We start from the raw sequence: 47,103 nt of genomic DNA, 5'->3' as shown, positions 1-47,103 counted from the left end.
ACGCCGGCTGGGCACAGGACGCCGGTTGGGCGCGGGACGCCGGTTGGGCGCGGGACGCCGGCTGGGCACAGGACGCCGGCTGGGCACAGGACGCCGGTTGGGCGCGGGACGCCGGTTGGGCGCGGGACGCCGGCTGGGCACAGGACGCCGGCTGGGCACAGGACGCCGACGGTCACCAAGAGCTGACGGTCACCAAGAGCTGACCCGTGCGAAAAGCTGGCCAAGCGCGTAAAAGCCGACAGGCGCCAAGAAGCTGGCCGCACGAAGCTGACAAACCCCAGGAAGCCGGCCGAGCGCCAACACCTGGCCACCCAGCGCAGCAACCCGGAACCGCTCCGAAAGACGGGTCGGGAATGAGGCACAGCGGTGACGCGGTCCCACGGCTCGATAGGGTGGCGGGGCGGAGGTGACGATCATGACGGCGGAGAACACTGCTGAACATCCCGAGGGCGTCCTGCTCGATGAGCCGACCACGGCCGATCTGCGGGCCAAGGTGACCGAGGCGTGGCGGGAGTTTGCCGCGGCGTTGGCTGCGCTGCTGCCTACTCTGAACGCCGGGGCGCATGTCGACCTCACACTTGATCCGACGGCGTCCGGCACCGGCACCGCCGTGTACTCGGTGAGTCTTCGGGTGTTGCCCGATGGGGTCATCGAGGCGCTCGCGGTTGGTAACGCTGCGCTGCCCGAGGGTTTCCGGATGGATCGTGCGTCGGTTGCCGATCTTGTCGCGCTGGGTTGGTCGCCGCCGGGGGTGTTGGCTGGCTCGGGTGATTCGTTCGGCCTGCGGACCACCACTGACGCTGCGAAGCAGTTGGGTACGGTGGTTTCTCGGACGTTGCGGGATGTGTACGGCGCTCCGCATCCGGCGTTCCTGGTGTATCTCGTGCATGACGAGGACGATGAGCCGATCGAGACGACGCCGTTGGCCACCGCGCGGCATGAGCCGTCGATCGACGGGGAGCTCAGTCTCGACGATCTCGACGAGGATGGCGTGCTCTCTGAGGCGCTGGCCAATGCCGCCGATGAGGTTGTTCCGCTCGACGAGCGGGTCCGTACGGTGGTGGCGACCATGTCCAAGACCACGGTTGATCAGCTTCAGGTCGACACCGACGGTGACATCGGCATCCGGGCCGGTTCGGCGATGGTGTTCGTTCGGGTTCGGGACAATCCGCCGCTGGTCGATGTGTTCTCGCCGATTCTGACCGAGGTGGAGCCGACCGAGCAGCTTTACGTGAAGCTGTCCGAGCTCACCAATCGCATGCCGATCGGCCGGCTCTACTGCGCGCAGGACACCGTCTGGGCCTCGATCCCCGTCTTCGGCCGCAACTTCCAGGCCACCCATCTGATGCTGGCCGTGCAGGTGATGACCGGGCTCGCCGACGAGCTCGACGACCGCTTGCATGGCGAGTTCGGCGGCAAGCGGTTCTTCGGCGAGGGTGACAAGCCCGCACCGGCGAAGCCCGACGGTGACAAGCTCGCATCGGCGAAGGGCGAGGGCGCCAAGGCCGCGCAGGAAAAGTCAGGCGACGACCACCGCCCCGGCATGTACCTGTAAGGGCTAGTTGGCGGGCACCCAGGCCAATTTCTCCATCGTGGACAGCCGCGACGCTTGCAGGCCGCCGTCTGACATCGTCCACAGTGTGTCGTCGATCACGAGTGAGCGGCGGATGGACGGCTGGCTCACCGTGGCGATCTTGCGCATTTCGGTGTCGGTGACCTGCAATGCCAGGGCGCCGGCGGTGCTCGCGTCGCCGTCGAAGGAGACCGTTGTCATGGGTACGATGAGCAGGTTCGTCGCCGGCCACCAGAGCAGCGCGTGCGGGTCCCATTCGGCGTCGGAGTGACCTCCGGCGATGTGGTGCTGGGCGAGCCGTCGTGGCTTGGCGGGGTCCGAGACGTCGAAGAGCGATACCTGGGTGCCCTGGATCCTGCCGTTGGTGTCGGCTTCCTGCCCGATGCCGATGAGCCTGCCCTCGCCCGCGGGTTGCAGGTGTGCCGAGTATCCCGTGATCTTCAGTTCGCCGGTGACCTTCGGCTGGGCGGGGTCGGCCAGGTCGAGGCTGTAGAGCGGGTCGGTTTGGCGGAAGGTCACGACGTAGCCGCGCGGGCCGAGGAAGCGTACGGAGTAGATCCGCTCGCCCTTGCCCAGGCCGTCGACGGCCCCGGTCTGCACGAGCTTGTCGCCCTCCGGCCGGAGCACGCGTACGGCGGACTCTCCGGCCTGCTCGTTCGTCGTGGCGATGCGCAGGTGCCCGTTCCATTCGGACATCGCGTACTGATTGATCAGGAAGCCGGGGACGCTGCCGGCCGCCGCGTACACCGGGGGTTGGTTGCCGGTGAGGGTGAAGCGGTAGAGGTCGGTTTCCTGGCGGACCGGCATCGCGGCCCGTCCCTTGAACCAGTCGAGGCGCCAGCGCTGGTCGGCGGCGAGGTAGAGGCTGCTTCCGGTGGCGTAGACGGTGTCGCCGTCGGCGACCACGGTGACCGGGTCGCCGCTGCCGAGCGCCGGCTTGGTCAGGTCGAAGGTCAGGACGCTGATCAGCGCGCCGCCGGAGTAATCGGATGGCCGGCTGACCCTTCCGCAGTCCGCCTGGCCCTTGTTGGTGGTGGTGCCAGTGGTGACCTCCCAGGTCGGCAGCCAGGCGTCGACCGATGCGTCGTCGATCGCCGTCCGGTTGGCCTTGATCCGGTCGTCGTCGTCGCCGGCCGAGGGGGTCGGGAAGGTGATGCGCGGGGAGGTGCGCAATACGATCCGGGCGGTGCTTCCGGTGAGGCGGGCGTCGACCAGGTTGCCGTCGCCCCGGTACCGGCTGATGATGCGCGGCGGCCCGGAGATGTCGACGGAGATCAGTTCGGGGTTCGTGGCGGTGGGCATCATCTTTGAGTCGATCCCATATCCGCCCCAGCCGCCGGGGACGAGGACGAGTGCCACGTCACCCGCGAGCAGCAGTTCGACGGGTCCGCCGGCGCCTCGCAGGCGCAGGTCCAGCTTGGCGAGCTGCTTGCGGGTCGCCGCGTTCACCACGCGCAGGGCACCCTGGTCGACCGTGACGATCCGGCGCCCGTCGGTCTTGACGATGTCCGGCTCGTCGGCGTCCTGTTCGTGGTTGTTCGTACCCGAATAGGCCGGTGGGGTTCCCGGCGCCTTGGCGGCCACCCCGGCGCTGTCGGCCATGGTTCGGGCGCCGCCGAGCGCCACCTCGGGCATCGCGTTGGAGCCGGGGAAGCCGTAAGGCCCGACGCCGGCCTTGGCAGCCCGCTTCAGGTCCGCCTCGAGCTGCTTGCACGAGTCGAAGGCGACCAGCCGCATCGGCCCCGGTACGGGCGGCGGCGGGGTCGGGGGTGACGCGTCCGCCGTACACCCGGCGAGCGGGAGTGTGATGGCGAGGGCTGCGTACAGCAGTGGACGGCGAGACATGGGGGTGGGACGCGGGGTTGCCGTCCCGGGTTCCCGCTAATTCGTGGTGGGCACTGGCGTCGGCGTCTCGACCAGCCGGGAGAGCACGACCATGCTGCGGGTCGAGGTGACGAACGGTTCGGCCCGGAGCCGTTCGAGGGCCTGCTCCAGATGTCCGATGTCGGAGGCGCGCAGGTGCACCAGCGCGTCGGCCTGCCCGGAGACCGTGTACGCCCCGACGACCTCGGGATGCCGCCGGGTGGCGACGGTGATCTGGGCGGGGGTGGTGCGACCGGTGCAGAACAGCTCCACGAACGCCTCGGTGGTCCACCCGACGGCGGCCGGCTCGATGATGGTCGTGAATCCCTTGATGACGCCGCTGGTGCGGAGCCGATCGACCCGTCGCTTCACCGCCGGCGCGGAGAGTGAGACCTTGGCGCCGATCTCCGCGTACGAGGCGCGGGCGTCGGCGATGAGCAACGCAATGATTCGCTTGTCAACGGCGTCCATCTGCAATGATTCGCCTCCGACGAGCAAGGGATAGAGCTGTTTCGGTCGTCCCAGCGTACCTACCCTTTACTGCATGAGCTACACGGAGCGCTTGCCGCGAATCAGGACATACCTCATGTGTCCCCCAGAGCACTTCACGGTTGAGTACGCGATCAATCCGTGGATGGATACAACTGTCCCGGTTGATCCCGCTCTGGCGCTCAAGCAGTGGCAGATGCTCCGTGACACCCTGACCGACCTCGGCCACACCGTGCACGTCCTCGAGGCCGTCCCCGGGCTGCCCGACATGGTGTACGCCGCCAACGGCGCTTTCTCGGTCGACGGCAAGGTCTACGGCGCCCGCTTCAAGTATCCGCAGCGCGCCGCCGAGGCCGCCGCCCACCGGCAGTTCTACGTCGGCGGACCGTGGACCTTCGCCGACCCCGAGTACGTCAACGAGGGCGAGGGCGACTTCGCCTACATGCCGGACGCGCACGGTGGTCTGATCCTGGCCGGCTACGGCTTCCGTACGGACCCGGCCGCGCACGCCGAGGCCCAGGAGGTCCTGGGCCGCCCGGTGATCTCCCTGAAGCTCGTCGACCCGGCGTACTACCACCTCGACGTGGCCTTCGCGGCGCTCGACGACCGCAACGTCACGTACTTCCCGGAGGCCTTCTCGGAGTCCTCGCAGCGTGTCCTCGCCCAGCTCTTTCCGGACGCGGTCATCGCCGACCGCGCCGACGCCGAGGCGTTCGCCCTCAACCTCGTCAGCGACGGGCGCAACGTCATCCTCAACAGCGAGTCCACGGCGCTGGGCGAGAAGGTGCGCGCGGCCGGCTACAACCCGGTCTACGTCGAACTGGGCGAACTCAAGCGCGGCGGCGGCAGCATCAAGTGCGCCGTCGCCGAACTGCGTCCCTAGGGGCTGCTGCGGCACGGTGGTCGGTGCGAGGCAAGATGGATCGCATGAGCGACGACACCCGCACCGCAGACAAGCAGGAAGACGGCTCCGTCATCGTGGTGGGCCCGGATGGGCGCCCGATGGGCACGGTGGAGTCCGACGGCACCATGAAGGCTGAGGAGCCGGGCAACCTGATCGAGCAGCCCGCCAAGGTCATGCGGATCGGCAGCATGATCAAGCAGCTGCTCGAGGAGGTTCGGGCCGCCCCGCTCGACGAGGCGAGCCGGGGCCGGCTGCGGGAGATCCACCAGCGCTCGATCAAGGAGCTGGAGGATGGCCTGGCGCCGGAGCTGCAGGACGAGTTGGAGCGGCTGTCGCTGCCGTTCGACTCGGAGACCCCGCCGAGCGAGGCGGAGCTGCGGATCGCACAGGCTCAGCTCGTCGGCTGGCTGGAGGGCCTGTTCCACGGCATCCAGGCGGCGCTGGTCGCCCAGCAGATGGCGGCCCGGCTTCAGCTCGAGCAGATGCGCGGCGGGCAGGGCCGTCCGGCGCTGCCCGTGGGGCCGCACGGCATCATCCCCGGCATGCCGGGTCAGGGCGGCGGCGAGGGCACGGGCGCCAACACGGGGCAGTACCTATAGCCCGTACAGCCGCTCCAGGTATGCCGCGACCCCGTCCTCGTCGTTGGTGAGCGCCACCTCGTCGGCGACCTCCTTGACGGCGGGGTGGGCGTTGCCCATCGCCACGGAACGACCTGCCCAGGCCAGGAGGGGCAGGTCGTTCGGCATGTCACCGAAGGCGATGACCTCGGTGGCGTCGATTCCCTCGCGTTCGCAGAGCCAGGCGAGCCCGGCGGCCTTCGTCACGCCCGCCGCCGAGATCTCCACCAAGGCGGACGAGGACGAGTGGGTCGCCACGGCCAGCTCGCCCAGCGTGCGGCTGACCAACTCGGCGAATTCGTCCGGTTCGTGCCGCGCGGAGCGGGCCAGCAGCTTCACCGCCGGTGCCGTGGTGAGCTCCTCGGGTGTGGTCAGCATCCGCACCGCGTGGTGTTCGGCGTCCCAGCGCAACGGCCACTTTTCCTCGTACCAGAAGCTTCTGCCGTTTTCGACCTCGACGGCGAGCGCGACGTCGGGCACGGCCTCGCGCAGCCGCTTGGTCACGTCGAGCAGGAGTTCGACGGAGAGCGGGGCGGCCCGCAGGATCTCGTCGCTGTCGGGGTCGTAGACCACGGCGCCGTTGGCGCAGACCGCCGGCAGCGGCTCGGCCATCTGGTCGTAGAGCTGGCGCAGCCAGCGCACCGGGCGGCCGGTGACGAGCACCGTGGGAACGCCGCGGTCGTGCAGCCGGTCGAGGACGTCGATGGTACGGGGGCTGAGCGTGCCATCGTCGCGGATCAGGGTGCCGTCGATGTCCGAGGCGACAAGGCGGAATTCAGAATGCATCACCTCGACAGTAGCCGGTCGAGATACACCGCCACCCCGTCCTCGTCGTTGCTCAGGGTCACCTCGTCGGCCACCGCCAGCAGGGCGGGATGCGCGTTGCTCACCGCGACCCGGCTCCAGCCCGCCCAGGCGAACATGGGCAGGTCGTTGGGCATGTCGCCGAAGACCAGCACGTCCGCCGGATCCACGCCGACGGCCTGCGCGACCACGGCCAGCCCGGTGCCCTTGTCCACCCCGGGCGGGCAGATCTCGACGTACTGGAGGCCGGCCTGGGTGACGGTCGCCACGTGCGGCGGGACGATGCGCTGCGCCGCGGCGAGCAGGTCGTCGACGTCCCGCTCGAACGAGCGGGCGAACGCCTTGATCACGTCACCGGTGAGGCACTCGTCCCGGGTCCGCGGCTCGACCGTCACGGGGAAGCGCCAGGTCGGGTCGTAATCGCCCCAGAGCGGGGCGTCGTCGTGCTCGAGCGCCTCCACCATGACGGAGAGCGGCCCGACCTCGGCCTCGAGATTCTGCAGGACGATCGCCAGGTCGCGGCCGGGCAGGCGGGCGCTCCTGAGGAGCTGCCCCTCGTTCTGGTCGACGACCCAGCCGCCCTGCGCGAGCACGAGGAAGTCGGCGTCGCGGATGTCGTTGCGGGTGAGCTCGGTGAGCCGCGGTCCCCGGCCGGTAGCGCCGACGATGCGAATGCCCGCGGCCCGGACCCGGTCCAGGACCTCGTGGGTGTACGCGGACACCGTGTCGTCGTTGCGGACGAGGGTCCCGTCGAGGTCGGTCGCGATGAGCTTCGGCAGACCGGGCTTGGCCATGTGAACCTCCGAGGGTGGCGAACCCCCGCGGAGGGCGGAAGGAAAACGTTACACCGGCCCGGCTACCAGCTGCCATGACTTCTGGTAGCCGGACGGTGTATTGACCGTTAGCGGATGGGTTCGAGCACGTCCCGGCCGCCGAGGTAGGGCTGGAGTGCCTTGGGCACCCGTACCGAACCGTCCGGCTGTTGGTGGTTCTCCAGGATCGGAATCAGCCAGCGGGTGGTGGCGAGCGTGCCGTTGAGCGTCGCGGCGGTCTGCGGCTTGCCGTCGGCGTCCCGGTAGCGGATGTTCAGCCGCCGGGCCTGGAACGTCGTGCAGTTCGACGTCGACGTCACCTCGCGGTAGCGGCTCTGCGACGGCACCCAGGCCTCGCAGTCGAACTTGCGCGAGGCGCTCGAGCCCAGGTCGCCGGCGGCCACGTCGATCACCCGGTAGGGGATTTCGACCTTGGCGAGCATCTCCTCCTCCATGGCGAGCAGCTTGCGGTGCTCCGCCTCGGCCTCCTCGGGCTTGCAGTAGGAGAACATCTCCACCTTGTCGAACTGGTGCACGCGCAGGATCCCGCGGACGTCCTTGCCGTGCGAGCCGGCCTCCCGGCGGTAACACGACGACCAGCCCGCGAACCGCGCCGGGCCGCCGTCCAGGTCGATGATCTCGTTCGAGTGGTACGCCGCCAGCGGCACTTCCGACGTACCCACCAGATAGAGGTCGTCGGCCTCGAGTCGGTAGATCTCGCTCGCGTGGCTGCCGAGGAAGCCCGTGCCCTCCATCGCCTCGGGGCGGACCAGGGACGGCGTGATCGACGGGGTGAAGCCGTGCTCGACCGCCTGGGCGATGGCCATCTGCAGCATGCCCAGCTGCAGCAGGGCGCCGACGCCGGTGAGGAAGTAGAACCGTGAACCCGACACCTTCGCGCCGCGCTCGGTGTCGATCGCGCCGAGCGCCTCGCCGATCTCGAGGTGGTCGCGCGGCTTGTCGATCGCCGGCGGCTCGCCGACCTCGCGCAGCACGACGAAGTCGTCCTCGCCGCCCGCCGGCACGCCGTCCTGCACCAGGTTGGGGAGGGCCATCTGCGCGCGGCGCAAGGCCTCGTCGCCCTCGGCCGCGGCGGCCTCGGCCGCCTTCACCTCTCCTGCCAGCTCCTTGGTCCGCGCGAGCAGCGTCGCGCGCTCGTCGCCGGAAGCCTTCGCGACCTGCTTGCCGAGGGACTTCTGCTCCGCCCGGACCGCCTCGAAGCGCTGGGTGGCCGCCCGCCGCTCCTCGTCCGCGCGCAGCAGCTCGTCCACCTTGTCGGTGGACTCGCCGCGCAGCCGCTGGCTGGCACGGAACGGCTCGGGGTCTTCTCGGAGCAGTCGCAGGTCAATCACGATTGCCGAGCCTACCGGCGTCGCCGATCGGTTCTCACCCCGATATGCCGCCCGGTATGGACTAGCGTCAGGGCATGCCTATTCGCACTGCTTCCGCCCGCTGGTCGGGCAACCTCACCGAGGGTTCGGGAACCGTCAAGACCGGCAAGGGCGGCTACGAGGGGAACTACTCCTTCAAGTCCCGCTTCGAAGAGGGCGAGGGAACCAACCCCGAGGAGCTGATCGGCGCCGCGCACGCCGGCTGCTTCTCGATGGCGTTCTCGAAGGCTCTCGCCGACGAAGGCTTCACCCCCACCTCCGTGGAGACCACCGCCAAGGTCCACATGGACAAGACCGACGCCGGTTTCAGCGTCACCCGCATCGACCTGGAGACGGTGGGCGACGTCCCCAACGTGGACGCCGGCACCTTCGCCAAGATCGCTGAAGCCGCCAAGGAGAACTGCCCGATCTCCCGCCTGCTCTCCCCCGGCGCGCAGATCACCCTGAACGCCACCCTGTCCTGACACAGGCCCCTCCGTGCTCCACCCGCTCCCAGCCGCGCTCCGCGCGGGAAGGGCGGGTGGAGCACAATGGGCGGCGTGCCGGTCGAGATGAGCCGTGAACATTTCGAGGAACTGGTCGGCGACGCTCTCGACGAGGTCCCTCCCGAGCTGCTCCAGACGATGAGCAACGTGGTCATCCTGGTCGAGGACCTCCCGCCCGACGGCACCCTGGACCTGCTCGGCCTCTACGAGGGAACCGACCTGACGAGCCGCGGCTGGGACTACGCCGGCGTCCTGCCCGACCGGATCACGATCTACCGACTTCCGACCCTCGCCGTCTGCGAGACGGAGGACGATGTCATCGACGAGGTCGCGATCACGGTCGTGCACGAGATCGCCCACCACTTCGGCATCGATGACGAGCGGCTGCACGAGCTGGGGTGGGGCTGACCTTGCCGACCGGCCCTACGCTCTGAGACAACACGCCTACAGGAGGACCTTCATGCGCAGCGACTTGTTCTCGGCCGAAAACCTGGAGAAGGAATCGGCCCAGCCGGGCCTGCGGCTCCAGAATTCCAAGCTGCTCAAGGCGGAGCTGAACGGCGAGTTCATGGCCCGCGTCGGCTCGATGGTCGCGTACCAGGGCCAGGTCCAGTTCGAGGCGCTCGGCTCCGGCGGGCTCGGCAAATTCCTCAAGCAGAAGCTGACCGGCGAGGGCGTACCCCTGATGAAGATCAAGGGCCACGGCGACGTTTTCCTCGCCGAGAACGCCGCCGACATCCACCTCATCGACCTCGAGCCGGGCGACGGCCTCTCCATCAACGGCGCCAACGTCCTCGCCTTCGACTCGACCCTCAACTACGACATCAAGATGGTCCAGGGCGCCGGCGCGCTGTCCAACGCGGGCCTGTTCAACTGCGTCTTCTCCGGCCACGGCCGCATCGCGGTGACCACCAAGGGCACGCCGGTGGTGCTGACCGTCGACCAGCCCACGTACGTCGACCCCCAGGCGGCGATCTGCTGGTCGGCCAACCTGCAGACCGGCTACCACCGCGCCGAGCAGCTGGGCCTCGGCACGCTGCTGGGCCGCACCACCGGCGAGCGTTTCACGATGAGCTTCGCCGGCCAGGGCTTCGTCGTGGTCCAGCCCTCGGAGGAACCGCCGGGCGGCCTCGCCGGCGCGGCACAGGGCCAGCAGCAGCCGGGCGGCATCATCGGCAACCTGTTGGGACACTAGATCAAGATCAAGAGCTTTTTGTCGTAGCTCGGTGGGTGGTGCTGACCGCAACTCCCGTCGAGGCCGGGCCCGGAGATCCAATCGCCTAGCGGCTCATGAACGGATCTCCGGACCCTTCATTCTGCGTAAGTGGTCAACCCGCCTCGCTTCGCCTCGGCGTCAGTCGGGCTCGCCGGATCGCGTCGGCGTTGGTGGGGCTCGCCGGATCGCGTCGGCGTTGGTCGGGCTCGCCGGATCGCCTCGGCGTCAGTGGGGCTCGCCGGATCGCGTCGGCGTCAGTACGGCTCGCCGGATCGCAGTCGGCTCAACCAGGCGGCGCTGTCGGCGAAGTCGCCGTTCGTCAGGCCCGGCTGCGACGGCGCCGGCTCCGCCTGGGCCTTCTTGGACCAGCGGTGGCGCGGATAGGACCCGAGGAACCGGACGTCCGCGCAGATCCGGCGCAATCCCTGGAGCGCCTCACCCAGCCGCGGCTCGGCCACATGGCCGGTGCAGTCCAGGAAGAACACGTAGACGCCGAGCTGCTCCCCGGTCGGCCGGGACTCGATCCGAGACAGGTTGATCCCCCGCACGGCCAGCTCGGTGAGCACCGACAGCAGCGCACCGACCCGGTCATGGGCGATCATCACGGCCAGCGACGTCACATCGTCCCCGCTGGGCGGTGCAGGCGGCGCCGGCCGGGAAAGAAGCGCGAACCGGGTCACCGCGTCCGCGTGGTCGGCAATCTTCTCGGCCAACGCGGTAAGACCGTTCCGCGGCACCCCGATCGGCGCGCAGATCGCGGCATCCACCTCCCCCGCCGCAGCGGCGATGGCGGCAGCGGCATTGGAGAGCACGTCGACGACCACAGCGTCGGGCAGGTTCGCCCGCAGCCAGTTGCGGCACTGCGCGGACGCCTGCGGGTGCGCGGCCACCGTGCGGATCGCAGCCGTCGGCATGAGCGAAGCGGAGGCCAGCACGAACTCGACCGGCAGCACCACCTCACGGGTGATAACGAGCGGACTGCCGGTGCCAAGCTCGTCCAAGGTCACCGGCACGGCCCCGCCGACAGAATTCTCCAGCGGCACCAGCGCGGCGTCGGCCTCACCGCCCCGCACGGCCTCGAGCGCCTCGGGAACACTGCGTGCCGGGGTCCGGATGCCGCGCTCGGCGGCGGGTATCGTCCGCAGCGCCTGCTCGGTGAAGGTGCCCTCAGGCCCCAGATACACAAATCGGGTGGGTGGCGTGCCGGGCATCCCCCCACCCTAAGGCCAGCATCGGCCCTCACTCCCGCCCCACCCTCAGGCCAGCAGCGAGCCCTCTCCTGCCCCGCCCTCAGGCCAGCACCGATCCTCCCTCGTGTCCGCCCTCGGTCCGCGTCCCCGCGCGGTCTCCGCCTTGCCGCAGATTGCGCACAGCCCCCTCCCTGCTGTCCGCCCTCGGGCCAGCTCCGGCTCTCCCTCCTGCCGCGCCCTCAGGCCAGCACCGGGTCTCCCTTCTGCCCCACGCTCAGGCCAGCGCCGAGCCCTCTCCCGCCCCGCCCGCCAAGCACATTGCCGGCGTCCATCGCGGTCTCACTCAGTGCATCCATTGCCGCCAGGCGTTGACCCCGAGCCGCCACCTCCGCGCGGCCACCTCCGCGCGGCCACCTCCGCGTGGCCACCTCCGCGCCCCGGCGGCAGGGCGGTGGATCGCGAGGCGTCAGACGCCGCAGGCGAGGATGCGGATTCCCGCGGGTGCGTCCTTGCGCACCCGTTGGGTGCACACGTCCGTACCGACCTCTACCAACTGCAGGGCGGTGGGCTTGCCGGTGGTGACGACGAACAAGGGTTCGAGCTTCACCTCGCCGGACCGAGGAACGATCTCGACGGTGGAAAATTGCCATGAGCCAGAGCAAAAGGGTCCGTCGATGACCTTGATTTCACGATCGGGAATTCCGGCGGTCCCCTTCACCACATTGGTGATCTGAGCAGGGCTCGGCCCGGCAGTGCACCTGGGCACGGACGACGGCCGCGTCGTCGTGCCACCGGTAGGAGGCAGCGCCGCACCCGGCGGAGGTGCGTTAGGCAGCCCGCCCGGGGGCAGCGCGCCTGGAGGCAGCCCGCCAGGAGGCAGCGCGCCCGGGGGTAGCCCTCCTGGGGGCAGTCCACCCGGCGGTAGCCCGCTCGGAGGCAGCCCTCCTGGGGGCAGTCCGCCCGGGGGCGGCGTGGGTAATCCACCCGGCGGCAGGGCGGAACCCGACGCGGAGGCCCCAGCACTGGTTTGCACCAACGGAGGCGCGGTCACCGGAGGGGCGGGCGGCTCACCGCACCCGCCCAGCAGCACCATCCCGCCAGCGATCGGCACCAGCAACGTCCGACTCCGGCGGCGACCAACGTCCCGCACGCGCCCATGGTAGGGCCTCTGCTGCCGGGAAAGGCGGTTTGAGTCGGCAGCGGCGGCCGTCGCCGTCTTCGCCACGCACGCCGCCGCTGCTGACGGCCATGGTTGTCGTATTGCGCAGATTGCGACTCGATCTCCGGCGCCGGCCGCGACGCACGGCGTCGCCCAGACGCCGCGCCGAGTCCTCGGCACTGGGCCCGCCGCAGAGCGGAACTCGGCAGCCGCCGACTCGAGCGCGCCCGGGACGCTGTCGCGGTGGCGCTTGGCCGCCGTATGCGCGCATTTCGACGGCCACCGCCTGAGCCTGCCTCGCTGCTGCCATGCGCCCGGTTCGGTGGAGCGGTCTTGGCGCGGGCTCGGCAATGTCGTGCGCGTGGCTCGGTGGCCGTCTTAGCGTGACGCGGTCACTGTCGTGCGCGCCTCGATGCCGGCCTGCGCGGGTGGACTCCGTCGCTTCCATGAGCGAGGCGCGGTGGCCGTTGTGAGCGTGGTGCGGTCGCTGCCTTGAGCCTGGCGCGGTGGCCGTTGTGAGCGTGGACGCGGTCGCTGCCTTGAGCCTGGCGTGGTCGATGCCTTGAGCGTGGTGCTTGGGCGTGACGCTGTGGCCGTTGTGAGCGCGTGGTGCGGTTGCTGTCTTCAGCGTGGCACGGGTTGGCGCCCCGAGCGTGGTTCGCTGGCCGTCTCGTAGCGCGGCTCAGCGGCCGTCCTCAGACGGCGACTCGGTGGCCGGCGGCCGTGAGCGCGTCCACGGCCTCGTTCAGGCGGACTCGCGGCACCAGCACGTAGTCGGTGTCGTAGGTCGAGAAGGCGATGATGTTCACCCGTGCGTCCGCCAAGGGGCCGACCAGCGAGGCGAGAACGCCGGTCAGCGCGAGGTCCAACGGGCCCACCACGCGTAGGCAGCGCCAGGCGGCCTCGACGGTGGCGTCTTCGGGGACGCGGCTGGTGGGGCAGACGACGGAGATCTCATCGGGTGACCAGGTTACCGAGATGACGCCTTTGTCGTCCGGACCGCTGCTGAGGGAGGCGGGCAGGGGGGTTCCGGCAGGCAGCCGGCACACCGCGTACTCCTCCGGGAGCAGGTCTAGATCGAGCATAAGGGCACACTACGGTCAGGACCCCGTTCACCCCAATGGGTTACCGGTGCGTTGATCGCCACACGAACGATCGGTCGAACGGGGTCGCGACGCGACAGAGGCTGTGCTCAGTAGCGGATCGCGGAGAAGAAAGTCAGGGACGCTACGACGCGGCCGTTCTCCAGGATCGGCGTCGCGATGGCGTCGACCGTGACGTGTCGGTCCTCGGCCGGGGTCTGTATGCGCATCAGGCCGCGGGCGAGGCGCTCGGAGGTCAGCGCCATCAGGAGGGGGATCTTCTCGATCTCCTGCTCCGTCAGGGCGCCGCCGCCGGCGGTGAAGTCGATCAGGCAGAGGGCGCCCTCGCCGCCGAGCAGGGGGCGGCCGACGACGTCCGCGCCCTTGCCGAGGCCGAGCAGGTCACTCGCGGAGGGGGACACGGCGACGATGGTGGCGCTGACGTCGATCACCAGGCACGGCTCGACGGCCTGCCAGACCGTTGCCGCCCACCGGTCGATGTTCGAGACGAACTCCGATTCGTCCGGCGTTCGTGCCTGGGGCACGAACGCTCCCGAGAGTGAGAGCTCGACGTGCGCCACCCGCACCTCCCTGATATCCGTGCCGTCCGGCGGACCTGACTCCGGCCGGACCGGCGAGGTGAGTCCCACGGTCTCACATCTCGCGTGCCCGGCCGGCGTCGCTCGCGTCGACCTGCGACGGCGAGCGCTGCACTGGGAGGAACGTTACCTGCGGGCTGACGGCTTGTCAGCGGCCGTTTGGTCGCCTGTGTACCAGCGATAGTCCCCCGCCGGGCGGTACGGAGCGTTGGTCCAGGTGGCCGGGTGTTGTGCCACGGCGGAGAGTTTGCCAGCGGTGGCCGGCGAGATGCGGGCGCCGCCGGCGATCAGGAGGCGGTCAAGCTCCTTGTGGGTGGCGACGAGGCAGTCCTTCGGCAGGCCGTGGACGCTGATCACGCCGGAACCGACAAAGGCGAGCACGGGCGTCACCGGCACGGTCAGGCCGACGGCGGAGCTCATGGCGCGTCCGGCGCGTTTGGCGTCACGGCGCGCCTCCGCGACGTACCCGGGACGCTTGCCGTTGATCTGCACGACGTCCCCGGCGATCAGGACGCGGGCGCGGCCGTGGTCGGCGACCGTGACGGCGTAGACGCCGCCGGGGCCGATGGCGAGGAAACCGGCCCGGTCGTCGCTCGGGTCGTGCTCGTAGCCCTGCGAGTCGGTGCGGGGCCAGTCGACGATGTGCCAGGCGGGGCCGAGCCGGTCAAGGCGGGTCAGCGCGCGGGCGCCGGCGGCCTCGAGGCGGCGGGCCTCCCGTTCCGCGCGGCGGCGGCGGGCCCACTCGACGGGGCTGGGGCGGACCGGTTCGAGGGCTGCCGGCGGGAGGGTATGGCGAGGGTCGATGGCGGGGGCATGGGGACGATGGGGCACGGGCAGGGCGGGGCGTGCGGGGAAGACAGTCACTGCGACCTCCGGCAAAAGGTCCATCGGGCTCTCTTTCCACTACGGTAAGTGTCTGACCCGGTACTCAAGCAAGCCATCACGCCGGAAAGAAAGCGGAATGAGTGGGGATGAATGCCGCATTCACGCACAAGCTCTTTTTCCGTATGGTGCATCACGCGACCTAGGGCTCCCCTGGGATCCGAAACGTCCTCAAAACAAGTTAGCCCTCCCTTAGCTGTAGCGCATCCATGTCTCGGATCTTGGCGGAAGGTCACAGCATGGATGCGGACAGTAAGGACAAACTGGTCTCGTCGCCCGCCCGGTGCGCGAAGGTCATAGGCTCGAGCCGTGCCTCCTTACGTCGACAGTGAAGTCGCCCGGCTCGCCACCGTCATGCTGCACCGGCCTGGTGCGGAGCTCGCCCGGCTGACTCCCCGGAACAACGACTCGCTGCTCTTCGACGGGATCCCCTGGGTGGGCCGGGCGCAGGAGGAACACGACGCCTTCGCCCAGGCCCTGCGGGACCGGGGCGTCGAGGTGCTCTATCTCGGCAAACTGCTGGAGCAGACCCTCGCGGTCGTCGAGGCCCGCGCCGAGCTGACCCAGGGCGTCCTGGAAAGCCACCGGCTGGGTGACACCCTGCGGGAACGCGTCGCGGCACACCTGGCCGACCTCGGCCCCGTGGATCTGGCCCACGTCCTCATGGCGGGGCTGGCGCACGAGGAGGTGAAGCCCGGCCCCGGCCGCACCGGCGGGCTGGTCTACGAGCTCATGGACCGGCACGACTTCGTCATCGACCCGCTGCCCAACCTGCTCTTCACCCGCGACTCGTCGGTGTGGGTACGCGACCGCGTCGCCGTCACCAGCCTCGCCATGCCCGCGCGCGACCGGGAGACCACGCTGACCCGGGCGATCTACACCTACCATCCGCGATTCGCCGGCACGGAGCTGCTCTACACCCCCGGGCTCGAGCACGTGGAGGGCGGCGACGTGCTCCTGCTCGCCCCGAACGTGCTGGCGATCGGGGTCGGCGAACGGACGACCCCGGCCGGCGCCGAGCGGCTCGCCCGCCGGGTGTTCGCGGCCGGACTGGCCCACACCATCCTCGCGGTCCCCATCGCGCAGGAACGCGCCACGATGCACCTCGACACCGTCTGCACGATGGTCGACGTGGACGCCGTCGTGATGTATCCGAACATCGCCGACACGCTCCAGGCGTACCCGGTGACGAAGGGTCCCGACGATGAGCCCGTGGTGGGCCCGTCCCGGCCCTTCCTGGTCGCCGCGGCGGAGGCGATGGGCATCGACCGCCTGCGCATCATTGACACCGGGCTGGACCCGGTGACCGCCGAGCGCGAGCAGTGGGACGACGGCAACAACACCCTCGCGCTAGCGCCGAGGCTCTGCGTCGCCTACGAACGCAACGTCGAGACGAACGCCCAGCTCGAATGGGCCGGCATCGAGGTCATCGCCATCAGCGGCTCGGAACTGGGCTCCGGCCGAGGCGGCCCCCGCTGCATGTCCTGCCCCGTAGAGCGCGCTGCACTCTACTGATGGCCTCGCTCTACTGATGGCCTCGCCTGCGGCTCGGCGGGCACTGCGCCCCTGGAGGTCGTGGTGGAGGACACCGAAACGGACCACGGCAGAGAGCGCCTTGTCCGTTTCGGCGCCCTCCACCACGACGGGCGCAGTGCGACTCTGGTTACGGCCAGATCGTCTATCTGAGCGTTAGCTGGCGGCCGACCAGGCCTTGCTTGGCGCGGCGGGCGGCGCTGTCCAGCGGGCCGGTTTCGGCGAGGGTGTCCGAGTAGCGCTTGGAGAAGTCGGCGAGGGGTGCTTCCCAGTCGGCGCCTTCCGGCTCGCCTGGTACGTCCCAGACCGGCACCAGCAGGCCGTGGGCGCGGAACATGCCGGCGAACTTGGTGTCCTCGCCCAGGCGCAGCTCGCCCGCGGCGGAGAGCCGGGCGAGCGCGTCCAGCGCCTGGTCCTCCGGCTCGGGCAGGACCCAGCGGACGTGTGCCTTGTCCGGCACCCGGCACCAGTACGCCGCGTGGGCCGCCGCCAGCCGTACGGTCGGGTAGATCGACGCGTTCGCGCGCTCGAGGGACGCCTTCACGTTGGCGTCCTCGGCCTGGTCGGCGTCGAGCCAGTACTCGAAGCCGTCGTGCATGTCGATGGTGAGCGGCCCGTCGACGAGGATGTCCTGGAGGCGGGGGCCCTCGCCGGGCAGGGCGGGAACGGCCACGGTCGCGCCCGCCGGGGTGCGCAGCGCGCACAGGATCGCCTCGGCGATGTCGCGGGAGACGTCGCCTGACTGGATGTGCCGTTGGAGGCCGACGAAGATGCGGCCGTCCTGGCGGTTCATCGCGGGCCAGGCCATCGGCAGGACCGTGGAGAGGGTGACCGAACGGTCGCCGTACTCCTCGATGATCTCGGGTTTGAGGGTCAGCGGCGCGGAGGCGGCCGGGACCAGTTCGCGCAGGGCGATCCATTCGGTCTCGTCGGCCAGGCCCTCGAACGGCCGGGCGACGAAGACGTCACGCACCTTCTGACGCTTGGGCGCCGCGTCGGCGGCGGCTCGGGGGTTCTTTCGACGCTTGCTCACGGCGACCCAGCCTAGGCGGTGCCCGGCGGATCCGGGGTACGCGGCCCGCCCGTGTCCGCTTCGATCATGGAATCCGGTGGATCAGGCGCGGGGGAAACGCACTTCCGCCACCGTTCCGCCGCCATCGCGGGGGCGCAGGGACACCCAGCCGTGTTGGCGCTCGACGATCCGGCGCACGAGGTAGAGGCCGAGTCCCGTGCCGGCGCCGGAGGTGTCCTGCCAGTAGCGCTCGAACGCGCGCTCGACGTGTTCGGGACGGATGCCGATGCCACGGTCCGCCACCCGGAACGTCACCGTGCTGTCGTCGGCCGCCGTGGTCACCGTTACCTCGGTTTCCGCCGGGGAGTACTTGTCGGCGTTCGTGGCGAGCTCGGTGAGGATCGTGGCGAGCGAGTCGCGGTCGCCGAACGCCTTGGGAAGGTCGCCCGGCAGGTTCTCCAGGACCAGCCGCCGGCGTAGGCCGGTCGGTAGGGCGGCGGCCGCGGACCGCAGCGCCTCCACCAGGTCGAATGAACCGGGCGGCGAGCCGCCGATCTCGCCGTCGTCGCTGGTGGCCGACAGGAGCCGGTCCACCAGGCGGGCCAGCTCGCCGGCGCGGGCGCCGATCGCGCGGACGGCGTCCTGCCGTCCCTGGTCGCCGAGGGTGTCCCAGTGGTTCGTCAGTGTGTCGGCGTACCCCTTGATGACGGTGACCGGCGTGCGCAGCTCGTGGCTGGTGACCGCGACGAAGAGGTCGCGGTCCTCGTGGCGGCGGTCCTGGTCGGTCGAGTCGCGGAACGTGACGACGCGCATGGCCGCGGTGCGCGGGAGGTCGCCCGAGGTGACCATGAGCCGGCGACCCGACGGGAGGTGGTGCACCAGGACCTGGCCGGGCGGCGGCACCGGGAACGGCAGCTCGTGGTGCAGCGCCTCGGCGGTCGTCCGGCCGGTGAGCCGTTCCGCGGCCGGGTTCCAGAGTTGGACGACGCGGTCGCGGTCGACGACCGCCAGGCCATCGGCCAGGGCGGCCACCACCGGGCCGTCGCCGTGCACGGGGAGGCCGGCCTGCCTGCCGTACAGGTGGCCGGCGGTGGCGGCGAGCAGTTCGATGACGGCGTGGTGCTCCGGGCCCGGTTCGTCGCCGGCGCCGTAGGAGACGTAGAGCGAGCCGACGGTTGCGCCGCCCACCCTGCACGGTGTGCCGAGCACGTAACGCACGTCCGAGCCGTCGCCGCGGCCGGCGATCGCGTCGTCGACCGCTTCGAGCGGGAGGAACTGGGTCCGGTCGGTTTCGGGTACGGCGACCCGTCGGCCGAGGGCTCCGGCGCAGCCACCGCTGGCGGCGATGATCCGGCCGTGGTCGGGGCCGAATTCGGCGAAGCCGGCGCTGAGCGCGCCGAGGACATCCTGGGCGAGCTGGACGAGCCTTCCGAGCATGGCGAGGCCGGTGTCGCCCGTGCTGATCCGCTCGAGGAGCGCGACCTGCCCCCGCGTCATCGCGGCGTAGTCGGGTCGATCCGGCATGTCTGCGAGTGTGCCTCGCTTCCGGCCTTTTCGGCAGGCCGGAAGGCGTGGATCTTGGTGCTAACCGGGCCCGTAGTGGCTGGCATCACACTTCTGGTGCGTTGGTGAGCCGGTTGATCACGAAGCGTGGGCGGTCGGTGATGATCCCGTCCGCCCCTTGCGCCAGTACCGTCTCGAGATCGATCTCCTCGTTGACGGTCCACACGTACGTCTGTAGCCCCGCCGCGCGGAGCGTGGGTATCAGTCCGGGGCGTGCCCGGACCAGATTGATGCCGGGCCCCGCGATCCGGGCGCCGAACGGCAGCCGGCCGCGCCCGACGCCCGGAGGAAGGATCTCCACCAGATAGACGGTCGGGATGCCGGGCGCGAGCGCGCGGATCCGGCGCAGGGCGAGTGCCGCGAAGGACATGACCGTCACCTGTACGGGCAGATCCGGCGTCGGCTCGGCGAGCCCGTGCCGGTGCAGCGTCCGCACCAGCCTGCGTTCGACCTCGGCGCCGTAGCGCGTGGGGTGCTTCGTCTCGATCAGCAGCCGTACCTGGCGCCCCGATGCGCGGAGCTCCTCCAGCAGCCCGTCCAGGGTCAGCAGCCGGATGTGGTCCTCGAGCGGTTCCTCCAGCGCCGCCGCGGACGCGTGCCAGGAGCCGAAATCGAGCTCGTCGAGTTCCGCGAGCGTCTTCGCGCTGACCCGGCCGGTGCCGTTGCTGGTCCGGTCGAGCTTGCGGTCGTGGACGCACACGAGATGCCCGTCGCGGGTCAGCCGGACGTCGCATTCCACGCCGTCGGCACCCTCGTCGAGTGCCCGGAGGTACGCGGCGAGCGTGTGCTCGGGCAGCGCGTCCGCGCCGCCGCGATGCGCGAAGACGAGAGGCCGCCCGGGTGTCACAGGACGCGGGCCGGCTGACCGTTCTCGCTGACGACGTCGCGCCCGTCGGCGGCCCATGCCTGCATGCCGCCGTCGAGGTTGCGGACGTTGTCCCAGCCGTTGTTCATGAGATAGGAGACGACCTGGCCGGAGCGCCCGCCGGAGCGGCAGACCACCACGACCTCGGTGTCGTTCGGGATCTCGGCGACGCGCGCCGGGACCTCCATCATCGGCATGTGGCGGGCTTCCGGCGCGTGGCCGGCCTGCCACTCGTCGGGCTCGCGCACATCGAGCAGGAAGGCCGCGGGCTCGACCTGCGACGGCGTCACGCTGGGTACCTGTGGTCCGAACACGATCCCAGGGTAGAACTACTTCTCCTTGGCCACGACGTCCGGGTTGGCGAGGATGAACTCGGTGAGCTTGTCCCGCCTGACCGCCTCGTACATCTCCATGCTCTTGGGTGTGATCGATTCGCCGCCGGAGCCGTTGCCGGCGAAGGTGCCGTTGTTGGTGCGCAGCAGCACCATGTCGTTCGCCGCCACGCCCTTGAGGCCGAAGATGAAGTCCGCGACCGGGACATCGCCGGTGTCCAGCACGAACGCCTTGCCGGCCGCCTTGATCAAGTTGTTGACCTTGACCGGATTGGTCAGGACGCCGCTGCTCGCCGCCTTCTTGGCCATAGCCTTGATGAGCTGTTGCTGGTGCCGCTGGCGGTCGTAGTCGCCGTTCTTGAGGCCGTAGCGCTGGCGGGCGAAGTCGAGGGCCTCCCAGCCCTCCATGTCGCGGCAGCCCTTCTCGTGCCAGACTTCCTTCTTCGTGCCGCTCGCCTTGCGCGCGTCGGCGAGGTACAGCGGCTTGCCGTCCACCAGCATCATGTGCTTGGACTTGACCCGCTGGTCGACGCACATGTGCACGCCGTCGAGCGCGTCGATGACGCTCTTGAAGCCGTTGAAGTCGATGATCGCCGCGCCGTCGAAGGTCATTCCCGTGTTGGCCTTGATCGTCTGCGCCATCAGCTGCGCGCCGCCGGCCCATCCGCCGCCGTTCTGGGCGCCGTGGAAGAACACCTCGGTGGCCTTCGCCGTGCCGCCCGGATAGTTCGACTTGGGGAACGCCGGCACCTGCATCGTGGTGTCCCGGGGGATCGACACGAGGTAGGCCTGGTCGTGGCTGGCCGGGATGTGCAGGGCGATGATCGTGTCGGAGCGCAGGTCGTTGACGGCCCAGCGCTTACGGGCGTCGACGCCCATCAGCAGGATGTCGACCGGGCCCTTGATGTCGCCGCCGCCGTCGGCCGACCCCTTCTTGTTGTCGCCGAGCAGATTCTCTCGAGTCACCGAGCCGGTCGCGTTGCTGACCAGCCAGCGGGTGCCCGCGACGGTGGCACCGCTGACCATCATCAGCAGCGCGCCGAAGACGATCGTCAGCCTGGCCCAGAGCGGGTCCTTGAGCCTCGTGGGCTTGGCCGGGGTGCCGGCCGGGGTTCCGGTGCGTTGGGTGCCACGGCTGCCATCCCGATCCGACGACGGAGGACGTCGGGTGGTATGGACGGTCATGCGCTCTCCAAGCGATCGGGTTCGACGGCGGAAGTCACTGTACGTTCAACTTCGATCTCAAGCGAGACCTGCTCTGTCTCCGTGACGTACACGCGCCGTCAACACAACGACGCGGGTTGGCGATTGCCGCCGACCCGCGTCGTTTGACCGAATTTACAGGATTCAGCCGCCCGCTTGGTTCGACGGCTTCTTGCTGTTCGCCGTCAGCCACTCGTCCATCTTGTCGGCAGCCATCGCCTGGTATAAAGCGAGAGCCTTCTCCCGGTCGGAGACCACGACGCTCTGTCCCTCGATGGTCTCGCTGCCCTTGTTGGGGCTCGTGATGAACTTGAGCTTGTCGCCGCGCAAGTTGCGGAACTGCAGCGCCATGTCGGTCAACGAGAAGTCCTTGTCGGCGGTGATCGCCTTGGTGACCGCCTTGAGGAAGCTGTTCAGCTTCGCCGGGTTCGTCAGCGTCCCGGTGCTGGCGGCCTTGTCCATCAGCGCCTTGAGGAACTCCTGCTGGTGCTGCATCCGGGCGAAGTCGCCGCGGGCGAACTGCTTGCGCTGGCGGACCCAGTCGAGGGCCTCGGCGCCGTCCATGTGCATCGTGCCCTTGGTGAACTTCCGGTACGGCTTGTGGATCGACTCGATGGTCTGCTCCACCTTGAGGTCCACGCCGCCGAGCGCGTCGGTGACCTCCTTGAAGCCGCCGAAGTCGATCGCGAGCACGTGGTCCAGGCGCACGTCCGTCAGGCACTCGACCGTCCGGACCGCCCGCGGCAGCCCACCGAAGGCGAACGCGGCGTTGATCTTCGCCCGGCTGCCGGTGCCGCAATCGGCGTCGTTGGACTCCGGCACCTGCACCCACAGGTCCCGGGGGATCGACACGAGCTGCGCCGAGGCATGGTCCGCCGGGATGTGCATGATGATCATCGTGTCGGCGCGCCACTGGTTGGACGCGTCCTTGATGGCGTCCGGGTCCCGCGAGTCGCTGCCGACCAGCAGCAGGTTGACCGCGCCGTCGACCGTCTTGACCGGCCGGCCGTTGGTGATATCGGAGAACGCGTCCGTGCGCTTGAGGTCGTCGTTGAGCCCGTTGGCGTAGCCATAGAGCGTGATGCCCGCGACCAGGCCGATCACGATGATCGCCGCACCGGTCACGAGGGCGATGCGCCCCCAGCGCGGCTTGCGCCTGCCCTTGTAGGGCCGCCCGCCCGGTCCTCGCGGCGGTCCGCCCGGTCCCCCACCGGCGCCACGCGGGAAGTCGTCGAAGCCGTCGACGGACGTGCGGCCGGCGGGCCGGGCACTGCCGTACGAGTTGCCGCCCCCGGGCCACGGGCTTGCCGCGGGACGCTCGCCGTAGGTGCGGCCGGTGCCGGGGCGATTGTTGCCCACGCGGCCGGAGGGGCCGGGTACCGAGGCGCGGTTCATGGCGCCCGGCATACCCGCGGAACCCGGCGTCGAAGCCCGGCCGGCAGGGCTACCCCAAGGGGACGAGATCGCAGACATGACTCCAGATTACGTACCCGCAACCAGGCAAAGCGTGCATCAACACCGGGTCGGCACGATTGGAGGAGGCAATTACCGTTCGTAAATCGTTCACTACTGCGTCAAATTCGCTAGTTTGCGAAGAACTCGATCGTCCGGCGGAGCCCCTCTTCCGGCGTGACCCGCGGCTCGTAGCCGAGCAGGGTGCGGGCGAGGGTGAGGTCGGGGCGGCGCTTCTCCGGGTCGTCCGCCGTACGCTCGACCAGCTCGACGCGGGACGAGCTGCCGGACAGCTTCACGATCAGCTCGGCCAGGTCCAGCATCGTCGTCTCGTGCTCGGTGCCGCAGTTGATCGGTCCGGTCTCGGTCGAGTCGAGCAGCAGCAGGATGCCGCGCACCAGGTCGTCGACGTAGGTGATGGACCGGGTCTGCGTGCCGGTGCCGTGCACGGTGATCGGTGCGCCCCGCAGGGCCTGCGAGATGAAGGTCGGGATGGCCCGGCCGTCGTCCGGCCGCATGCGGGGACCGTAGGTGTTGAAGATCCGCACGATGGCCGTGTCGAGCCCGTGGAACCGGTGGTACGCCATCGTGGCGGCCTCGGAGAAGCGCTTCGCCTCGTCGTAGACGGCGCGGACGCCGGTCGGGTTGACGTTGCCCCAGTAGCTTTCCGGCTGCGGGTGGACGGCCGGGTCGCCGTACGCCTCGGAGGTCGAGGCCATCAGGAAGCGGGCCGAATCGGCGACCGCGCGGTCGAGCAGCGCCAGCGTGCCGGCCGAGCCGACCTTAAGGATCTCCAGCGGCAGCTTGGCGAAGTCGGTGGGGCTGGCCGGGGAAGCCATGTGCAGGATCGCGTCGAACCGCTCGGCCAGCGCCGGATGGGCCGGCAGGCCCGCGGACACGTCCGCCTCGACGAGGGTGAACCGAGGCTCGGAGGCGAGGTGGGCGACGTTGTCCTTCGAGCCGGTGACGAAGTTGTCGAGGGCGACGACGGTGCAGCCCCTGGCGAGGAGGGAGTCCACGGCGTGCGACGGCACGAAGCCGGCCCCGCCGCTGACCAGGATCCGATGTCCGTCGCCGAAGCGCTGCTCTACTGCCATAAGGGCCACTTTAGGCGAAGGGGCCGGCGCGCAAGTCGCGCCGGCCCCTGACGTTCGCGGCCGTCAGTGCGCTCCGTGGCCGGTAAGGGACCGGACCTCGAGCTCCGCGTACTTGTCGGCGTCGGTCTCCTTCGAAATCACGGTGCCGATCCAGCCGCAGAGGAAGCCGATCGGAATCGAGATGATGCCCGGGTTGGACAGCGGGAACCAGTGCCAGTCCGAGGTCGGGAACATCGCCGTCGGCGAACCGGACACCACCGGCGAGAAGAACACCAGCAGCACTGCGGCGCCGAGGCCGCCGTAGATCGACCACAGCGCTCCGGAGGTGTTGAACCGCTTCCAGAACAGGCTGTAGAGGATCGCCGGCAGGTTGGCCGACGCCGCCACCGCGAAGGCCAGCGCCACGAGGAACGCCACGTTGAGGCTCTGGGCGAAGATCGACAACACGATCGCGACCGCCCCGATCACGAACGCGGAGATGCGGGCCACCCGCACCTCGTCGCGCTCGCCCGCCTGACCACGCTTGATCACGCTGGCGTAGAAGTCGTGCGCCACACTCGACGACGACGCCAGGGTCAGGCCGGCCACCACCGCCAGGATCGTGGCGAAGGCGACCGCTGCGATGATCGCCAGCAGCACCGCGCCGCCGGTCTCGCCGCCGAGGTAGTCGATGCCGAGCGCCTGGGCGAGCTGCGGCGCGGCCGTGTTGCCCGCCTTGTCCTGCGCGGTGATCGCCGAGCCGCCCACGAGGGCCGCCGCGCCGAAGCCCAGCGCCAGGGTGAACAGGTAGAAGGTGCCGATGATGCCGATCGCCCAGAGCACGCTCTTGCGGGCCACGCGGCTGGTCGGCACCGTGTAGAAGCGGGTGAGGATGTGCGGCAGGCCGGCCGTGCCCAGCACCAGCGCGATGCCCAGCGAGAGCAGGTCCATCTTGCTGTAGAAGGTGGTCGCGGCGCTGGCGGTCTCGACCCCGTATCGCAGGCCGGGCTCCAGGAACGCCGCGCCCTTGCCGGACCGCTCGGCGGCGTCGCCGAGCAGCGCCGACAGGTTGAACTTGTAGTGCGCCAGCACCAGCAGGGTCATCACCAGCGCGCCGGTCATCAGCATGAACGCCTTGACGATCTGGACGTAGGTGGTGCCCTTCATGCCGCCCACCACGACGTACACGATCATCAGAGCGCCCACGAGGATGATCGTGGCGACCTTGGCGGTGGCGGCGTCCATGCCCAGGAAGGTCGTGTCGGCCTTGATGCCCAGCAACAGGCTCACCAGCGCACCGGCGCCGACCATCTGGGCGATCAGATAGAAGATCGACACCACGATGGTGCTGACGGACGCGGCCGTGCGGACCGGGCGCTGGCGCATCCGGAACGCCAGCACGTCGGCCATCGTGTAGCGGCCGGAGTTACGCAGGAACTCCGCGACCAGCAGCAACGCGACGAGCCACGCCACGAGGAAGCCGATCGAGTAGAGGAAGCCGTCGTAGCCGTACAGGGCGATGAGGCCCGCGATGCCCAGGAAGGACGCCGCCGACATGTAGTCGCCGCCGATCGCCATGCCGTTCTGGAAGCCGGAGAACTGGCGGCCGCCGGCGTAGAAGTCGGTGGCCGTCTTGGTCTGACGGCTGGCCCAGACGGTGATCCCGAGGGTGATCGCGACGAAGACCAGGAAGAGCGTGATGGTCAGGGTGCGGCTCGTCGAGGTCGATGCCTCGGCCGCGAGCCGGACGTGGGACTCGATCACTTCGCCGCCTCCGTGTCCGTCGTGGTGGCCTCCGGCTTGCGGGCGGCGGGAACGGCCGTGCCGGCCAGCTCGTTGCCGATCTTGTCGGCGATCGGGTCGAGCTCTCGCGCGGCGTAGCGCGAGTAGTACCAGGCGATCAGGAACGTCGAGACGAACTGCAGCAGGCCGAGGAGCAGGGCGACGTTGATGTTGCCGACCAGCTTCACGGACATGAAACCGCGGGCGTACGCGGACAGCAGGACATACAGCGCGTACCAGAGGAAGAACGCGACCGTCATCGGGAAGACGAAGTTGCGCAGTTTCCGGCGTAGCGCGGAGAACTCGGCGGAGCGCTGGACCTCCAGGTATCTCTCGGCCGGGGTCGCATCGGTCGTCAACGGGCTCACCACCTTTTATGTGGGGTTCAGGTCTTCGAGCACCGTACGAACGGGAAGCGATCGAAATAGGCCGCTGGTCGGCGGGTGCGCCGAGCGGCTGCCGGGGTGCGCCTATCGGTCAAGCCGCCGGTAACGGCCGCGGAAGTGCAGCAACGGCCCCGGGTCGGTCTCGTCACCGAGGACCACGGTCTCGATCGTGGCCTCGATGAGCTTTGCCCATCCGTACGGGCGTTCCGCGTCAATCAGGCAGCCCGCCCAGGTCCCGGCCCACCCGGGAACCGGGCCGAACGGGGTCTCGATCCAGTCGCCGCCCGCGAACAGCCCGCCGGGAGCCGGCATCAGCCCGGCAAATTTGTCGGAGAGTTGCTCGTTGCCGGGGCCGAGTGGAGTAACGGCGAATCGCCGCGCTGCCATGGCGGCGTCGAAGAAGTCACTTTCCTCGTCGACGAGGCCGAGCACCCGGCCGGGATCGCCGTCGGCGACGAGCATGGAGGAGACGGTGAGCCCGGCCGGGCCGGGAGCCGTCCAGAGCGTGACGGGCGCGGCCAGCCGTCCGCGGAGCCGTCGGATCGGCGACTTGTCCTGATCCGGCGTGGCGAAGGGGTCGGTGGAGTGGATATGGACTCCGGGCTCAGGATTCACGTGAAACATTCTGCCGGTGCACGCCCGGTAGGGTGGTCGGTGTGAATACCGTGCGCGTGCAGAGCTGGTGGTCGTCCTAGGGACGGCTACCCCTTCGCGCTCGGGCCGTCCGTTCGGACGGCCCGTTCTGCTTTCCGCGGGGCCGTCCGGCGACCCTGAGGAGACAGAGATGATCACCACGACCACTCCGCTCGAGGCACGCATCGCCGCCGCCCCGCGCGACTTCCGCGTGCTCACCGGCGACCGGCCGACCGGCCCGCTGCACCTCGGCCACTACTTCGGCACCCTGCGGAACCGGGTCGAGCTTCAGCGGCGCGGCGTCGACATGTTCGTCATCGTCGCGGACTACCAGGTGCTGACCGACCGGGACGTGGCGGACCGGCTGGGAGAGACCGTCGACGGGCTCGTGCTCGACTATCTGGCCGCCGGGCTGGACCCGGATCGGGCCACGATCTTCGCGCACAGCGCCGTGCCCGCCCTCAACCAGCTGCTGCTGCCGTTTCTCAGCCTGGTCACCGTGCCTGAGCTGCAACGGAACCCGACCGTCAAGGACGAGATCCTGCACTCGCGGCAGAGCTCGGTCAGCGGACTGATGTTCACCTACCCGGTGCATCAGGCCGCGGACATCCTCTTCTGCGGGGGCAACCTCGTGCCGGTCGGGCAGGACCAGCTCCCGCACATCGAGGTCACGCGTACGGTCGCGCGGCGCTTCAACGAGCGGTACGGCCCGGTCTTTGCCATTCCGGAGGGGCTGCTTAGCAACGCCCCGCTACTGGCGGGCACCGACGGTCGAAAGATGAGCAAGAGCCGTGGCAACGCGATCGCGCTGTCCGCGACCCCGGACGAGACGGCACGGCTGGTCCGATCGGCGACCACCGACGCCGACCGGCACATCACGTACGACCCGGAGCGCCGGCCGGGAGTCTCCGGGCTGGTCCAGCTCGCCGCGCTCTGCCTGGGCCGGGATCCGCACGACGTCGCGGCCGAGGTCGGTGGGGCCGGGGCGGCCGCGCTCAAGCGGATGGTCACCGACGCCGTCAACGAATTCCTGGCTCCGATGAGGGAGCGGCGGGCGGCGTACGCGAAGGATCCGGATTTCGTGCGATCGGTCCTCCGAGCGGGAAACGCCCGGGCGAACACGATCGCGGATCAGACCCTGCGGAAGGTGCGGGAGGCGATGGGCACGGTCTATTGAGCGGCGCTCACCGTGGCGAGCAGTTCGGGCATCCGCCGATCCAGCATGGGGCCGGTCAGGCGGAGCCCGATCGCGAACGCCGCCGCGCCGTAACCCACGCCGATCGGGAGCCCCAGCCACAGCCAGGCGTCCCCCAGTAGCCACGAGCCCAGCAGCAGCGGCGCGGTCGCGAGTGCCGTGCCGAACAGCGCCCCGATGCTCAGCAGGCCCTTCGCCATGCCGCCGCCGGAGGACATGGCGAACGGGTTGACGGTGTCGGGCAGCGGGTACGCCGCGCCCACCGAGACCGGCAGCACGATCGCGAGCCCCACCGCGAAGGCGGCCACGAGCGTGCCGAACAGGGCCGGAATCTCCTGCGGCCGGTTCGTCACCCCGCCCACCACCAGCGTGATCGCGACCAGGGCCGGCCCGGCGTACACGGTGAAGCCCGCGACCCGCGACGTCAGCTCGACGCGCCCGGGGACGCCGGCCACGACGTTGGCCGCGTAGGCGCTGCCCTCGAAGCCGAACTGGTTGGCCAGCGTGGCCGCCGCGAGTGCGCCGACGAAGATCAGCATTCCTGTCGGTGTCGTGGAGGACTCGCTGCCCAGCGTGACGAACACCGGCAGGAAGACGCCGATGACGAAGAACGTGATCAGGCTGGCGCGCCGCCGGGTCTCGCGCCACCAGTAGCGCACCTCCCGCGCGGTCAGCGCGCCGAACCGGTTGGCGGGCAGCCAGCGAGGCACGAGCTCGGCCACCGCCCCGCGCCGCGAGGCCGCCCGCTGCCGCGCACCTCCGGCGCCGGCCGCGCCGAGCATGGCCTTCTCCACCGTCGCGGACCACCACCACAGCAGCACGCCGAGCGTGGCCAAGACCATGACGAACTTGACGGGTACGGCCCAAGCACGGCCCGCCGCCACATCGAGACCCACGCTGTAAGGCGCGCCGAACGGCGTCCACGCGACCACGTCGGCGACTACGCCGAACCGGCCCCAGTCGGCGTACTGCGCGCCGGCGAGCGCGGCGATCTGCAGCGGGCCGATCAGCGCGGTCGTGCCCGCGAGCAGCACGGTCGCCAGATCCCGGGCCCGGCGGCTCCGCAACGCGGTGGCGAAGGCGCTGGTCACCGCCCGGCTGATCGCCACGCACAGCAGCAGTCCGGACGCCACCCCCGCCAGCGCGGTCAGCGCCGCGGCCGGGCCGCCGAGCCGGGCCGCCGCGTGCACCACGCCCAGAGTGGCGACGAACGTGGCTAGGGCGGGCAGGCCGACCAGCGACGCCACCAGCAGACCCTTGATCAATGTGGGTCGGCGCAGTGGCAGGAGCGCGAACCGGGCCGGGTCGAGCGACTCGTCAACGCCGAACAGCAGCAGCGGCACGAACAACCAGCTCAGGACGATGAGGGCACCGCCGAGCGGGGTGACGATCTCGGCCGCGCGTTGCTTCTCGAGCAGACCGGGAAGGCAGAAGATGATGTAGCCGGTAAATGCTCCGAAGAGGCCGAACAGGGCGCCGAGCACGAACATGACCACTCGCCACGACTGGCCACGCAGGCCGTTGGCGGTCAGCCGCAGCTTCAGCCGAACGAAGTGGTGGGCCTTCACAGCCACGCGAGTTCCGAGCCGGTCGCCGTGCGTCCGCCGACTACCTCGACGAACACGTCCTCCAGCGAGCGGTCGCCGCGGACCTCGGCCAGGGTGCCGCGCACCCGGATGGCGCCATCCGCCATGATCGCGACGTGGCTGCACAGCCGCTCGACGACCGCCATGACGTGGCTCGAGAAGACCACGGTGCCGCCGCCGGCCACGTACCGGTGCAGGATGTCGCGGATCAGGGCGGCCGAGACCGGGTCGACGGCCTCGAACGGCTCGTCCAGCACCAGCAGGCGCGGCGCGTGCAGCAGCGCGCAGGCGAGGCCGATCTTCTTCTTCATGCCGGCGGAGTAGTCGACGACGAGGGTGCGGTTGCCCGTGCCCAACTCCAGCACGTCCATCAGCTCGGCGGCGCGCCGGTCGACATCGCCGGCGTCCATGCCGCGCAGCAGCCCGTGATATGCGAGCAGTTCGGTGCCGGTGAGCCGGTCGAAGAGGCGTACGCCGTCGGGCAGGACGCCGATCCGGGCCTTCGCCGCGATCGGGTCGGCCCATACGTCGTACCCGAGGACCCGGGCCTGTCCCGCGTCGGGCCGCAACAGACCGACCGCCATGGACAAAGTCGTGGTTTTGCCGGCGCCATTGGGACCGAGCAGGCCGAAGAAGGAACCCGCCGGGACGTCGAGGTCAATTCCGGCAACCGCGACCTTTGTTTCAAATCGCTTTACGAGACCGTGCAATGCCAACGCGGATTCGGGGTGAGTGCGCTGGTGGGGGACGGTCATAGCCCGAGAACTTAGCGGTTACTAAGCGGCCCGGGCCACCCCCGTTGGTGGTCCGGGCCGCTTCTCGCGCCGATACGAGGCTTATCCAATGCGTTCGATCACGGCACGTCGGATGAGGTTTTTGCCCGGCTCGCGAACCTGTTCGAACGCGGCGTTGTTGAGCAGGACGCAGCTGCCGGACGGGGAGGCGACCTTGACGGTGGTGCTCTTGTTGTTGTCCAGGTTGGTCACCTTGAGGGTGGTGCCGATCGGGAAGTCACCGCTGGAGGCGGCGGGGGCGCCGGCCTCGCCGGAGAGAGTGACCGTCGAGCCCTTGCAGACGACCTCGCCGGCGCCGCCCTGACCCTGGCCCTGGCCGTTGCCCTGACCCTGACCCTGACCCTGGCCTTGACCGTTGCCCTGGCCCTGGCCTTGACCGTTGCCCTGGCCCTGGCCCTGGCCCTGGCCGTTGCCCTGGCCCTGGCCCACGCGCTCGATTACGGCGCGTCGGATGAGGTTTTTGCCCGGCTCGCGAACCTGCTCGAACGCGGCGTTGTTGAGCAGGACGCAGCTGCCGGACGGACCCGCCACCTTGACGGTGATGCTCTTGTTGTTGTCCAGGTTGGTCACCTTGAGGGTGGTGCCGACCGGGAAGTCACCGCTGGTCGCGGCGGGGGCGCCGGCCTCGCCGGAGAGGGTGACCGTCGAGCCCTTGCAGACGACCTCGCCGGCGCCGCCCTGGCCTTGACCGTTGCCCTGGCCCTGGCCGTTGCCCTGGCCCTGGCCCTGGCCCTGGCCGTTGCCCTGACCCTGGCCCTGCGGCTGAGCCTGCACGTCGCCGGAGCAGCCGGCGGCGGCGCGGCGCTGGTTGATGAGGTCCACGACGGCCTGCCGGTTCGCGATCCGGGCCTGTGACTGCGAGTCGGGGTTCGCCTTCTGGCCGGCGATGAAGTTCAGGTTGTTCTGAAGGGCGGTGTCCAGGCCGGCGCAGCTCTCACCCGCGCTGCTCATCCCCGTGCTGACGGCGAAGGCGCCGCCGGCGAGGGCCGCGGCGGCGACGCCGATCAGCACCTTGCGGGTCCGGCCGGTCATTCTGCTTTTCCGGTACATGCACCGCTCCTTCTCGTTCGACGAGCTGCCCCGTAGCAGCATCGTGTTATACGGAGGGTCGGCGTCGCAGAGTTCAGATAACTTTCTTTATATTTCCTAAAGCTTCAGAGCCGGAGCGATTCAGGAGCGTGCAATCGCAGCATGGTCGCGCCGATATCCTGCGGTATACGGCGTTTCGTCAGCAGGGATCCCCCGACCATTACGGCGAAAGCCAGCGGCACGGTCCACGCGGCAGGCTGTCCGATCAACTCCCCCGGCCAACCGTCCAGCGGTGAGCCCATCACTGTCAGTAGCGCCGCGGCCATGGCCGCGCCGCCGCCCGCCAGGATCCCGGCCGCCGCGCCGACGTCTGTCAGCCCCCGCCACCAGATGCCCAGCACCAGCAGCGGGCAGAAGCTCGAGGCCGCGACCGCGAAGGCGAGTCCCACCACCCGCGACACATCCATGTCGGCCACATAGAGCGACAACGCCATGGGTACGACCGCCGCCAGCACGGTGGCAAGGCGGAAGTCCCGCACGGATCCGCCACGATCGGCGTGCAGGACGTCGGTGAAGACCACTCCCGCGACGCTGGTCAGCAGGCCCGACGACGTGGACAGGAATGCGGCCAGCGCACCTGCGGTCACCAGGGCCCCGAGGAACTGGCCCAGGTGTCCCCCGCCCAGCGCGGCCTCCGGCAGCACCAGCACCACGGCATCCGTGCGCCCGGTCATCAGCAAATGTGGCGTGTAGACGCGTCCCAGGACGCCGTACAAAGTCGGCAGCAGGTAGAAGAGCCCGACCAGGGCCAGGACGACGAGGGTCGTGCGCCGAGCCGACGCGCCGTCCGGATTGGTGTAGAAGCGAACCAGGACGTGCGGCAGCCCCATCGTGCCCAGGAACGTCGCCAGGATCAGCGAATACGTCGCGAACAGGCCCTCGTCGCCGCCCGGCAGCAGCCAGTCCAGCCCGCGGTTGTCGTCGACCGAGCTGACGCGGGGCACCGGGTCGCCCGCCGCGAAGCTCAGTTCCTCACCCGCGCGCACCCGGACCGAGCCGTCCAGCAGGGCGTCCTGCTCGATCACGACGGTCGTCGCCGCCGAGAAGACCGGGCCGGACGGCGGCGTGACGGCCGGGCGTCCGTCCGACTGCCACTGCAACGCCAGGAAGATGACGGGTACGGCCAGAGCGGTGAGCTTGAGCCAGTACTGGAACGCCTGCACGAAGGTGATGGCCCGCATCCCGCCGAGGGCGACGTTGGCGGTGACGACGATGCCGACCAGCAGCGCGCCCCACTCGTACCGGCCGCCGGTGACCGTGGTGAACGTGAGGCCCGCGCCCTGCAACTGGGGCAGCAGGTAGAGGCAGCCGATGAAGACGACGAAGACGGTCGCCAGGCGGCGCAACAGCGGCGACCGCAAACGGACCTGGCAGAAGTCGGGCAGGGTGAAGGCCCCGGACCGGCGCAGCGGTGCCGCCACGAACAGCAGCAGGGCCAGATAGCCGGCGGCGAATCCGACCGGATACCAGAGGACGTCGACGCCGTAGCGCAGCACCAGGCCCGCGACTCCGAGGAAGGAGGCGGCGGAAAGGTACTCGCCGCCGATCGCGGCGGCGTTCCAGGCCGGGCTCACCGATCGGGAGGCCACGAGGAAGTCCGACGTGGTCCGGGCGAACCGCAACCCGTACGCGCCGATGCCGACCGTGACCAGGACGACCACGACCAGCCCCGGCACGACGTACGGGTTCACCCCTCGGGCCTGCGGATGACGGCGGTGAAGTCCTGCTCGTTGCGTTCGGCCCAGCGCACGTAGGCCGCGCCCACGACGACCAGGAATGGAAAGGACAGGAATCCCAGCAGCACCCACGGCAGGTTGACGCCAAAGACCTTGGCCTGGCCCACCGCGGGCGCCACGGCGAACAGCAGCGGCAGTGCACCCAGCCCGGCGGCGACGACCAGGCTCAGCCGGATCGCCAGTGCGAGCTGGGCCCGCACCAGGCCCTTCACCAGCGCCTCGCCGACGGGCGTCTGCTCGGCCAGATCGGCACGAGCCGGGTCGTAGGCGAACCGGCGCGCCGGATCCGAGCCGGCGCGCCGGTGCGGGTCGGACCCCGGGCGGCGGCTCGGTTCCGGGATCAGGCGGCGGGCTGGTTCCTGGACCGGGCGGCGGGCCGCGGCCTCGCCGAGCACGACCCGGGTGCGTGGCGGTTTGCCGGTCGCACCCGGGACGTCGTTCATGACCGGCAGTCTTGCCGCTCCGGCGACAAAGTCAAGGCGTCTCACCGGGGCGGCTCGCCGGGGTCGTCTTACCAGGTCGTCTCACCGGGTCGTCGGCTGAGAGCCCAGACACCCTCGGTTCATCGTCACCGGCTTCTTCGCCAGCAGGTCGCGGGCCTGCCACCGGCCCAGGTTCCAGCCCCGCCAGTCGTCCGGGTCGACGTTCATGTCCAGAGCGATCGGCCCCAGTGCACAGTCTCGCGAGGATCCGTCGAGCCGGTCGAGTGCCGGCACCGCGTCCGGGGAGAGCTGGGACAGGTACGAGGTGTCGAGTTTGCCGGTCTTCTCGTACCGGGTGACGTTGTGGTCGGCGATGAGGCGGTCGGGGTTGGCCGCGGCGAGGCCGAGCAGGGCAAGGACGCCCACGGCCACCACGGTGCGGGGCAGCCACGCCGCCCGCAGCCGTACGCCCGCACCGAGCACGAGCAGGAAGACGACGCCCAGCCACAGTTCGCAGAGCGCTACCAGGACACGCAGGCGAGTCAGGCCGTACGTGTCGGCGTAGAGGTCCATGCGGTGCAGCGCCGACGCCTCGATGACGAGCGTGAGCACGGCGAGGGTGCCGAGCACCGCGCGGATCAGCACCCGGTCGGCGCGCGTCTCCCGGGGCGCCCACCGGGCCGCGCCGGCCAGCACGGGCAGGGTGAGACCGGTGACGACGAGCAACTGCCAGAAGCCGCTGCGGGCGTACTCGGCGTAGGTGAGGCCTTCGGCCAGTACATGGCGCGCGCCTCCGAAAAGGACGGTCAACTGCACGCCGACGAAGAGCGCGAAGAGCAGGACGAGCAGGGACAACGGGATCGCCCATTCGAGCCGGGTCACGCGGCGGCCCGTGCCGGACGATTCCGGCAGGTCCGGCGGCGCGGCCCGCAGGAACGCGGCACCACCCAGCGCGAACGTCGCCACCGCGAAGACGAAGATCCACCTGGTGACCGTCGCGGCGCCGATGTCGGGCACGACCGAGGTGACGATGCGGGCGAAAGCCGCGTCCGCCGAGGCGAACAGCGATCCGAACACGATGAGCAGTGCCAGCGAGACGACGACAGTCGCGGCGAGCCGCGAGCGGCCGCCGCCCTGCTGTTGCCGGGTCAGGCTTCGCGTGAGCCAGAGCTGTGCTCGCAGCCCGGCGAAGGGAGCCAGGATCACCGCGAGGGTCATGCCGCGGGCCGAGCGACCGCCCGCGACGGCGAGGATGCCGGTGAACAGCGCCGTGGCGAGGCAGAGCAGGAACAGCCAGCCGGCGGCGCGGAAGGTGCCGACGGTGAGCAGGGCGACGGTAGCCGCCGACCAGAGAAATCGGATGGGGCCCAGCGTCCGGGGGCGCCAGGTCACCAGCGGCTCGGGCGCGGTGGGACCGGGCTTCGCCGGCCAGGCCCGCGCGACGATCAGCGCCACGACTCCCGCTATGGCGGCGACGGCCCAGCCGATTCCCGCGCGGTCCAGGGGTATGGCGAGCGCCGCGACGACGGCAGCCGAGATGATCGAGGCGGTGGCCGCGGGCGAGGCGGGCCGACCGGGGCCCGGCCACCGGCGACCGAAGAGTGACCTGTGCGCCCACGGGCCGAAGAGCGGCGCTACGACGGCAGCCGGCCGCATACCCCCGGCAGGACCAGCGGCAAGCACCGGCGCTCCAGCGGCCGCAGCCGGAGACGCCGCCGGCCCCGAGGGCCCGGGCGCGGCGGGAGACGCCGCCGGCCCCGAGGGCCCGGGCCCGGCGGGAGATGGTCCCGCAGGCGCAGGCGCAGCCGCGGCGGTGGATGTTGCCGGTCCTGTGGGCGGCGCGGGCGCAGCGGGCGGTTCCGCGGAGTCGGTTGGACCGGGTTGTGGAGGGGGCCCTGTCGGACGGGTAGGGGCCGGTTGCTCCGGGGGTGGGGTGCTCGTTGACATGAGTCGTCTCCTGCGGATCAAGCCGGGTCGAGGGGAAGTGAAACGTGGATGTGGCAACCGGGGCGGGTCAGTTCGGCCGGCGGTTCCGCGACGGCGATCGTGCCCCGGTGCAGTTGCACCACCCAGTGGGCGATGGCCAGGCCGAGGCCGGTGCCGCCGTCCTTGGCCCGCTCACCTCGGGTGAAGCGTTCGAAGACCCGTTCCCGGTCGGCGGGCGGGATGCCCTCGCCCTCGTCGGTCACGGCGATGAGGACGTGGCCGTCGTGGCGCTCCGCGCGGACGGCTACCGTGCCGCCCGGCGGGCTGTGGCGGGTGGCGTTGTCGAGCAGGTTGGCGAAGACCTGGTGGAGGCGCTCGCGGTCGCCGGTGAGGCGGATCCGTGGGACGGCCATTTCGAACCGCACATCGTGGCCGGCTCCGTCGGCGTTGACGCGCGCTTCGCGGACCACGCCGTCGAGGAACTCCCGCAGCTCGATCGGGTCGTGGGCCATCGGCATTACGCCCGCGTCCAGGCGGGACAGGTCGAGCAGTTCGGCGACGAGGCGGCCGAGGCGTTCGGTCTGTGAGAGTGCGGTGCGCATCGTCTCGGGTTCCGCGCTGGAGACGCCGTCGACGATGTTCTCCAGGAGGCCGCGCAGCGCGGTGATGGGGGTGCGCAGTTCGTGCGAGACGTTGGCGATCAGTTCGCGCCGCTGCTGGTCGGCGGCGGCCAGGTCGGCGGCCATCTGGTTGAACGCCGTGGCGAGCTCGCCGACCTCGTCGCGCGAGGTCGCGCGCACCCGGCGGGTGTAGTCCCCGCGGGCCATCGCCTTGGCGGCGTCCGTCATCTCGCGCAGGGGCACGGTCGCGCCGTGGGCCATCACCTGGAGCGTCACCAGGCCGAGCGCGACAGCGATCGCGAACCAGGAGAGCTCCACCCGCATGAAGTCGATGCTCCACCAGAAGATCAGCAGACCGACCCCGCCGGCGAAGCCCAGGGCCAGGGACAACTTCGCCTTGATCGAGCGTACGGGGTCGAGCGGCCGGGGCAGCCAGCCGAACATCGGCCGCGCTATCCGCCTGATCAGGTCAATCATCGGTCGTTCTCCAGGGCGTACCCGACGCCGTGCACGGTCCGGATGAGGTCGGCGCCGAGCTTGCGACGCAGGCCCTTGATGTGACTGTCCACGGTCCTCGTGCCGGAGGCGTCCGCCCAGCCCCAGACGTCGGCGAGCAGGCGTTCGCGGGGCAGGACCGTGCGCGGCTTGCCCGCCAGGTGCACCAGCAGGTCGAACTCGGTCGGGGTGAGGTGGGCCTCGGTCCCGTCGCGGTGCACGCGGCGCTCGGCGAGGTTGATCTCGAGGTTTCCGACGCGGAGCATGTCCGGCGCGGGCTCCGGTGCGGCGGTCCGGTTCGCCCGGCGCACGAGGGCATGCACCCGCGCGGTCAGCTCCCGCATGGAGAACGGCTTGGTCAGATAGTCGTCCGCGCCGACCGCGAGGCCGACCAGCAGGTCCGTCTCGTCGTCGCGGGCGGTCAACATCAGGACGGGCACGGGCTGCTCCGCCTGAATGCGGCGGCACACCTCGAGACCGTCGAAGCCCGGCAGCATGACGTCGAGGACGACGACGTCGGGCCGGGTCCGCCGGGCGGCCTCGACGGCGCCGGGCCCGTCGGCGGCGAGGTGCACCACGAACCCCTCCGCGCGCAGCCGGGCGGCGACGGCCTCGGCGATCGTCGGCTCGTCCTCGACCACGAGCACCCGGCGCTCCGGGTGCCTCGCCGTGCTCTCCATGCCGCTACCCCCTGAACGTGCTTACCGCTGGCTTCTCACGATCGTCGCGACGCCACGCGGCGTGCCGAGCGGGCGCCGCCCGGTGCACCCCCGTGGCGCACCGGACCGACCCGCGCTGAGCAGCCTATTGATCTGCCGTGCAGGGAGGGGGGTGGAGTTGTGGATACCTTGTGAAGATCGGCGGGCCTGTGGATAACTCTGGGGACAGCGCGGCGCAGGCTGTGGATAACGCTGTGGATTCAGCGGGTCCAGTCGTTCTTCGCGGCGCGGATGAGCTTGTCCTTGAGCTCGCGGGTGTGCCGACGGCTGACCGGCAGCTCCGCGCCGCCGACGATCACCATATAGCCGGACGGGGTGAGCCGCAGCTCGGCGATCAACCGCAGCTGTACCAGGTACGACCGGTGAATGCGCACGAACCCGGCATCCGCCCAGCGCTCGGCCAGCGTCGCCAGGGAAACCCGGACGAGGTGGGAGGCGTCGGCGGTGTGCAGCCGGGCATAGTCGCCCTGCGCCTCCACCCAGCGCACCGCCGAGCGCGGCAGCATCCGGGTGGTGCCGGCGAGCTCGACCGGGATGCTCGGCTCGCCGTCGGCCGCGGGCCGGCTCGCGCGCAGGCCGGCGACCCGCCGCAACGACTCACCGAGACGCTCGGCGCGGACCGGTTTGCGGACGTAGTCGGTGACTCCCAGGGCGAAGGCGTCCACCGCGCCGTCGTCGTACGCGGTCACGAACACGATCGCCGGCGGCCGGGCGAAGCGGCGCAGGACCCGGGCGAGCTCCATGCCGTCCAGGCCGGGCATGCGGATGTCCAGGAAGACGGCGTCGACCTCAACGTCCCGCAGCACCCGCAGGGCCTCGGTGGCATCTGCGGCGCGGTGCACATATGCCACCCGGTCGTCGGCATTGAGCAGGTATGCGAGCTCGTCCAGCGCGGGCGGCTCGTCGTCCACGGCCAGCACCACGAGAGTCACGCCCGGACCCCCGGATGGAACTTCGGCACCCGCATGCTCACCTTCGTTCCCGCGCCCGGTGCCGTCTCCACGACCAGGCCGAAATGGTCGCCGAAGACCGACCGCAGCCGCTCGTCCACGTTGGAGAGACCCACGTGCCGGCCCGCGTCGTCGCCGTCGCCGTTCGCGGCCTCGGCCACCCCGTCGGCCAGCGTCGCCGGGTCCATGCCGACGCCGTCGTCCTCCACTGTGATGTGGCATTCGGCCCCGGCGTCCCGCGCCTCGATGCTCACCATACCGACGCCCGGCTTCCGCGACAGACCGTGCCGCACGGCGTTCTCCACCAGGGGCTGGAGGCAGAGGAAGGGCACCACCACGGGCAGGACCTCCGGCGCGATCTGGAGCCGCACCTGGAGCCGGTCGCCGAACCGGGCCCGCTCGATGGTCAGGTAGCGGTCGATGGAGCGCAGCTCCTCGGCGAGCGTGGTGTATTCGCCGTGCGCCCGGAACGAGTAGCGGGTGAACTCGGCGAACTCGAGGATCAGCTCCCGGGCCCGCTCGGGATCGGTACGCACGAACGACGCGATCGCCGTGAGCGCGTTGTAGATGAAATGTGGGCTGATCTGGGCGCGCAGCGCGCGCACCTCGGCGCGGGCCAGGCGCTCCCGGGACGAGTCCAGCTCCGCGAGGGCGACCTGCGACCCGGCCCACCGGGCGGTCTCCATGGTCGCCTGCACCAGCCCGGGCGCCGGCTGGTCGTCGGCCACCGCCACCAGAGCGCCCAGCGCCTGCCCGTGGGTGCCGGTCAAGGGCGTCACGACGGCGCCGCGGACGACGCAGTCGATCCGATCGCAGGGCAGGTCCAACGTCGCGAGTACGATCGACCGGTTCCCGTCCACCGCGCGGTGGGCCGCGGCGACGAACTGGTCGGTGTGGTGACTCCCCCGGCCGTCGAATGCCAGGCAGCCGTCGCCGTCGCTGACGATCAGCCCGGCGGCTCCGACGAGCCGGCGCAGGTGGCGCACGGCCTTGCCGGCCGACGCGGCGGTCAGGCCGCTGCGCAGGGGTTCGGCGGCGAGGGAAGCGGCGTGGAGCACTTCGTACGTGGCGCGCTGACCGGCCGTGGCGATCCCCCGGCGGGCCCGCAGCCGCAGCACCGCCACGACGGCCCCAATCAGGGCGGCGAGCACGACGACGACCGCGAGGACGCTTCCGGCCTGACCGCTCACGCAGGCATCCTGACCGCAACCGTCCCGGAGCGCCAGGTGGAGGGAGGGCTAATAAGCGCCCTTGCGCTTCAAAACCACTCCGATCGTGCGCCACAGGATGCTCAGGTCGTAGGTCAGCGACCAGTTGTCGACGTAGTAGAGGTCGAGGCGGACCGACTCGTCCCACGACAGGTCGGAGCGCCCCGACACCTGCCACAGACCTGTTATTCCGGGGCGGACCAGCAGCCGGCGCCGCACGTCGCCCAGGTAGTCACCGTCGTCCGCGGGCAGTGGACGCGGCCCGACCAGCGACATCTCACCCTTGAGCACGTTGATCAGCTGCGGCAGCTCGTCGAGCGACGTCGCGCGCAGCTTGTTGCCGAAGGAGAAGATGCGCGGGTCGTTCTTCATCTTGAAGAGCATGCCGTCGGAGTCGTTGAGCTCCTCCAGGCTGGCCTTGCGCTCCTCGGCGTCGACGTACATGGTGCGGAACTTCCAGACCCAGAACGTCCGGCCCTCGTGGCCGACCCGGGGCTGACGGAAGAAGACCGGGCCCGGGTCGGACATCCGGATCCCGAGCGCGATCATCGCCAGCACCGGCGCGAGCGCCAGCAGGCCGAAGAAGGCGGCCACGCGGTCCAGAAGGTTCTTGGCGAGCCAGCCGGGACCGGAGAGGGTCGGCTCCTCCACGTGCAGCAGCGGCAGGCCCTCGATCGGGCGGATGTGCACGCGCGGGCCGGCGATGTCGGTGAGCTGCGGCGCGACGACCAGGTCGACGCCGGTGCCCTCGAGCTGCCAGGCGAGGCGGCGCAGCTCGCCCGGCTCCGCGCTGGCCGAGCCGCAGACCGCGATCGTGTCCGCGCCGACCTCCCGGACGAGGGTGAGCACGTCGCGGGCGGCGTACACGGGGACGGGGGTTTCGATGCCCCGGGTGGCCGCGAAGCCGTCGGTGACGTGGATGGCGACCGGGATCAGGCCCGCGGCGGGGCTGCGGGTGACCGCGGTGTAGACCTCGAGGGCCTCCGGCAGCGTGCCCATCAGGATCATCCGGTGCGCGCCGTGGCCGGTCTTGCGGCGGGCCACGTGCAGGATCTGCCGGGCGGAGTAACGGCCGAACAGGATGAAGATCAAGGACGCGGTCGTGACGTACGCGATCGTGACACGCGAGAGCTCTGTCTTCGTGCCGAAGGCCAGCAGTGACACGCTGGCCACCACCGTGACGAAGGCGCGGACGACCCGCTTGAACTCCTCGCTGCCCAGCCCGAGATAGCGGCGGTCGTAGCTGCCGTGGCCCCAGAGGACGGCCAGCCAGCCGAGCGGCAGGGCGGCGAACGCGACCGCGTAGAACTTCGCCTCCTCGCCCTGGAAGCCGGAGTCGGCCTTCTCGATGAAGGTGACGGCGAGCGCGCTCGCGAGCACCGCGGAGAGAAGATCAAGAACGATGAGGATCGCCGTGTACGGCCGGTGCCAGCGCGACAGCCTGCGGTGCGACCGGGTCCACACGGACCTGGGCACGCCGTTGCTCGGCGGCGGCTCCTGCTGCCATTCAAAGCTGTCGTACGGCATGCCGCTCCGGCTCTTGCTGGGGCTCGTCGCCGGGCGTTGGAGGCTCGTGGTCACCTCGCTTATGTCCTCCCGCATCACGTACCGCCCACACCGAGAACATTACGCACCGCCACGGCCCCGTGGGGTTCCGGCGGGGCCGGTCCCCTTTTGCGACGCGGACGAAGCATGGGAACCGGGCCACTATACCGATGGAACGACGGAGTAGAAGGGGACGTTGTGGTAGCTTTCCCCCCGCACACCAGCCGCTCACTCAGTGTTACTACCGAATCAACTTGGACAGCCGTCGATCGGCTAGGGGCTTACCACCCGTCTGACAGGTAGGGCAGTACTGAAGGCTCTTGTCCGCGAAGGAAACCTCGCGCACGGTGTCCCCGCAGACCGGGCACGGCAGGCCGGTGCGGGCGTGCACCCGCATCCCGGCGCGCTTCTCGCCCTTGAGTTCGGCCGCCTTCTGCCCCACCGATCGGGTGACCGCGTCGGTCTCGACCTGTCGGGTCGCCTCGTAGAGCGTGGTGATCTGCTCGTCGGTCAGCTTGCCGGTCAGCGCGAACGGCGACATCCTCGCGACGTGCAGGATCTCGTCGGAATAGGCGTTGCCGATTCCGGCGAGCACCTCCTGGTCGGTCAGCACGCCCTTGATCTGCCCGTTGCGGCCGCGGATGCGCTCGGCGAACTCGTCACGGCTCACCGCCAGCGCGTCCGGGCCGAGCCGCGACACGCCGGGGACCTCGGCCGGGTCACGCACGAGATAGGCGGCGAGCGACTTCTGCGTGCCTGCCTCCGTCAGGTCGAAACCGGAGCCGTCGTCGAGGCGCACCCGCAGCGCGATCGGCCCACTGCCGGGCTTGAGCGGCGCGGGTGACTTGAAGGCGTCGCGATAGTGCAGCCACCCGGCCCGGGCGAGGTGCACCACCAGGTGCAGCTCGTCGCCGAGCGAGACGTCGAGGAACTTGCCATGTCGGCCGGCGCCGGTGACCGGCAGACCGGCGACCGCGCTAGGCGCCGGGTCATATGTCTTCAGGGCGCTGAACGAGGACACCTCGAAGCGCTCCACGATATGGCCGACCGCACGCTCCCGCAGGTATGCGGCGAGCGCCTCGACCTCGGGCAACTCAGGCACGCCCCCAACGGTAGCGTTTGTCGCCGTGAAGGTCGTCGTAGCGCACAACCGGTATCGCGAGGCCATCCCCTCGGGGGAGAACGTCATCGTCGACACCGAGATCGCCCAGCTCACCGCGGCGGGCGTCGAGGTGCTGCCGTTCCAGCGCGCCTCCGACTCGATCGGGGAGCTGCCGACCCTGCAGAAGGCGCTGCTTCCGGTGTCGCCCATCTATGGCCGGGCGGCGCAACGGGACCTGGCCGAGCTTTTGCGGCGGGAGAAGCCGGACCTGCTTCACTTGCACAACCCGTACCCGTTGCTTTCGCCCTGGGTGGTGCGCACGGCGCACGCGCACGGGGTGCCGGTCGTCCAGACGGTCCACAACTACCGGCAGGTCTGCGCCTCGGGGTTGTACTTCCGCGACGGACACAACTGCACGGACTGCCGGGGCAAGGCGCTCGGCTGGCCGGCGATTCGGCACAAGTGTTACCGGGGCTCGGCGGCACAGAGCGCGCTGATGGCGACCACGCTGGCCGTGCACCGCTCGACCTGGAAATCCGTGGACCGCTACATCGCACTCACCGGGCGAATCGCCGCGCACCTCGGCGACTACGGCATTCCGGACGATCGCATCGTGATCAAACCCAACGGTCTGCCGGACCCGGGCGAGCCGGCACCGCTGGGCGACGGTTTCCTGTACGCCGCCCGCCTGTCCCCGGAGAAGGGTCTGGCCCTGCTCCTCGACGCCTGGCGGCGGCACCCGGACGGCGCCCTGGGCCCACTCCGCATCGCCGGCGACGGCGACCTGCGGCCCCTGGCGGAACGCGCCGCCGCCGACCGCGCCGACGTGACCTATCTGGGCGCTCTCGACGCTGAGGGCATGGCGGCCGCCCGGCGCGACGCCGCGGTGATCGTGGCCGTGCCGACCTGGAACGACGTGCTCCCCACCGTCATCCTGGAGGCGATGGCCGCCGGTCGGCCGGTGCTCGGCACCGAGGTGGGCGGCATCCCCTACCTGCTCGGCGTGGGCGAGACGCAGGCGCCCGCGGGATGGGCGGTGCCTCCGGAGCCCGAGGCGCTGGCGTCGGCGTTGCCGGCCGCCGCGGTCGAAGCGCGGCGGTTCGCCCCGGCCGCTCGGGAGCGCTACCTGCGGGCGTTCCATCCCGACGTGCTCACCCGGCAGCTCATCGCCGTCTACTCCGACCTCGCGGACCGGCGATCGAAGTAGATCCCGGCAATTCGCGCCGACAGGGAGCCTTTTGCCCGGCGGGTCGGCCGCGCACGGGTCAGCCGCGCAGACCGGCGGGCAGGTCAGCGGACGGGTCAGTCGCGCGGTGCGGTGGATGGGTCAGTCGCGCGGTGCGGTGGATGGGTCAGTCGCGCGGTGCGGTGGACGGGTCAGTCGCGCGGTGCGGTGGACGGGTCAGTCGCGCGGTGCGGTGGATGGGTCAGCCGCGTAGGGACTCGCGGCCGGAGAAGGCGATGCTGGCCGCGAGGAAAGCGCCGTTGACGAGGGTGAACGCGCCGACGACCCAGATGCTTGCCTGCGGCGCGACGGTGAGGACGACTCCGGCCAGGGCGATCACCGCACCGTAGTCGCGGACCAGTTTGACGACGCGGACCGGGAACGACCTGCTGGTGACCATGCTGGCCGCCTGCGATCCGGTCTGCATCACCGAGGTGACCAGGTTGACCATCCAGGTGCCCGCGAACGCCGCGAGCAGCCAGCCCGGGGTCGCCGGCACCTGCGCCTCGGCGGTCGCGGACAGGGCGGCCACCAGGGCGACCTGCGCCGCCACGTCGCAGAGGACGTCGACCCGTCCGCCGGCCGGGCTGGTCTGACCGGTGACTCGGGCGAGTTGGCCGTCCGCGCAGTCCAGGGCGTACGCGAACTGCCAGCCGACCAGCGCGAGCAGGCCGACCGGCCAGGCCCACACGCGGTCCTCGGCCACCGGACCCGCCGCCGCGACGACGACGAACGACACCAGGCAGCTCAGTCCCAGGTTGGCCACGCTGAGCACGGTGGGCGCGAGCCGGCGTTTGTGGGCGAACACGGCGATCCGAGCGCCGACGCGCTGGCTGATCGCCTCGCTGAACAGTCCCCCGCCACGGTTGACTGCGTAGTAGTCGGCGGCTGTCGGGGGCGCACCCGCAGCCGTGGTCGCCTGCGGACCGCCCGCCACCCGGGTCGCGTCCATCCCGCCGCCGGATTGCGCGGCAGCACCAGATCCGCCGTGTCCGCCAGAGCTGCCGTGCCCGCCGCCGTGTCCGCCAGCGCCGCCGGGCCTACCGGCGGCGCCAGGGCCGCCGGAGCCGGAAGACTGGCGGCTGACACCTGAGCCGCCCACAGGCTGGCCGCCCCCGGGAATCGGGGCGGAGCCGCGGGGGTCAGCGGTCGGTGACGGCGGCGACATAATCTGAAAGCTTCCTGCTGACCTCGTCCGAGGACAGGGCGAGGTGCTCGAGAATCGTGTACCGGTCGGGCCGGGTCTTCGGGGCGAACTGCACGATCTCGACGAACTGCTGCGTCTCCAGGCCGACGTCGGCCGGGATCCGCGGCAGCTGGTGTCGGGCCAGGCAGTCCGACATCTGCGCGAAGCGCCGCTCATCGCCGCGCAGGAACGTGCAGAACAGCGCCCCCAACCCCGCCAGTTCCCCGTGTGAGCCGGTGCCGGGGAACAGTGTGTCGGTGGCGTGAATGATCTCGTGGCAACCGCCGCTGCAGGGGCGGCTGCTGCCGCACACCGCCATGGCCAGGCCGCTGGAAATCAGCGTTTCGGCGAGAACCGTGACGAACGCGTCGTCGTGCATGTCGCCTGGCATGGTCAGGATCGCCTCGGCGCCGACGCGCGACAGGGAGGCCGCCAGGCCGTCGACCGGTTCGCCGCGCACCTCGCGGCCCAGGTCCCAGTCGGCGAGGGCGCTGATGTTGCTGATCACGTCGCCGATGCCGGCGCGGTTGACGCGTTCCGGGCCGTTCTCGACGAAGTCCAGGTCGACGATGACGGCGTAGGGGATGTGCACCCCGTAGGAGCCCTTGACGCCGTCGTTGACCAGGCTCGCGACCGGGGAGGCGACGCCGTCGTGCGCCAGGCTGGTCGCCACCGAGACCATCGGCATGCCCCAGCGGTTCGCCGCGTACTTCGCGGCGTCGATGGTCTTGCCGCCGCCGATGCCGACGACCGCGTCGTAGGAGCGGGTGCGCAGCTTGGCGCTCAGTTCCAGCGCGGCGTCCAGCGTGCCACCGGCGGTGGTGAAGATGTCGGCCGAGCCCAGCGACGGCTTGATCAGGTCGGCGATCTTCTCGCCCTGGCCGGGTCCGAGCACGACCGCGACGTCACCGCCGGAGGAGATGCGCCCGTCCGCCAGGATCGTGCCCAGGTCCGCGACCGCCCCCCGGCGTACGTCGATGTGCAGGGGGGTCTGGACGCTGCGGGCTAGTAACGGCATGCGATGTCCCGGGCCTTGGCCAGGTCGTCGTGGTTGTCGACCTCGACCCACGGGATGTCGCCGATGGTCGCCGCGCGGATCTCGCCGCCGCGGTTGGCGTACTCCTGGTAGCCGTCCTCGTAGTAGAGGTCGGGGTTGCGCTCCCAGGTGGTCTTGAGCGAGTCGGCCAGCTCGGCGGCGACGGAGGCCTCGATGACCGTGGCGCCGATGTACTCGCCGAAGGCGTCGGCCGGGTCCATCAACTTCGTGATCTTCGTGAGCCGGCCGTCCGCCGAGAAGATCGTCTTCATCTCCTCGTCGGCCAGCTTCTTGACGTTGTCGATGGCCAGCAGGATGCCGGGTCCGCGGTTGGCGAGCAGGGTGTGCTCGACGCTCACCGGGTGCACGGTGTCGCCGTTGACCAGCAGCGCTCCCTGGGCGAAGTGGTCACGCGCCAGCCACAGCGAGTACGCGTTGTTCCACTCCTCGGCCTTGTCGTTGTGCACGAGGCTGATCTTGACGCCGTACTTCTGCTCGAAGGCGTCCTTGCGCTCCTCGACCGCGCCGGCACAGTAGCCGACGACGATCGTCACGTCGGTGAGCCCCGCGGCCGCGAGGTTGCGCAGCGAGATGTCCATGATCGTGGTGTCCCCGTCCACAGGGACAAGTGCCTTCGGCAGCGTGTCCGTGTACGGACGCAGTCTGCGTCCGGCGCCGGCGGCGAGTACCAGACCGATCATGGGGTGGTTCCTTCCGATTCGAGGGGTGCCTGCCCGAGGATACGGGGCGCTCACCCGCCGAGAGTGTGAAGGACCGCGAAGCCGTCCTCGGCGATACGGCGGATCAGCCCGTCGTCGAGCCCCCGGTTCTCGTCGAGCACTGCCAGATCGTCCGGGCCCAGCCAGCGGAATTCCGTGTGTTTTCCCTCCTCCAGTCCGGGCCGGGTGAGGTCGCCGTCGACGCGGACGAGGAAGTCCGTCTCGTGCCGGTCGAGCCCGTCGTCGCCGGCGTAGGTGTGCTCGCCGACGACGGCGAGCACGGCCGAGAGGCGCCACCCGGTTTCCTCGAGCACCTCCCGTGCCAGGGCCTCGGTGACCGTTTCGCCCGGTTCCAGGTGGCCGCCGACGATGTCCCAGGCGTTCGGGAAGAGTTTGCGCGAGGGAGAGCGTCGCTGAAAGAACATGCGGCCGTCGTCGTCCACGACGAGAGCACCGGCTACGGCTAACGGCTCATGGGACACGGGCAAAGATGATATAGAGCCTGCTCGTAAGCTGGGGGGCATGACCGCTGAGCAGCTGATCTCATTCGCCCGGGGCGCTCCGTCCCTGGACATCGTCGACGTGGCCGGCCTGAAGGCGGCCGCCGCGCGGGCCTTCGACGCCGACCCGGCCGGGGTGACGGCCTA

The 47,103-nt window shown here is 70.4% G+C and carries 45 protein-coding genes and 2 pseudogenes (1 of these 47 only partly in view); 11 read left to right on the top strand and 36 right to left on the bottom strand.

Translation table 11 applies throughout. The annotated features are described in order from the left end of the window. Both AB0M36_RS19145 and AB0M36_RS19140 read left to right on the top strand, forming a co-directional pair. A partial coding sequence (locus AB0M36_RS19145) for a hypothetical protein (RefSeq protein WP_364159174.1) occupies positions 1-203 on the top strand: 203 nt, incomplete at its 5' end. Between the two features lie 212 nt (positions 204-415). After that, the gene (locus AB0M36_RS19140; protein ID WP_364159171.1) at positions 416-1,555 is read left to right on the top strand and encodes a hypothetical protein; all 1,140 of its coding nucleotides are present in this window, start codon (positions 416-418) and stop codon (positions 1,553-1,555) included. Positions 1,556-1,558: 3 nt separating this feature from the next. On the opposite strand, the gene AB0M36_RS19135 is transcribed toward AB0M36_RS19140, so the two are convergent. Continuing rightward, entirely contained in the window at positions 1,559-3,418 is a 1,860-nt protein-coding gene (locus tag AB0M36_RS19135; RefSeq protein ID WP_364159168.1) for a beta-propeller domain-containing protein, read from the bottom strand. Positions 3,419-3,454: 36 nt separating this feature from the next. Beyond that, the gene (locus tag AB0M36_RS19130; RefSeq protein ID WP_364159165.1) at positions 3,455-3,913 is read right to left on the bottom strand and encodes an Lrp/AsnC family transcriptional regulator; all 459 of its coding nucleotides are present in this window, start codon (positions 3,911-3,913) and stop codon (positions 3,455-3,457) included. Between the two features lie 67 nt (positions 3,914-3,980). Between AB0M36_RS19130 and ddaH the strand changes: the two genes are divergently transcribed. Then, complete coding sequence (ddaH, locus tag AB0M36_RS19125) at positions 3,981-4,808, top strand: dimethylargininase (RefSeq protein WP_364159162.1); 828 nt, start codon at positions 3,981-3,983, stop codon at positions 4,806-4,808. Between the two features lie 44 nt (positions 4,809-4,852). Beyond that, a complete protein-coding gene (locus AB0M36_RS19120; RefSeq protein ID WP_364159160.1) occupies positions 4,853-5,428 on the top strand; it encodes a bacterial proteasome activator family protein in 576 nt (191 codons plus the stop codon). Here the strand turns inward: AB0M36_RS19120 and AB0M36_RS19115 are convergent. The 3 genes from AB0M36_RS19115 to serS all read right to left on the bottom strand — a co-directional run bounded on the left by AB0M36_RS19115 (position 5,423) and on the right by serS (position 8,414). After that, entirely contained in the window at positions 5,423-6,232 is an 810-nt protein-coding gene (locus tag AB0M36_RS19115; RefSeq protein ID WP_364159158.1) for an HAD family hydrolase, read from the bottom strand. The genes AB0M36_RS19120 and AB0M36_RS19115 overlap by 6 nt on opposite strands. After that, entirely contained in the window at positions 6,232-7,044 is an 813-nt protein-coding gene (locus AB0M36_RS19110; protein WP_364159155.1) for a Cof-type HAD-IIB family hydrolase, read from the bottom strand. The genes AB0M36_RS19115 and AB0M36_RS19110 overlap by 1 nt, the downstream gene beginning before the upstream one ends. Positions 7,045-7,151: 107 nt before the next feature. Next, entirely contained in the window at positions 7,152-8,414 is a 1,263-nt protein-coding gene (serS, locus tag AB0M36_RS19105) for a serine--tRNA ligase (protein WP_364159152.1), read from the bottom strand. Positions 8,415-8,488: 74 nt separating this feature from the next. Here serS and AB0M36_RS19100 point away from each other — a divergent pair, with 74 nt between their 5' ends. From AB0M36_RS19100 to AB0M36_RS19090, 3 genes are all read left to right on the top strand, one after another. Continuing rightward, complete coding sequence (locus tag AB0M36_RS19100; RefSeq protein ID WP_364159150.1) at positions 8,489-8,917, top strand: OsmC family protein; 429 nt, start codon at positions 8,489-8,491, stop codon at positions 8,915-8,917. 66 nt (positions 8,918-8,983) lie between these two features. Continuing rightward, positions 8,984-9,346 (top strand): metallopeptidase family protein, encoded by a 363-nt coding sequence (locus tag AB0M36_RS19095; RefSeq protein ID WP_364159147.1) that lies wholly within the window; start codon positions 8,984-8,986, stop codon positions 9,344-9,346. A 52-nt stretch (positions 9,347-9,398) separates the two neighbouring features. Continuing rightward, positions 9,399-10,133 (top strand): AIM24 family protein, encoded by a 735-nt coding sequence (locus AB0M36_RS19090; protein ID WP_364159145.1) that lies wholly within the window; start codon positions 9,399-9,401, stop codon positions 10,131-10,133. A 275-nt stretch (positions 10,134-10,408) separates the two neighbouring features. Here the strand turns inward: AB0M36_RS19090 and pheA are convergent, their stop codons facing one another. From pheA to AB0M36_RS19065, 5 genes are all read right to left on the bottom strand, one after another. Beyond that, complete coding sequence (gene pheA / locus AB0M36_RS19085; RefSeq protein ID WP_364159143.1) at positions 10,409-11,365, bottom strand: prephenate dehydratase; 957 nt, start codon at positions 11,363-11,365, stop codon at positions 10,409-10,411. A 445-nt stretch (positions 11,366-11,810) separates the two neighbouring features. Then, positions 11,811-12,062: a hypothetical protein gene (locus tag AB0M36_RS19080; protein WP_364159140.1), complete on the bottom strand. Its 252-nt coding sequence runs from the start codon at positions 12,060-12,062 to the stop codon at positions 11,811-11,813. A gap of 1,136 nt (positions 12,063-13,198) precedes the next feature. Further along, positions 13,199-13,588, bottom strand: a complete 390-nt coding sequence (locus tag AB0M36_RS19075) for an ACT domain-containing protein (protein ID WP_364159137.1) — start codon at positions 13,586-13,588, stop codon at positions 13,199-13,201. A gap of 107 nt (positions 13,589-13,695) precedes the next feature. Then, on the bottom strand, positions 13,696-14,166 hold the full coding sequence (locus AB0M36_RS19070; protein ID WP_364159635.1) for a hypothetical protein: 471 nt from the start codon (positions 14,164-14,166) through the stop codon (positions 13,696-13,698). Between the two features lie 144 nt (positions 14,167-14,310). Continuing rightward, positions 14,311-15,048 carry a hypothetical protein gene (locus AB0M36_RS19065; RefSeq protein ID WP_364159633.1) on the bottom strand — a complete coding sequence of 246 codons (738 nt, stop codon included), beginning with the start codon at positions 15,046-15,048 and terminating at the stop codon, positions 14,311-14,313. A gap of 327 nt (positions 15,049-15,375) precedes the next feature. On the opposite strand from AB0M36_RS19065, the gene AB0M36_RS19060 reads away from it, so the two are divergent. Continuing rightward, positions 15,376-16,581 carry an arginine deiminase gene (locus AB0M36_RS19060; protein ID WP_364159135.1) on the top strand — a complete coding sequence of 402 codons (1,206 nt, stop codon included), beginning with the start codon at positions 15,376-15,378 and terminating at the stop codon, positions 16,579-16,581. Positions 16,582-16,744: 163 nt separating this feature from the next. Here AB0M36_RS19060 and AB0M36_RS19055 read toward each other — a convergent pair whose 3' ends face one another. The 10 genes and pseudogenes from AB0M36_RS19055 to AB0M36_RS19010 form a co-directional block, all read right to left on the bottom strand. Beyond that, positions 16,745-17,632, bottom strand: coding sequence for a DUF5926 family protein (locus AB0M36_RS19055; protein ID WP_364159132.1), 888 nt, complete (start codon positions 17,630-17,632; stop codon positions 16,745-16,747). An 81-nt stretch (positions 17,633-17,713) separates the two neighbouring features. Further along, a complete protein-coding gene (locus AB0M36_RS19050) occupies positions 17,714-19,135 on the bottom strand; it encodes an ATP-binding protein (protein WP_364159129.1) in 1,422 nt (473 codons plus the stop codon). Positions 19,136-19,220: 85 nt separating this feature from the next. Next, positions 19,221-20,021: a glycerophosphodiester phosphodiesterase family protein gene (locus AB0M36_RS19045; RefSeq protein ID WP_364159126.1), complete on the bottom strand. Its 801-nt coding sequence runs from the start codon at positions 20,019-20,021 to the stop codon at positions 19,221-19,223. Further along, positions 20,018-20,353, bottom strand: coding sequence for a rhodanese-like domain-containing protein (locus tag AB0M36_RS19040; protein ID WP_364159123.1), 336 nt, complete (start codon positions 20,351-20,353; stop codon positions 20,018-20,020). The genes AB0M36_RS19045 and AB0M36_RS19040 overlap by 4 nt, the downstream gene beginning before the upstream one ends. 15 nt (positions 20,354-20,368) lie before the next feature. Further along, entirely contained in the window at positions 20,369-21,556 is a 1,188-nt protein-coding gene (locus AB0M36_RS19035) for an LCP family protein (RefSeq protein WP_364159121.1), read from the bottom strand. Positions 21,557-21,718: 162 nt separating this feature from the next. Further along, complete coding sequence (locus AB0M36_RS19030) at positions 21,719-22,969, bottom strand: LCP family protein (RefSeq protein WP_364159119.1); 1,251 nt, start codon at positions 22,967-22,969, stop codon at positions 21,719-21,721. A gap of 188 nt (positions 22,970-23,157) precedes the next feature. Continuing rightward, on the bottom strand, positions 23,158-24,123 hold the full coding sequence (locus tag AB0M36_RS19025) for an NAD-dependent epimerase/dehydratase family protein (RefSeq protein WP_364159117.1): 966 nt from the start codon (positions 24,121-24,123) through the stop codon (positions 23,158-23,160). Between the two features lie 63 nt (positions 24,124-24,186). Then, a complete protein-coding gene (locus AB0M36_RS19020) occupies positions 24,187-25,863 on the bottom strand; it encodes a cation acetate symporter (RefSeq protein ID WP_364159631.1) in 1,677 nt (558 codons plus the stop codon). Continuing rightward, entirely contained in the window at positions 25,863-26,243 is a 381-nt protein-coding gene (locus AB0M36_RS19015; RefSeq protein ID WP_364159114.1) for a DUF485 domain-containing protein, read from the bottom strand. Before AB0M36_RS19015 ends, AB0M36_RS19020 begins: the two co-directional genes overlap by 1 nt. A 111-nt stretch (positions 26,244-26,354) precedes the next feature. Further along, a pseudogene (locus tag AB0M36_RS19010) lies at positions 26,355-26,912 on the bottom strand (flavin reductase family protein); the annotation flags it as partial. A 142-nt stretch (positions 26,913-27,054) separates the two neighbouring features. On the opposite strand from AB0M36_RS19010, the gene trpS reads away from it, so the two are divergent. Beyond that, entirely contained in the window at positions 27,055-28,080 is a 1,026-nt protein-coding gene (trpS, locus tag AB0M36_RS19005) for a tryptophan--tRNA ligase (protein ID WP_364159112.1), read from the top strand. Here the strand turns inward: trpS and AB0M36_RS19000 are convergent. The 12 genes and pseudogenes from AB0M36_RS19000 to AB0M36_RS18945 all read right to left on the bottom strand — a co-directional run bounded on the left by AB0M36_RS19000 (position 28,074) and on the right by AB0M36_RS18945 (position 42,290). Then, entirely contained in the window at positions 28,074-29,666 is a 1,593-nt protein-coding gene (locus tag AB0M36_RS19000; protein ID WP_364159629.1) for an ABC transporter permease, read from the bottom strand. The genes trpS and AB0M36_RS19000 overlap by 7 nt on opposite strands. Continuing rightward, a complete protein-coding gene (locus tag AB0M36_RS18995; protein ID WP_364159110.1) occupies positions 29,663-30,439 on the bottom strand; it encodes an ABC transporter ATP-binding protein in 777 nt (258 codons plus the stop codon). Before AB0M36_RS18995 ends, AB0M36_RS19000 begins: the two co-directional genes overlap by 4 nt. 81 nt (positions 30,440-30,520) lie before the next feature. Then, positions 30,521-30,772: pseudogene (locus AB0M36_RS18990) on the bottom strand (hypothetical protein); the annotation flags it as partial. Positions 30,773-31,632: 860 nt separating this feature from the next. Next, the gene (locus AB0M36_RS18985) at positions 31,633-33,258 is read right to left on the bottom strand and encodes a cation acetate symporter (RefSeq protein WP_364159108.1); all 1,626 of its coding nucleotides are present in this window, start codon (positions 33,256-33,258) and stop codon (positions 31,633-31,635) included. Further along, complete coding sequence (locus AB0M36_RS18980; RefSeq protein WP_364159105.1) at positions 33,255-33,746, bottom strand: hypothetical protein; 492 nt, start codon at positions 33,744-33,746, stop codon at positions 33,255-33,257. The genes AB0M36_RS18985 and AB0M36_RS18980 overlap by 4 nt, the downstream gene beginning before the upstream one ends. Before the next feature lie 81 nt (positions 33,747-33,827). Further along, entirely contained in the window at positions 33,828-35,381 is a 1,554-nt protein-coding gene (locus tag AB0M36_RS18975) for a DUF4173 domain-containing protein (protein ID WP_364159102.1), read from the bottom strand. 308 nt (positions 35,382-35,689) lie between these two features. After that, positions 35,690-36,748, bottom strand: a complete 1,059-nt coding sequence (locus AB0M36_RS18970) for an ATP-binding protein (RefSeq protein WP_364159099.1) — start codon at positions 36,746-36,748, stop codon at positions 35,690-35,692. Beyond that, entirely contained in the window at positions 36,745-37,446 is a 702-nt protein-coding gene (locus tag AB0M36_RS18965) for a response regulator transcription factor (protein WP_364159096.1), read from the bottom strand. Before AB0M36_RS18965 ends, AB0M36_RS18970 begins: the two co-directional genes overlap by 4 nt. Positions 37,447-37,685: 239 nt before the next feature. Next, entirely contained in the window at positions 37,686-38,417 is a 732-nt protein-coding gene (locus tag AB0M36_RS18960) for a LytTR family DNA-binding domain-containing protein (protein WP_364159093.1), read from the bottom strand. Beyond that, the gene (locus AB0M36_RS18955) at positions 38,414-39,625 is read right to left on the bottom strand and encodes a histidine kinase (RefSeq protein ID WP_364159090.1); all 1,212 of its coding nucleotides are present in this window, start codon (positions 39,623-39,625) and stop codon (positions 38,414-38,416) included. The genes AB0M36_RS18960 and AB0M36_RS18955 overlap by 4 nt, the downstream gene beginning before the upstream one ends. 48 nt (positions 39,626-39,673) lie before the next feature. After that, positions 39,674-41,233 carry a sugar transferase gene (locus AB0M36_RS18950; RefSeq protein ID WP_364159627.1) on the bottom strand — a complete coding sequence of 520 codons (1,560 nt, stop codon included), beginning with the start codon at positions 41,231-41,233 and terminating at the stop codon, positions 39,674-39,676. A 196-nt stretch (positions 41,234-41,429) separates the two neighbouring features. After that, entirely contained in the window at positions 41,430-42,290 is an 861-nt protein-coding gene (locus tag AB0M36_RS18945) for a DNA-formamidopyrimidine glycosylase family protein (protein ID WP_364159087.1), read from the bottom strand. Between the two features lie 25 nt (positions 42,291-42,315). Here AB0M36_RS18945 and AB0M36_RS18940 point away from each other — a divergent pair, with 25 nt between their 5' ends. Beyond that, positions 42,316-43,497, top strand: coding sequence for a glycosyltransferase family 4 protein (locus AB0M36_RS18940; RefSeq protein ID WP_364159085.1), 1,182 nt, complete (start codon positions 42,316-42,318; stop codon positions 43,495-43,497). A 220-nt stretch (positions 43,498-43,717) separates the two neighbouring features. Here the strand turns inward: AB0M36_RS18940 and AB0M36_RS18935 are convergent, their stop codons facing one another. The 4 genes from AB0M36_RS18935 to AB0M36_RS18920 all read right to left on the bottom strand — a co-directional run bounded on the left by AB0M36_RS18935 (position 43,718) and on the right by AB0M36_RS18920 (position 46,938). Beyond that, entirely contained in the window at positions 43,718-44,467 is a 750-nt protein-coding gene (locus AB0M36_RS18935; RefSeq protein ID WP_364159082.1) for a CDP-alcohol phosphatidyltransferase family protein, read from the bottom strand. 190 nt (positions 44,468-44,657) lie between these two features. Continuing rightward, positions 44,658-45,719: an iron-containing alcohol dehydrogenase family protein gene (locus AB0M36_RS18930; protein ID WP_364159080.1), complete on the bottom strand. Its 1,062-nt coding sequence runs from the start codon at positions 45,717-45,719 to the stop codon at positions 44,658-44,660. Next, on the bottom strand, positions 45,707-46,438 hold the full coding sequence (locus AB0M36_RS18925; protein WP_364159077.1) for a phosphocholine cytidylyltransferase family protein: 732 nt from the start codon (positions 46,436-46,438) through the stop codon (positions 45,707-45,709). Before AB0M36_RS18925 ends, AB0M36_RS18930 begins: the two co-directional genes overlap by 13 nt. 50 nt (positions 46,439-46,488) lie before the next feature. Further along, entirely contained in the window at positions 46,489-46,938 is a 450-nt protein-coding gene (locus tag AB0M36_RS18920; RefSeq protein WP_364159074.1) for an NUDIX domain-containing protein, read from the bottom strand. 40 nt (positions 46,939-46,978) lie between these two features. Here AB0M36_RS18920 and AB0M36_RS18915 point away from each other — a divergent pair, with 40 nt between their 5' ends. Next, positions 46,979-47,103 carry the start of a PLP-dependent aminotransferase family protein gene (locus tag AB0M36_RS18915; protein ID WP_364159071.1) on the top strand. 970 nt of this gene lie beyond the right edge of the window, so the window shows 125 of its 1,095 coding nt (coding positions 1-125); it begins with the start codon at positions 46,979-46,981; its stop codon lies beyond the right edge, outside the window.

This window comes from Actinoplanes sp. NPDC051346, from assembly GCF_040682215.1.
Lineage (GTDB): Bacteria > Actinomycetota > Actinomycetes > Mycobacteriales > Micromonosporaceae > Actinoplanes.
Note: the sequence above shows the minus strand (reverse complement) of the source record. Positions and strands in the feature narration are given on the sequence as shown.

Bases quoted from the DNA above. Each gene is read 5' to 3' on its own strand.
- AB0M36_RS18965 (WP_364159096.1), bottom strand. From the start codon at position 37,446: ATGGAGAGCACGGCGAGGCACCCGGAGCGCCGGGTGCTCGTGGTCGAG.
- trpS (WP_364159112.1), top strand. From the start codon at position 27,055: ATGATCACCACGACCACTCCGCTCGAGGCACGCATCGCCGCCGCCCCG.
- AB0M36_RS18975 (WP_364159102.1), bottom strand. From the start codon at position 35,381: ATGCGGCCGGCTGCCGTCGTAGCGCCGCTCTTCGGCCCGTGGGCGCAC.
- AB0M36_RS19025 (WP_364159117.1), bottom strand. From the start codon at position 24,123: ATGGCAGTAGAGCAGCGCTTCGGCGACGGACATCGGATCCTGGTCAGC.
- AB0M36_RS19110 (WP_364159155.1), bottom strand. From the start codon at position 7,044: ATGGCCAAGCCCGGTCTGCCGAAGCTCATCGCGACCGACCTCGACGGG.
- AB0M36_RS19095 (WP_364159147.1), top strand. From the start codon at position 8,984: ATGGGCGGCGTGCCGGTCGAGATGAGCCGTGAACATTTCGAGGAACTG.
- AB0M36_RS19140 (WP_364159171.1), top strand. From the start codon at position 416: ATGACGGCGGAGAACACTGCTGAACATCCCGAGGGCGTCCTGCTCGAT.
- ddaH (WP_364159162.1), top strand. From the start codon at position 3,981: ATGAGCTACACGGAGCGCTTGCCGCGAATCAGGACATACCTCATGTGT.
- AB0M36_RS18930 (WP_364159080.1), bottom strand. From the start codon at position 45,719: ATGCCGTTACTAGCCCGCAGCGTCCAGACCCCCCTGCACATCGACGTA.
- AB0M36_RS18970 (WP_364159099.1), bottom strand. From the start codon at position 36,748: ATGATTGACCTGATCAGGCGGATAGCGCGGCCGATGTTCGGCTGGCTG.
- AB0M36_RS18925 (WP_364159077.1), bottom strand. From the start codon at position 46,438: ATGATCGGTCTGGTACTCGCCGCCGGCGCCGGACGCAGACTGCGTCCG.
- AB0M36_RS19075 (WP_364159137.1), bottom strand. From the start codon at position 13,588: ATGCTCGATCTAGACCTGCTCCCGGAGGAGTACGCGGTGTGCCGGCTG.
- AB0M36_RS19030 (WP_364159119.1), bottom strand. From the start codon at position 22,969: ATGAACCGCGCCTCGGTACCCGGCCCCTCCGGCCGCGTGGGCAACAAT.
- pheA (WP_364159143.1), bottom strand. From the start codon at position 11,365: ATGCCCGGCACGCCACCCACCCGATTTGTGTATCTGGGGCCTGAGGGC.
- AB0M36_RS19035 (WP_364159121.1), bottom strand. From the start codon at position 21,556: ATGACCGTCCATACCACCCGACGTCCTCCGTCGTCGGATCGGGATGGC.
- AB0M36_RS18980 (WP_364159105.1), bottom strand. From the start codon at position 33,746: ATGAACGACGTCCCGGGTGCGACCGGCAAACCGCCACGCACCCGGGTC.
- AB0M36_RS19100 (WP_364159150.1), top strand. From the start codon at position 8,489: ATGCCTATTCGCACTGCTTCCGCCCGCTGGTCGGGCAACCTCACCGAG.
- AB0M36_RS18995 (WP_364159110.1), bottom strand. From the start codon at position 30,439: ATGACCGTCCCCCACCAGCGCACTCACCCCGAATCCGCGTTGGCATTG.
- AB0M36_RS19090 (WP_364159145.1), top strand. From the start codon at position 9,399: ATGCGCAGCGACTTGTTCTCGGCCGAAAACCTGGAGAAGGAATCGGCC.
- AB0M36_RS18935 (WP_364159082.1), bottom strand. From the start codon at position 44,467: ATGGACGCGACCCGGGTGGCGGGCGGTCCGCAGGCGACCACGGCTGCG.
- AB0M36_RS19120 (WP_364159160.1), top strand. From the start codon at position 4,853: ATGAGCGACGACACCCGCACCGCAGACAAGCAGGAAGACGGCTCCGTC.
- AB0M36_RS19135 (WP_364159168.1), bottom strand. From the start codon at position 3,418: ATGTCTCGCCGTCCACTGCTGTACGCAGCCCTCGCCATCACACTCCCG.
- AB0M36_RS19115 (WP_364159158.1), bottom strand. From the start codon at position 6,232: ATGCATTCTGAATTCCGCCTTGTCGCCTCGGACATCGACGGCACCCTG.
- AB0M36_RS19050 (WP_364159129.1), bottom strand. From the start codon at position 19,135: ATGCCGGATCGACCCGACTACGCCGCGATGACGCGGGGGCAGGTCGCG.